Genomic DNA, 57,671 nt, shown 5'->3' on the forward strand with positions numbered 1-57,671 from the left:
TCAAGCATCGCCCGGTTGCAAACGTTGGCAAGATTCGTGCCAGCAAGCTTAGAGAATGGAGACATGCGGCGTCCACTGATGTGTTGCTTCGACCTGAATGGCGAGATGCCCACTCCAAGTTTGGGTTGACATTGTTGTGCCCGCAATCAACACGATCAGTGATATGCCAATGCTGCGATCGGAACTCGTGACTACCAGATGGCTGCTCGATGGGCAACTGGATCGCATCTGCAGATGGTGCCGAAACGATCCGTTTCGGCACGGAATGCGTGAAGACTCGACTCTTTAACCAATCTCTGCGTGAAATATGCCATGGCAAAAACTCCTGGTCAGTCTTCTCAACCGCTGCTTCGTGAAACAGAGCGTCCTTTGCAGAGCAGGCCGCGCAAGCTTCGTGATCCGGCGCAGCCGCAACTGTCACTTGATCCCATGCCGGAGCGTGTCGAGCCCTGTCTGGCTTTACCCAAAACAAGGCCGCCGACAGGACCGGACTGGCTGTATGAGGTAAAATGGGACGGTTACCGGCTTGCCATTCATATCGAACCCAAAGGCATTCGCATTCTGACACCCGCAGGGCACGACTGGACCCACCGTTTTCCGGCAATTGCCGAAGCAGCAAGGAACCTTGGTGTGGCGACCGCCATTCTTGACGGTGAGGCTGTCGTCCTGGATGACAATGGGTTGCCTGACTTTGGCCTGTTGCAACAATCGCTTGGCGGCCGGGGCGGCAAGCGCCCATCGGAAGAAGCCTGGTTCTATGCCTTCGATCTGCTTTATTTCGACGGGCATGACCTCAGGGACATGGAACTGGTGTCACGCCGACATCTGCTTGAGGGTCTGATCGGAAAGGCCGATGGCACTGTCAAGTTTTCCGAAACGATCGAAGGCGATGGCGATAGTCTTCTCGCTGATGCCCGTCAGCACGGTCTTGAAGGCATCATCGCCAAGCGGAGAGACAGTTCTTACAGCAGCGGCCGCAGCGGTGATTGGCTGAAGATCAAATGCACTCAAAGTGAAAGTTTCTTCATCGTTGGCTGGGAACCGTCAACAGTTGCCTTTGACGGTGTCGGCCGCCTTCTGCTCGCTGCCTGGAAAGGTCATGATCTCGTTTACGTTGGTAGCGTCGGCACCGGGTTAAATCAACGCACGGCAACAGCGCTTCGTAAGGACCTGGAGAAGCTGAAGACCACCAGGCCACCGGTTCCGATCCAGGAAAAGGGTGTGCAATTCGTCCTGCCGACTCTGATTGCGGAAATTGAATTCCGGGCCTGGACCCATGATGGCAACCTAAGGCATGCCTCCTACAAGGGCCAGCGTGAATTGCAGGATAACGCAGCCGTCCTGAAGATGAAGTAACTTGCCGCTATTGAAAGCCAGCTCGGATTCATGGTCAGTCCGGGTTTTATTTGCCAAGTTTTTGTCAACGTTCCCGTCGATCAAGAAGGGAGCCGTATCTGCAGGTCTATACTCAACGTGCTGAGTCCCGGGTTGATTGAAGTTCATGATTGCTCCGCGCAACTGTGCGCCGCTCGCAATGATGGCGGAATCCTGCTCAAGTTCAGTGAGAATGCGGATGGCCGTGTGCTCAGCTTGCGTGAGACGATATGTTCTTGCCTCGGAATCTTACTGTGGCCGGACGCTGGTTTTTCAGAACGGCAACAGGAATGCCGGAAAATACCGGACCAGGCCTCGTATCCAAACAACGCGGCGAACATTCTGCACGTCCACCACTGCCGTGCTTCCGGATGCCAACATCACTTGTGATTGCGAAAGATAGATGTCGCGCACCCGGGTGCCGCCTTTCACGGCGAGCTTGCAACCGGGACGCCAAGCAACAAGCCGATCGGCATGCACACTGGTTGCTGGTGCATCGATGTCGGGGACACCGTCGCATCGCAGCAAAACAATACCATCCGTCGCGCCATGAACATGGACTGTGAGGAATAAGATCCGTCCGAATGCGGTGGCCGCAAGCCGCAGGTTCAGTTTCGAACCCAGCCTTACATTCTCGCTGAAGGCTACGAGCCGTCTGGGGTTCAAGTACAATCTTTCTCCGGGTCGAAGTGTTAGCTTGACGAAACTTGCACCACTCGTAAGTCGGATTGAAAAGTCTCCGGCGGGCTTTTGGGCAACACGATTGAAGGCATAAATTCCGCTGGCAATTCGAGTCAGCATGGCGGCGCGAGGTTGCGGCCAATGCAGCGCCGCCGGCGCGTCGGTCACATCATAACTGCGGTGCACATAAAAGGGCTGGCCGTGATCATCAAGCAAGGCCAGTTCTGTCACGACCGACGGCTTGAGGGGAGAATCACTTGCTACATTGTCGGGGTCCATTGACAAGAAGGGCTGCTGGGACGCTTCACCGAAGTTACGAGCCGCGATATTGGTAAGACTACGCACAAGGGCGGCCCACATCAGAAAGGCCGCAAATAGCTCGAAGCATCGCGCTTCGAAGAAAATGCGCGAGATGGCTTGTTGAGTTTCAGCTTTTGCCACTGCTAGCGCGGCGCTCAGCGCATCGACCACATCACACTCGTGCAGTTTCGTCAGGGCGGGCCCAGATATCTTTTTCTTCTTCAGTTCGTCCAAACATTTGTCCGACCTCTTCGTGGCTCCCTCTCCGATCTCTTTGATCTTCTGTTCTGCCAAACGAAGCTGGGGTTCACGGAATGTACGATAAAGATGATCGATCTCCTTCAGGAAAGATCTGCGAACAAAGCATTTCACATCTGGCAAAAGCCAATCGCAGTCTGGCAGTGCAAGTGTTGGGTAGAGATGCCAAACGTGTGGTGGAAGAGGTCTGCTATCAGGTTTCCTGAAAAGCAGATTGAGAACAACATCTCCCTTAGACTGTCCGCCTTTAACGGCGTCTTTTATCGACGTCCGGAAGTCGCTGTTTTCATCTTGCAGCGATTCCTCGATTTGGTTGAACCCCAGTTCAACGGAGTACTCAACGTCGCCCCGTAGCGTTTTCATGTCAGCAGAGTCTCGGATCAGCCCAAATGCTCTGCTGTTCCGCGCCAGTCTCCCCGCTCTCGCCCACCGGAATCTGGATATCGTAGAGGATGGAAATCGCGGTCCGTTCGATCCACCACTGCAAAGCCAGACCCAGCAGCAGAGCGGCAAGAATAGGAGTGCTCTGCACAACTATCTTTGTCACACTGCCTGCACGGATATGAGTTGCTCCGGAACGCAGGATTGCCAATGCATCCTTGTTTTGCGCAATCGTAAGAAAAGTAAGCCGGATCGCCACTGATGCGGCCAATAGGTAGAACAGAGGAAAGAGATCGAAAATGCCAGCCCCATCACCAATATAGCCGCGTATCAACGGGATCCCTGCAACCAGCCCCGCCAGTGAGCAAAACTCCAAACTTTGCATGGGGATCCTGGACAGAAGCCAAATCAGCGATACAAGACTCATGCCGCTGTAGATGAGCCATCCATATGCAAGTTTGGCATCATATTTTGTCACTTCTACAAGAGCGCTATTGAAAGCCCCCAGGATCGATGCGTTGTCGAGAATTTCCTGTTGAGCTCGACCTGTGATTCCTTGACAGCCTTTTCGGCATTTCGAAGCGATGTTGGCGACTCCGGCAGGCACTGACCTCAGTCACACCGGCAGTCCCGAAGCACGCATTTTCTCGGTGAGTTTGACAGCCCGGCCGACATCGAGATCGCCATTGAGGAATTGTCAAATTCTGAAGGTTTGGCGTTAAACGGTTCAGTGAATGGCAGAGTGGAAGAGTTTTCAGGCGCCGCCGCAGATTGACTCAGCGAACACGCACAGCATATCGAGAAATGTCTCGTCGCTCGCCGCCGAGGTATCGATTGGCTGCTCTGTCGCCTGCAAGGTGACGCGCCTGCCTTCATGGTTCTTACAATGTCCTGGAGATCACGTATCGACCGTGCCAGCCGGTCGATACGTGTGACCATCAGTGTGTCGCCCGCATGCAAGAAATCCATCTGGGTCGTGAACTCACTCCGTCCCTCTCGCTGTGTACTGCTCTTTTTCCCGGAACGAGTGAGTTGACAACCGGCCGCTCGAAGCACCGCTTCCGGAATGCTCAGGTCCTGATCAATGCTGCTCACGCGGGCATAGCGGTGGGTTGGCATCGGACAATCGTCTCGTTAACATCCAGACGACGCCACGCTAGCGTCTCGGAATGTCACAAACAATCCTTATGAGACGTAAAAATCGTCTCACCGTGCCGGCCTATTGGAGCGTCTAACCAAAGGACAGTCACCAGTGTCTCACGCAACTTGAACACAACCGGATGATTGCGCGCTGCAAATAATTTGAACAGGCAATTGACATCAGCGATGTATGCTACATTTCGGATGCAAGCAGCACCATGTTCTCGCTTCTGAATTGTCTTCCCTGCCAACGCGACAAATAATCAAACAAGAATCCGGGCGGCCCGTCCCATTTTGCGCTCGGCATTGTTATAATAGCCAGCCGCTTGCGCCATGGATTTGTGCAACGACTGTTGCATAGCTTCCGCCAGCGGAATGCCGCGCTTGGCCGCCTCCGTCAGATAGCCGGAGCGTAACCCATGGGCCGAAAACATGGAGGGATCGAGACCCGCCTGCCTGGCGCGTGCCTTGACGATGAGATTGATCGATTGCGGTGTCAGCGCCCGCCGGTCAAGATTGCCCCATTGATCGATGCGGCGAAAGACAGCGCCGTTCTCAATTCCTGCTGCCTTGATCCAGGCTTTTAGTGCAACAACAGGACGACCGATCAAAACCACCTGTTCGTCATCATCGGCCGAGGTGGTTTTTGTTCTACCGAGATGGATGGCGAGGCAGGGCAGGGCAGGGGAATCTTTGTTGGCCGGATCGGCGCGGACCGGCGCCTCGTCAACGAGGTTGTCCACACGCAGTCCGGCAACTTCGGAACGGCGGCGGCCGCCGGAGGCGAAGGCCATCAGCAGCAGGGCACGATCACGCACATCAACCAGCCTGTCGCCGCCACAGACAGCCAGCAGCTTGACCAGCACATCCACAGTCACCGCCTTTTTGCTCTTGCGCTGACGGGGCCGGGCGCTGGCGCGGACAGCCAGCCGCAGAGCACTTTTGAGGGAGGGTGCCGAAAACGAACCGGTCAGGCCGCGCCAGCGTGTCAGGATCGACCAGCTAGTCAGCCGCCTGCGCACGGTGCTCGGCGCATGCGGGCCGGTGCTGCGCAGCATGCCTTTGGCCCGCAATGCAACTGTCACGTCTTGCGGCATGCCGTGCTCCGGATTGTTTTCGCACTCAGCCTGATCCCACAAATGGTGCGCGACGAATTTCAGCAGCAGGCTTTCCGGTGCGGGCCAGGGGAGGGGAGTGCCGCTGGCGACAGCGCACCACGCCTCAAGGTAAGCAATGTCAGACGCCAGCGCCCGCATGGTGTTGTCACCCATGCCTGCGCTGGCCAGATGCTTCAGCGTCGCGATATCGTCGTTGGTCAAAAGTTCGGCAAGTTGGTCGCGTCGGTTGAAAGGCAGGATAGCGTCAAGCGAATCCAGTTCCTTAGCGCGTTTGAAGACGCCATTGTCTAAAAGCGAGAGGTCAGTGCTCATGTTCGAGCGGCCCAGCGATCGTGATCCCTTCGCTGCGGGCGGCGGCAGCCATCTTTCGGTCACCAGTCGCCAGAGGCAGCCCTTGCGTTCCGGCAAGGGCAACATAACTCGCATCGTACGCGGTCAACGTGTGGCGGGCCGCCAGTTCCAGCACCAGGCCGTCTCCGCCCGATCCAGCGTCCTCGAGCGGCAACCCTCGCAGCTGTGTCATCAATAGCAGCGCTTCGCCCTGCGTCAGCCCGCCCCGCCGCTCTGCGACCAGAAACAGGTTGCGCGTCTCAAACCAGAACAGTGAGGGTACGAGAGCGACCGTCGATCGGATTTCAGACATCAGTCGATCGGCGGCATCGTGTTGTTCGTCGGGCAGAAACCAGGCGGCGGCGATCGAGGCGTCAAGAACAAAGGACATCAGTAACGCCGACCTTCATCGCGCCATTCGCGGATTTCGGCCTGCGTGGTGACTGGACGGCTGGCGCGCTGGGCCTTGATTTCGGCGATCAGTGCATCGACATCGTTGTCGCGGCGGATGCGGGAAAGCCGCGCGACAGGCGTGTTGCCGCGCGAGATAATGACGTCCTCGCCGGCTTCAACTTTCGCCAGGAGCTCGGACAGATGAGTTTTGGCCTGGGCGACCTTGACGGTAACGGTCATGACGGATGCTCCATGGTTGCGTCTCTCGTCGAGCGGACGGTGGTTAACACCGCTTTTCAACGTTCTGCTGATCATACAGCCGGTTCACAAAGTTGGTCAAGACCTGACCATATTACTATCGATACAGGAAAACTATCAATAGTAAGCCATCTATTGGAGTTTTTCTTGCCATCTCAGGCGGGAATCGCTATATTTAATGGGATCTCGATAGAGGAAAGCCGATGTCTGAACCACAACTCTCCGTCCGCAGCACAAAGGCGAGGGACTTGGCCCATGCGCTGGCGCGTCGCACCGGTCAGCCAATCAACAAGCTTGTCGAGCAGGCGCTCGAGCGATACGATCTGGAACTGCGCCAACAGTCTGCCCGGACACCGATCGATGTCCTGTCGCACTTGATGGCCGAGGGCCGGCGTGCTGTGCCGACCGGCACGACATCTGCGCATGACGATTTCTACGACGAATATGGTTTACCACGATGATCGCTGTCGATACGTCGGTCATTCTGGCGATGGCTTTGGGAGAGCCAGAGGCCGAACGGTTCATATCGCTGGTGGGTCGGGAGGCACTTGCAATCGGCTGGCCGACCCTGCTTGAGGCTCGAATGGTGCTGACAGGAAGAGGATTTCCAAACGCTTCGGAGATTGTCGATCAGTTTGTCCGGCTTCCGAACGTAACCGCGATTGCTTTTGACGAAAAGCATTATCGTGAAGCGGAACGAGCGTTTGACCGCTTCGGCAAGGGACGTCATCCAGCGGGTCTCAACATGGGTGACTGCTCTTCTTATGCAGTCGCAGCCGTCGCCAAGGCACCGCTACTGTTCAAGGGAAATGATTTCGCCAAAACAAATCTACAGTGTCACCGGGGCTCTGCAGTGATGGCGGGCGATCACTGATGGGCGAAGGCATAAGCAGTCTGCAGAGTTCTGTCCGGTTTAAAACGCGCTGCGGAACTGGACGCGGTTTCCGCAATTCTGCCGATTGATCGCCGCGACCAGCTCACCGACCAAGACCTGGCAACCCTCAAGCATCTGGCACGGCAGGAGCCTGCAATATTATTCGAGCACTTGTCTCTGACCTTGCTTGCGGATGCGAGGCTATCGTGCAATGAGGCCAAGTTTCCTGGCCCTGTCCAGCAGATGCTTGACCGACGAGGCTGTCCAGGTTGCCGATCCCCGCGGCGTGCGCTCGTACATCGCTTCAAGCTGGGCGGCAATGTCGCGCAAGGTGAGGTCTGGATTTGCGTTGGCAATGCCGGTGATCAAAGATATCAGACGGTCCTCCGGCAAGCGGCGGCGGGCAGCGCTGACCAATCCAGGATCGACCAAACCTTCCTGCACGAGGCGGTTTACCGAACGCCGCAGTCGATCGACAGACCATTTCTGCCCGCTTTCACGGTTAAGGCTTCGCGCCACGTCTTCCCAAGGATGGTCGGGACGCATGCGCTGCACAATCGGCAGCCAGGAAGACATCGTTGCGGTCAGATCGGCAAGATGGTCGCGTTTTCTTGCCCGTGACGTTTTGGCAATGGCTTCGGGTGTCCGCGCACGCAGACCCGGATTGCCAGGAAGTTTGCCACGGCCTTTGGCGGCTTTGATACCTGCTTTGGTGCGTTCGGAGATCAATGCCCGCTCCAGTTGGGCTACGGCGCCAAGAACCTGCAGCGAAAACATGCCTTGCGGGGTCGAGGTATCGATTGGATCGTTCAGCGATCGGAAATGTGCACCCTTGTCTTCCAGTTGCTCGATCACCTGCAGCAAATGGCTGACGGAGCGTGCCAGGCGGTCCAGACGAACCACAACCAGGACTTCTCCTACATTGATTTCCCGTAACAGCTTTGCCAGAACTGGCCGCGCGCGGGAAGCACCAGAACCCCGCTCTTCGAAAACCGTCTGACAGCCAGCTGCCTGCAACTCAATCAGCTGAGGGTCGCTCAACTGATCTTCCGTGGAAACACGAGCATATCCGATAAGACGTGGCTTGGGCTGGAGTTTCATTTCGTGGTAGTTTTCCATTCATTTCGCTCTGACAGTAGCCCGAGCAGCTTAGGATTGATGTACAGGTTTTCCCGGCCAGACTTTATTTCTTCAAGCACACCTATTTCGGAAATCATCTTCAGATAGGTGGCAGCAGCTTGCCTCTTGGCAATTCCAGCATCCACAAGATCACCTATGCGGCAGTAGGGATTCATGAAGATAATCTCCGCGAGCTCTCGGGAATAAATTTTTGGCAATTCATTGCGTATGCGCAACGCTGTTTCATCCAGCAAATTACGAATGGAGCGAATTTTTTCGGTCGACCAATGTGCCGTGTCCCGTACAGCTTCCAACATGAAGAGAATCCATTCCTCCCACTCTCCATCGGTCGTTACGGACAGGAGGCGCTGATAATAGGCCGATTTGTTGCGGATGATGTAGCGGCTGAGATAGAGAACTGGAATTTCCAACAGCCCCTTGTCAACGAGATACAGGAGGTTGAGCACACGTCCGGTTCTGCCGTTGCCATCGGTAAAGGGATGGATTGCTTCAAACTGGTAGTGCATGATTGCCAGGCGGATCAGCGGGTCAATTTCCTCGGCCTCATGTATATAACGTTCCCAGTTTGCTAGTTTCTCCAGCAACAGTGCTTTGCCTTCGGGCGGAGTATAGATCACAGCACCCGTTGCATCATTCATGAGTGCTGTTCCGGGAGTCGCCCGAATATCAAGATCGATGCCTTTGATCGTCCGACAAATTTCAATTGCGACGGAGGTGGAAACCGGTCGCTGTTCCAGCATAAGGAAACCTTGGTGCAGAGCTGTGCGGTAACGCAGAGCTTCCTTGGTCGCAGCATCCGCATGATTTCCAGACTCGTTAACGAAGCGGAACAGCTGGTCTGCTGTCGTCATGATATTCTCGATTTCAGAACTTGCCTGAGCCTCCAAGAGTGGAATCGAATTGATAAGAACTGCCTGGTTTGAAATAAGCTGGCCCGAAACTCGAAGCTCGGCCAACGCTGCACGTGCTTCAATGCATGCTTTCAGGACTACTTTTGTTTCTACATCCTGCTGTGGTGGCAGAAGAGGAAGATCGTTATACGGGCGTTGCGTTTGAAACGACATATTGATAAAACATGGCGATGAAATTGATTTATATCGACACATATCACGGTTTGCAAGGTCTTTGTACAATATCGGAAGTGATTAGAAAATGGTTATTTGAAAATGCCGATAATAATAAAATGAGCATGTCTGCGATCGTTGAGTTGTTCGAAAAGCAAGGGAATACGGGCGTTTCGGCGGCGAGAGATAAGAATTTCTTGGCTGTGTACCCTATCGATAAACGTTAGTTATCGATGGTTAGAACGAAGCTGGCAGTATGTCGTTACAACAGAATTAAGATAGCTTCGTGTTACCTCTGTATTTACCATAGTTTCAAAGCCTTACCATATCGCTAGGTTGCCTCATAGGTTATGAATCCGGCTATTCGCGCTGGCACCGTGCTGAGACGATTAACGTTATTGATTGAGTGTGATTCACTCTATTTATGATAGACGGTACCTTCGGTTGGTCATGTCGATACGTATCGTTGCCAGCGATGCTCGGACTGAGGGCTGACCTCGTTGAACTAAGCCACGAACACGAAGCAGAATTTGGGAGGCTTTGGCTGATCAATGAGAGACTGCGCCTGGAAAAAGCAACTCACGCTGAAGGATGAGCGTTTGCAATTTGGAGAGTAACATGCTGCTAGTTCTGAGAACTAGCACCTGTGGGATGAGGTTGCCAGGTTGAAGAACCTCGCCACGCCAACCTAGTAAGTCGTCTGGTATAAAAGGGCGACAGACCTGCGGACCACTAACGATAAGGCAAACAAAAAGCGGCCCTCGCGATGCCAAGCCTGATCTAGATCTCATCGCCCGGGAAGTTACGCTTGGGCGCGGGGGAGACAACGGAGGCGGTTTGGACACGGGGAGTCGTTGAACTTAAAACTGCCATCAAGTGCCCGATCAATTGGTATGCGATCCGTTAGACACCTTCAATAAGGCAATAATTTTTTCAAAGATTTCGTCCTCATTCCCGGTAAGAACGATGTCTGCTTCGCTAACTTTTTCCCTAGCGAGAGTAAATTGATCTAATGTCATGATCCGCGATTTGACGTTACCCACTCGGCTAAGCTGCTTGGCGAGATCGGCGACCGTATCCAAACCAATGGTGCATGCTGAGACGCCCGAACGGTCGCGAAAATTATAGAATGTTTCGATCGCAATCGGTTCGAATACTGTAAAAGCGGGAATTGTGGCTGCCCGTCGTATCTCCGAGTTGCGCATTCCGTATTTATATTCACCAACATCAATAGACCAAGCGTACTTTTCAGAATGCCATGTCTCTACAAAATCGTACTCGGACTCACCCTCAAATCTTGGCGGTCGGGTTGTAGAGGGTTGCAGGACCACCCCGATATTCTTTTGTTTGATCCGTTCGATTTGCGTTGTTTTACCCGCGCCGCGGACACCTGTGAGTACGTAGAGCATGGACTAGCTATTCCTCCTAAAAATCAAAATTGTTTCCTTTTTGATGGAAGTCCAAGACTGCCTCGCTCTTGATTGTCTGACAGATCGGTCTGCAGAAAACCACAGCTCCCAACCATCTTCTTCTAGGCCAGCCTTCAGCATGACCTCTCCCTCGATACGCCCATGGTCTTTATGGGGCATGACGTAAGCTGCGAAGCTGCTTCCGTCTGTGAAACTTAATTGATTTGTTGCCACGCGTACAAGCTGTTCAGCCCACGTGTTGATGTGACCAAGTTTAAACCTTTTTCGTCTGGCGCCGATTTCGGCATTGACGAGGACAGCCAAATCATCATCAGATTTCCCAAGGAAATACATCGTGAGACGTTGTGCGAGACCGTAGTCGATAGCCCCTCCGTAAGGAGGGGAGGTCAATAGTAGCGCAGGTGCTTCGCACGGCATTGAAAAAAGATCCTTGTTCCAGTCAATTACTGAGAAATCGAATCTCCCTTGTCGTGATGTTGCGGGAATCGTGCGCCTTATTCCGTCGAGCTGCCGCCTTGTGCGCTTTATCCACGCCAACGCAGCGCCACCCGCATCTTTATAGACGAACTCGGTTGGGCGCACGTTGTCCGCTACATGACCCCAACTGCGTGTCTCCGAACAGGTGTTACGTGCGATGGCAGATAGCATCGTGAAGCCGACTATCTTCGTAAAGCGGGCAGTGCGAGCGGACTCGATATACTCGAGAAGTCTTTGGAGTTCATCTAAAGTTTTGGGATGGTACCAGTCGCTGAGACTTGCGACCGCGGGCGGTTTAAATAGAAAATTCAACACGTTTGGAACGGATCGACCACCTACCTCATCTATGTGCTCATCTACAGTCGTCCCCGACTGCAGTGCTTCAATCAAGAAAGCGTTTGGTGTTCGAATCTCCTCAACAACGGAACGCAAATCATCGAGCACAGCTTCGAAAAGAAATTGGTCCTTCATCAGGAGTGAAATGAGCCCGGTGGTGGCGAGGCCCGACATTACTCCTACAGGATTAATGTCGCACGAGACGGAGTTCCGACCGCGCAAAATCGCCGCGGCTGCCGTCGAACCGATTCCACAAAACGGATCAAATATTGTGTCTCCTTCCGACGACAGCAAGTCCACTAGTACTCCTGGTAGTCCAGGTGCAAAACTTCCTGGGTACCAGTGAATTGCCGAGATATCTAAAGGACCGCGCTCAACGAAATCCCAATCAACGAAAGATAATTGCCTATGAACTGCTTGATCACTCATATCAATTTGAACTGGCTTGCTGAGTTCTGAAAAGGATCTTCAAGTGGGTCCGCTAGCGGTTGTGAATCGACTACGATATCTGATATTGCGCGCTGAAATTCTGCTACTGCCCTGGAATTCGTTTTTTGAGATTGCTCGCGAGAAGAGAACAGACCAATGAGAAGCTCGTTTGAGGATTCGCCGATTTCAACGTCTTCATCCCTATCTCGGACGTGCAAATTTACGCCTCTGTCCGTTTTCGAGCGATCAAGTATGACGTGTACGATTGTTTGGCACTTAAGAACTTGTGACATCTTTTCCTCCAACGTGCGTTTGATGGAAGGGTTTGATAGTTTATCGTATCCATTGGTGAAAAAGCTACGTCTTAAACTCACTGGGTAGTACAAGTCAGCTAGCATTGTCCGCTTTACCAGTGTCCCAATGTTCTGGTTGGCACCTACTGAAGCTGAAATCAGATGATGTACTAGGGAATCATCCGTCAGTATCCAACTATCAACGCCGATTATATCGGCGCTTGTTGCCAGCTCAATCGCCTTAGTTAGCATGGCTTTCGCTGAGAACTCAGCCCAATCATGGAGGAGATAGCGGTAAAGTTGATGTCTCAGCGACTGCCACCGTTTAACAAGGGGAATGCTTGAGCTATGTATTGATAGCCTGCCGGAAACAACTCGCAGGTCTCTCGCGAGAGCAAGCGCTACATTACTGTCGTCCCTCGATGCGATACCCACGTGATAGGCAAGCCTGACGACATTGTCTATGTTGTCCAAATCAATTTGACTGCTGATTAATGGCCCCAGTGGGCCATCCCCAGCTATAGCCTCAGCTACCTGACTCCAGTTCTCACCGATCAGAGTTGCCGCCTGAAATGACGAACCCAAATAGGATACGTTTGCTTCCGTGCGTTGGAAGAATGCCTCTTCAAGTCGTTCTCCGACGCGTTGATGGTGCAGGTCTTCCAAGTCTGGATCGTCGGCAAGGATATACTCAAGGGAATGTCCGAACGGTCCAGTTTTCATGTCGTGCAGCATAGCTGCTGCAGTGATGATGGCGGCGGTGTCAGAGGTAGAATTAGATGCTTCGGCCCACTCCTTGGCTAACCGCGTCACTCCCAGGGTGTGCTCAAAGCGCGAGATTTCCGACGCGCCCGTGATTAGCAATGAGTTGATGTTGCACATTCTTACGTTACGGAGTCTTTGGACCTCCGGCGTTCGAATTAACGTGGCCTCGAATGGTGAGAATTCAGTGCGTCCATAGAGAGGGTCGAATGATCTAAATGCCAGCATAATCTAACGCCTCCGAGGCGGCCAGCCTACCAGACACCGCTGCTTGCAAAAGACCTCGAGCATGCCCCGCGGCATCCCCCGCAACAAATAGGTCGGGCTGGTCAGTCTGATGTGTGTAATCAATTGCGAAAACGTCCCAGTGCCAATCCAGCAAGGGAAAATGGATCCTATACTCTTGATCCCAATCAACGAGGCCCAGTACACTCAAAGTTTCAGCAAAGGTAGCGAGGGTTTGAGCAACGGATTCTCCATATGCTGCCCGAATTAATGAGAGCTGAAAGGTTGGAGTTCCTTTTACAGTGGGCGCGCGCTCATACTCTGACCGTGGCAGGGTCTCCAGGTAGGTGAGCGCTCGAGTGAGCGCCACAGCTTTTCCTCGAACACGTGTCAGAATTCCAAAGTTAGCACGAGGCTCACCTTCGTTAGCAACGATACCACCAGGTATCGAGATATCATGGAATGGGTAGCGAAATATCGTTCCAGGGTAGTTAAGGCAAAAAGTTCGAGTATTCCCAAGAAGAACCTTTGCATCGGGCCCGCGTGCGCGCAACATTTGCAAGGCGCGGCGGTTTAAAAACTCCAAACGGACGCCAAGGTCGATGCCCTTGCCTTCCTGTGGTGAAGCGCCTGCGGCTTTCAGCAAAGATCCTGCTGCTCTCCCACCAGCGGCAACTACGACGCGGCCCTTAGCAACTGGACCGTGACGGTCTGAGGCAATCCACCCAGAGCTGGTACGCTCGAGATTAACAATTGTGGAATCTACAACACGAGTGAGCTTACGGATTTTCTCTGAGATGAGTTGAACAAGATCTTCAATTTCAGGAGGGGTTAGAACAATCGACTCATACGTTCTAATAGTGGCCTCGCTTGACAAGCGTTCGTCTCCCTGCAGATCATCCGAACGTATAACTCGTCTATCACTTAATTCGCAAAAGGATAAAGCTTGACCAATTTGGCAGTTTAGGGCGTCGAGCCCCCCGGCTACTTGAATAAGTCCCTGACCCGCCGGAGGGAGCGAAAACTTTGCACCAGAGAACCGCGTGAATCCCCCCAGGGCCCCGTTTGCTTGTGGCAGGCTGTGATCGATGAGAACGACACTTTTACCAGCTTCCGCGAGTACTTGGGCAGCGTTTATGCCAGCCAAACCTGCTCCGATTATTAAGTAGTCACCAGTAGTCACAGACAATTAGCTTTCCTCGTGATCTGGAACGATCTTCATGGCGCGGAATACTAGAGACACGGCGTTTTTAGCTGCAAGCGCTTGGCGTGATTTCTTCTCTTCCGATTTGTTTCCGTCGGCCCAGTCGCAGACTGCTTTGACTATTACCCAAGGGGTTGGCTTTTCCGCAAGCGCGACCACAAGGCCAATGCCCTCCATCTCGCCACCAATGGCGTCGCCACCGGCCAGCGCCTGGAGCTTCTCCCGAAAATCAAGATTATCAACCAGTTTATCGCCGCTTAAGAGCAGTCCGATCTTAACCTCCGCATCATTCCACACGCTTGCCGCCGCTTCGATGAGGCTAACTAGCATCGGACTGGCGTCGGTCCGCGACCCGCGAGAAACAACCGCGGCCTCGCCGTACTCGTTGCTTCCCACCCGCTGCAACTCATACCCAAGTACCTGCCGGCTTACTAAGACTGTGCCAATAGGGTATTTTGATTCGTCCATCCCGAATGCAATCCCAACCATAATGACGTGCTTAGGTTTGAGATGATGTGAGATCTGTATCGTGGTAGAGATGGATCCACCAACGGAAGACGAACCCATCGCCACCTTTACGACAGCGACATGTTTTCCATGAATGTATCCACAATCAAAATAGGCTCGGCCGCCAACAATCCGTGGCTCTGGATCGCAGCCTAAATTCCTGACGGCCTCAAACACTGCATCGCGCTCGACATCCGTTGCGACGACGATGAGGTAATCATATGTGGTTTTGCCTTGCGCCTGCACTCGTGCAGCCTCCATTGCATTACGAAACTGTAGGTGGTTTGAGAGAATACCCAGGACCTTCTCCATTCTTGAAGAGGCCAAGCTCAACGTTTCAGTCCCTGCTTTTATCTCTGTATGAGCAACTCGATGGCTGATAGCCCTCATTGTCTGTTGAACGAACAGTCGGAATGTTTCCATCTGGTTTGCGATATCACTTTTGTACATAGCAGCTAGACTTGCCCCGAGAAGTTGAATTTTTTCGTGAAGTTCATTCCGTTCGTCGTAGCCCGCCCTGTTATAAAAATAACCCTCCCAAAACTCCCTCGTCGCGAGCCAGTCGGCCTCGATTAGCTTTTCTAACCCGAGAATTTTCGCCACATCGAACAATATAGGAATATCTAGACAAGGAAAATTCACCGAACAGCGGTCAAAAAACTTTAGGCCATTGATACCCGTAGCGATATCGGAGTGCAGCGATCCCATGAAATGCTTCGTGTACTGCACGGAAATCTGGCGCCGGATAATTCCGATCGCGGATTCCGGCTTTTTTGAAGCCTTCGTTGCGGTTGAAAACAGCGCCGCCGTTACGGCCCTATCTCCTCGTCTGAGCAAGCTTTCGCTCACCACTCGCTTTGCGTCGCGTTCAGCCTCCAATGAGGATTGCGGGTCAACTCCCCAAGCTGCGAGGCCTGAGGCGAGAGACAATGTCGCGCTGGTCGATTTTGGTATGATGGGTAATGTGTCGGGGATGTGGCTACTGTTGCCAAAGTACATTGGGTAGCGATTGCGATCGTCGGTGTACAAGGCTGCCCTCGATTCGAAAAATTCAGCCAGTGTCGGATGACTACTTAGAATATCGAGGTGTCCGGTATGTACCAACAGTTTAATAAACTCGCTTAGAGACGTTGAGCTGTTGATTGCGGGGCTTTCAAAGAAAATTGAAGCGCTACAGTTAAGAGCTGAGCCAGTTAGGAAGCTCAAAAGCTTAAGAGAAATTTGCACAATATTTTCAGATATCGTGCATTGAACTGATTCACCTAACTCCCGGTCAAAAAAATGAAGATAAACCGATCTACCATGGGTTGGCATAAAATACTATCGTCCCCCGCGATTCGCGAATGTGAAGAGTAGTTCATTTGCGGTTGCTATGACACACGACATATGTGGTGAAGCCTGGTCGGCACGTAAATCTAGAGAGAGGCGAAGAATATCCCAGGCCGACACGGTTAGCCAACTGTGAAAGCATTACCCATCATGCTTTGCTAGCTTCAAAGTATATTCACCGCCGAACGGGCCAGACGGTTCAATCACTGTAAGTAGCGGAAATTGATGCATGCGCCTCACGCCTTCGAGGATAGCGAAAGAATCCTCGTCGCGGTACAGATGATACTCCCCTTTTGTTCGTAGGGCCGCATCGACAAGATGAACTTGCTGTTGGATACGCATTTTGCGGCTGGGCGCCATTAGATATACCTTAGATTGCGGACATTACCACATAGATTCAGCGCGCTGATGTCAACTACGTAGCCGGTCTCTGGTTCATATTCGTTCAAGTCTGGACGGTTCCCAAGTAGCTCATAGAGCAGTGAATTAGTTATCGAGCACGGCCGAGACGTATCCGAAAGCGTGACGTTAGCAAATCACTACCGCGTTTATGTTGAAGTGTCCTCAGGCGACCCATTCGCCAAGAGCAAAAGATGCGAGCCTTGACTTCAGGAAGGCTCGTCGTGGGTTCCATTGGATTGGTCATTCAACTGGTGCCGGCTCATTGGCGGCAGGTGTTTGCGCTGGCGATTTCAAGAAATCCAGGTCAAAGGCGCGTCTGTTGATGACCCCCACCATCCTGTCCAACAGCGTGTCTGCATAGGGAGGGCGGATACGACCTACGCGCCGCAAGCGCCAAGTTATGCGGGCAGGCCGATCTAGCACAACGACTTTGTTCTCCTTGATCTTGACCGATTCCTCGAAAATCCCGGCCTCCACGTACCTGAACTCTTCGGGGGCGGCGAATGCCAACATCAACTCCCGTTGGAATGCCGTACCATCCAACGCCTCGGCTTTTGGCTTGTTCAACGCTTGGACCGCCTGGCCGGCTTCCTTCGCCGCTTTCGCAGCTGCTTTTTGGGCTGTCTTGAACTCGCGCGCGGAAGCCGCGCTTGCCTTCCCGGCGGCTATCAATGCCCCGTACTGCTGGGTCCGTGTCGCATAGATGCTCTTCAGGCCAGGAAGCAGTCCGTTCGGCTTCTCCTGCCCCTCCTCGTAGCTGATCCTTCCATCCTTGCGGAAAGATGCGAGATCCAGGATCGAGAGCAGTACTGTGGCCGAACTACGGAAATCGCACACCTGATACTTTCCGTCCATCGTCACGGGGAGCGTATACTCCTTCTCCTTGCCGACTGATTTTACGTCTCTCTCGATAATCTCGACGAACGTTGCGACCGTGCCGTCGCGAGTTCCGCGGGGCCTAAGAGCGATGTCGCAAGGCTGACCCAGTAAAACAAACCTACGGGACTTGGCGGACTTCGCCGTCGGCTCCGTAGTGTCCACTTGGAAAACGTCGCCGCAGGCTATCGGCGTAAGTGCTACGTTGATCAGCGAGTCGCTCTCCCATACCTCCGCCTTGCTGAAGGCCGCGAGCTCCGGACCGGCGATGGTCTCTGTTGACACAAGGGGAATTTCCCGCAGGTCGCGAAGCCGCTCGGAAGCTTTTAGAACCGCGTCATCTGTGCCAAACATCTTCCGCATCTGCTGGGAGATGAAGCCGGTCAACGCTCGCTCGATGACGTGGAGTTCGGAAACACCTTCCCTGTATGCTTGGCCCACGACGTGGCTATCCAGTTGCTCGGGCGCAATGCGGAGCAACGACGCGGCGGCATCGCTGAACGACACAGAGACTTGTTCTCCGGCTCTTGCGAGCACCTCATGTACACTGCGTCGTAGCCCGGCCCGCTTGATTGCTACCCGCAGTGCCTCTTCTACGGCTTTGGTCTCCGATTCCCCCGCTATACGGTGTTTCGAAACGACGCAAAGTGCGATCGCCTTGGCCACATTCGCCTCGAGGCTGTCCAGGAGGCGTTTCTCCGTGCCAGCCTCGTCTTCTTCCGTGGCTTCGTGCGTTAGTATGAATGCGGTCCCCTTCGATCCGAGCCGGTGAAGGGCGACAACGATTTCAAGTCCCCGGGTGTCGTCCTTACCCCCCGCACTGTCCTTGAGGTCGATCATGTAGCTGACGGTCTCGTCACCGGCGCCGCTGAGTTCCTCCAGCCGCGCATCGACACCGTCGAACGACCAACGATCCGCCTTCAGAACGCCCAGCAACTCGCAGGCGCGCTCTATCGCGTCCGTCGTCAGTTCCTCGGTAGGGTCGTGGTCGATGATTTGTTGACGCTTCAGGAACTCCTGCTTGATCTCGTTGCGGCGCCCTTGATCGGCATCGGCAAGGATCTGACGCATAGTTACAAGCGCGTCGTCGGCGTTGAACTCGAATGCGGCAACCACGTCGTTTAGTTCGGGAAAATCACACTGTTTTGTGGTCTCGATGTTCTGCCACAGCATGTCGGCTAAGAGGGCTGCAGTATCATTGAAGTGATCGTCGATCCAGATCACTCGGGTGGTACCGAGAAGCTTCAGTGCTTGCTCCAGGGTCATTTCCGATCTCCACTAAAAAGGACCGCGTGTAGGTCAACGTCGAACTTGAAGCGGCGGCCCCAACGGTTCCGCTCTGTGTCCAATGATATCGTGCAAGCGTCTAGCGAGAGTAGTTCGGATATGATGAACAGTCCCAGGCCCTGGCCCGGATCACCCTCGGGCTTGGTCGTCACGAACATCTCGAACAACGATTCTTCCACGTGGGGATCGACACCCTCGCCACCGTCAAAGAGAATGAACCCCCTGCCATCGATCTGGACCGTGATCTTCCTGTCCACCGGATGCGAGCTGCTCGTTGCCGCGCGACGTAGCCAATAGGCACTGTTCCTGACTAAATTGTCCAGGACTTGAAGCAGACGGCTTCGGTTCATGCGCACGACAGTCGGTTCGAGGGGAAGGACCACCTCAACGCCTATCTCGGATTTTTCCAGGTTTAGGCGTCGGTTCTCGAAGTATTCCCCGATGAAATCGCCGAGGGAAAAAGTATCCTTAGTCGCCCTTGATCGGGGCAGCATGGGGTCGATAAGCGACGCTGCCCCCGATATGGCCGAGCAGGATGCACGTATAGCCCTCAGGTCCGGCAGGATGGATTGTTGACCAGAACTGCCCTTGGTGGACTTTTCAATCGCGTTCGCGCGCTGGCGTATCTCGGCCAGATGCGTCCGAAGCTCGTGGGCAAGGCCCCGCGCGCTGAGACCTACCGCTGCGCTTTCGAACAGCCCAACCATTTGCTGTTGCTTATCGTCTATATCGCGCTTAAGACGCTTGAGAGCAAGGTCCGAACCGCCGCGCGGCAAAATCTTGGATCTCACCTCGTCGAAAGCGGCCATCGTCGCCTTCATTACCCTCATCGTCTCGTTGACCACGTCCGCACCAGAGTCCGGACCGCTTTCTATCTCCCTGATACTGCGGTCAAGGTCACTCGCGGCCTTGTCGGCTACGTCTTTCACATGCTGCGCCGACTGCAGGTTGCTGGAAATGTCGGCGAGCGGGTCGACGCTGGCTCCCGCCTGAATCGCGTCCCTATCGTCGAGATCCTTAACGTACTTATCCAGCGCACGCCGGGTATTCTCCATCGCTTCGCTGGCGAACCGCTGACAACGCTGGGCGATGGTGTGGAACCCGCGATAGGTAGCGTCTTCGACGAAGCCTTCCCGATCCGATTTTTCAATCAAGCCGAAGTTCTCGGCTCCCGTCAAGGCGAAATAGCCAACAGTATTGTCGACGCGCAGGCCGTATGTGCTGCCCGAGGTCATTTCGGACGACAATCCCAGCCAGTCACCAGGAGACCGAACCTTGAAGCCGTCCCTGAGTATCGATATCCCTGACATGCTCTTGATCACTGACGAATCGACCCCAACACCGGCCGCGGCCGCTTCGTCTGGCCCACGATCGTTAAGGTGGAAGTAGTAGAACGATCCGGTGAAGGGCCCAGGATCCTGGGTTGAAGCCTGGCCTTGCTCAAGGAAGAAGTCGCTCCAGTTAAAGGTGCGCTCTATTTTCAAATACCATGGCGCATCTTCGAACACTTCCACCTGATCGTACTGCTTCATCCGGCCCGAAGACTTCAAGGCCTTGGCGAATCCTTGCCCCCGATCGGGCCCCTTGAATGCCCGCTCCGTCTTGTGCTTCTGCTTTTCGTTTCGCTCCGACGCCAGCAGGCGCTTACGCATGAGCGCCCGGGCGACCAAGCGTCGATTGCCGGTCTGCGGGTCGTCTTCCCATCTGAAATGGAATTCGGCGACTGCACGCGCTAGTACCTCGTTGGCCAACCCCGACAGCGATTGGTCGACCCCGTCCAGTACTATACCTACAGGAAAGGTAGACGTCGCCTCGAAGGGCGAGATTAGCTGAGCAAGACTTCGCGTGATTTCGCTCAAACGTCTTGGGCGTCGCCATTCGGGCATGTCGTTGAGTCCGAGTATCGAAACTCGGGTCCCCTTGAACCCATTAGTGTTGGCTTCGTTGCTGATTGTTACGGGGATCTGGTCCACGGTATCGGCGACGTCGCAGTCGGCCCAGCGGAACTGTGCCTGCCATAGATCGCTTTCCGGCGAGGTGGCGGTCTCGATCAAAAGGATGTCCCCAAGCTTCATGGTGCCCAGACGCCCGAGGCCCTTGTCACCTAGCGGCGTCCGCCCACGCAGCGTCTTTGCCTTCGGCCCCTGTGCTGTCCGCTTGCGGGACTTGCTGATGACAAGCCAAGACGATCGCAACTGGTCGGGATTTAGGCCGTCGCCGGTGTCCTCGATCGTAATTCGACCCAGATAGTCGAGTTGTCTGGTGACCAAGGCAGTCTGATCGGCGGCCCCGACGGACTTTTCCGCATCTTCGTTCAGCGTAACTAGAATTTTGACGTTCTCGGCCGGAGCCGTAAATCGGGCTAACTTACCGGCAGTGCCGTGCTGATAAAGCGTACCTTGCTCGCGAGTGTCGATCTCAATCCGACACCCGGGGGAATCGGCGTCGTATGAATTCTTGACACACTCCAGGATCGCCTGCTCGACATCGGTCACGAGCTCGCGCCCAAGTTGGATGAGCACATGCGATCCCACGCGGAGTTGGGCAGTTTCTTCCATCAGGTGAATTCAGCCACTATTGTGGTCTCCGCTGTGATCATTGCACCCATGCTATTCATTGACGGCATCCTCTTGGTAGGCAGTTTCCGCTTCAAGGAGGCAATCGGTCGAGCGCCTATATGGCTCAACATCTCTCTGCATATGTCGTCGAACGGTACCTGCCGCCCGTTCGCAGTCCTATTGCCGGTGGTGATAACCCAGTGAGCCTTTCCCGGAAAAGTATCCCTGAGGTTCCGGAGGCCATCAAGAAAATCGAACATGAATGCCGCCACCTTTTTAGTCCCCTCGGGCCGGTCGGACCGATAGGCAAGGAACTCATCCAGTGTTGAGGAAACTCCACCCACCATCGCGGCTTTTCGTGCAACGTCCTTCAGCGATCCACCCAGGCTGGCGGTGTCCGTGGTGTGGGAGGTCGAGATGAGACCCGGCGTTTCCTGTGGTAAGTCGCGAGCATCTATCCAGCGCAATGCCAGATAGGAGAATTGCCCGTATGGTATGGTTGTCCGATTGTCTCCGTAGGGTGGGGAGGTGATCAGGAGGCGATGTTCCGCAGTGTTGCATGCCAGCGCGACGTTCCTGACGTCGCCGCAGAACACTTCCACAGCCGGGCTTGCGGGTCTATTTACGATTAGAGTCCGATATTCCGCGATCCGCTTCAACGTACGTCTAATATTGTCCTCGAACGTTGGTATCACCGCAGCGCCCGCCTTATCGGTGTCGGCACGCTTGTGGAGCTTGTAAGTACTCGTCCGGCTTTTCGAGCAGACGCGTATCGTCTCGGCGAGAAGCGTCCACATTACTTTGCGGCTATTTGGGTCCTGTAGGGTCGCTATCGATCTCCGAAGTCTCGACAACGCGATAACCGCCGGTCGGTCGAACCATTTTTCCAAACCGGGGAAACTGACATCGATCGTTTCATCTACATCCAAACGGTAAGTCTCGACGACATGCCGCGCCGCGGCCTCTACATCAACGCCATCATCGATAGCGGCCTTCGCCTGGCAAACTAGAACAGCCAGCGGGTTGATATCTATGCCGGTGAAATCCAATCCGCGAATGAGAGCCTCTGTCAAAATAGTGCCCGAGCCGACGAAAGGGTCTACGATAGCGCACTCCTGATCAATTGATTTTACAACCGCATCAATGATGTCACCTTGCATGGAAGGTACCATCATCGCCGGATATCGCAGCATCCCGTGTAGGTTAGGCCTGGAGTTCGTCCCAGTCACCGCCCACAACGAAGGCTGATCGTCCTGCATGGCTTTTAAACGACGTGACAAGGAGCTCATTGATGTTGATTCCGGGCGCCACTGCGGCACCGTTTGAAGTGTATCGGGATCGTCGAAAAAGATCAGGTTATTCTCCGCCAGCGCCTTGCTCCAAACCGGAATGGCACATAGCCCGAAGCAAGGTATGTCAAAAAGTAAAATTTTTCCTCAACGTCTTTGCGCTAGGGAAGCCGCATTCGGTCAGCTGACGACCACCGTAGGACATCCCCTCCGAAGTTGCAAAAACTGACTTGGGGAATAGCATACGGTTTCAAATCTGTTACAGTATCGCCAGTATTAGTGGGGGCGATACGGAATGCGAAAATGCGTAGCGGTATTTAGTGCAGGACTTATCTTAAGCGCGGTGGGCTCGGCACATGCGCAGCAGTTTACTAATAGTACCGATCCAAGACCTTTATTGCGCAGCCTTATTACAGCATTTCAATTTTGTGGGCCTCCCCAGGCTTATCAATTGCTCTCACCTCATTTGTTCCAGTTGATTGCAATTCAGACTAGAAACTCCGGGTGTTACCAGCAGATCGCTGCGGCCGGGCCCATTAGGTCTATGGTCAAACAAGACGTACAACAAATGCCAGCAGGTCCGGTGTTCGCAGTACGCGTAACACATCAAACTGGAGCGGTGGTTGACTGGTTCATCGGGTTGAGTAACTGGACTGGCAGGATCGAGTACCTGAACTATGTGAACGCATCCGTCGCGGCACCGGCCCCAACCATTGATGACGGACCGGTTGATGATCAAGGTGATACAAGTGGGGAGATTGTAAGTCCTCCGCCTCGTAACGATAACGACCCAGACTGCAAGATTTGGGGGACGATGTGTCAATAGTTAACGCTCTGTCTCGACGACGGTTCATGAAGAAGGCAGCCATAGCGGGCGCTAGCTATTATCTCGGGGCCGGGTGTGCTTGTGCACAAACCATGATCGGCTGCTTCCCTACCGACCCGCAGGACGTCCTAAAGCAAGCAACTGGCGGCTTCATGTTTTCGGGCCCGTCGGACACGGTTATTAAACCCGATTCTGGAGACAAAGACCTCGACTATGCGCTGACCGTAGCTTTGCAGAATCTGCGCGCTCTGTTTGATGTCAAGCCTAGCTTCGGGTTCTTCGATGATCAGTTTTATCCTGACGGTAATGCGGCTGCGACTGAACAGAGACTTATGGATCAAAATGCTGCTGGTACGATCATTTTCGGCAAAAAATTGCTGAAGGAGCTGATGAAGCGCTCAGATCCGGGCGCTGCTGTCTTGGCTGTGTGCGCTCACGAGTTCGGTCATATCGTTTCCTATGAGCTTAAGCTCTTCGAACAGCTCGTACCTGACAAGAAACTGCCTTTACGAGGAGAACAGTACGCTGATTACTTGGCGGGCTTTTTTGCTGGGACGAGGAAACTAAAGCGAAAGAGTTTCCCAGCGATCGATTTCCTCCAGACCCTTGGATCTCTGGCAGGCGGTCAACACGGGACTGAGGAGCAGAGAGAACAGGCGGTCTATAAGGGTTATCAGCATGCTTACGATGAGAAGATGCCCATCAGTGAGGGGGTCTTCAAAGGTTTTGACTGGGCTAAGACGCGGCCTGTGGCGTAGGGGGGATAAAATGAACAGACGGGACTTTTTGGGTAGTGTCGGCGTCAATTTTCTTGGCATGGTTGTGCCAAATGCCCTTCAAGCTCAAGAGAAAAGCTTTGAGGGCATTTGGGCATCCATCGTTGCGGATCCAACGCTTGCTCAAAGTGCGGCCGAGTATCGTGATTTCGCGCTCGATGAGAGTGCAAATTGCCTTAATGTTGTTAAGGACGGGGAGACAATATGTATAGTGACTGCTGCGAGACGTCCGCCTCGTCTAACTCCGTCCAAACTCGAAATATCACAAGCCGCCAAAGATCTTATCATTTTCTACGAAGTCACGGACAAAGCAAAATATGACCGGGATCTTCAGGCACCAATTTGGCCTGGCGGGGCGTCGGGCATCACTGTGGGCTTCGGCTACGACCTTGGCTATGTCTCAAAAAGCGAACTTGAAGAAGAATGGAAGGACGCAACGCATAAATTTATTATCGAACGTCTTAGCTCCGTCTGTGGACTGAAGGGTGAGGCTGCACAGAAGGCTTTGTCGTCTGTAAGAGAAGTTCGCATTGGTTGGGATGCAGCAAGCCGCCAGTTTGCGAACGTCTTGCTACCTATCTTTGTGGCGCAGACCGAAAAGTTCTTGCCTAACCTATCAAAACTGCATCCGGATTGCCGGGGTGCTTTGGTCTCACTTGTGTTTAATCGTGGGACTGCCTTGAGCTTGAGAGACGATACGCGTGATACGCGCAAGGAGATCAGAGAAATCCTAGAGCTGATGAAAGCGGAGGATTTCTTAAAGATCCCAGAAAAACTTCGAGAGATGACGAGGATTTGGAAAGGTCAGGACAAGGCCAGGGGCGTTATATTACGACGCCAAGCCGAGGCTGCCTTGTTCGAAAAGGGTTTAAACGCTTAAGTGGGAACCTGATCTGGCCTTATATTGGCTTTTACTACGCTCCTCTTTCCCTTCAACGGCGACAGAAGGTTGTCTTTGAATAAGAATAAGAACTCGCGTGCGGTTCAAACGGATATGTCGGTTGATGAGTGAATTTGATAAAGTCTTTAAGAGGAGATACATGTGAGGAGACGAAAGCAACTTCGCGCCAAATTCTGATCTCGCAGATAAACATAAGGTAGACCCGTCTTCATAGAAACTGAGTACCGGCTTTCCGAAGTCGCTAAACGTGCTTGATGACCCTCATCGCGGAGCCATAATCGTTTTTCACTTCGCCTAGCAATATGCAAAAATCTACTATGGCGAACAAACCTGATCAAGCTCAGTTCTCCATCTTGGGATGGCAGCAGAGCTACGGACTATCTCGACTAATCGCCCGTCCCACGGGTGCGTCACGGGCGAGACGAAGAATCGCCGGAGTTTTTCAGGGATCATTGCCAATCGCCCAGTTGCGGAGTTCGAGTTAGTTCTTCTAGTGGTAAACGCGTCGATAAACGTGCGGCCAAACCTCAACGCATTTATGCACACTGGTGAAGCAAGCCGTGGCTGTTGTGAAAATGGACGATCGCAAAGCATTCACGAATAACTTTTGCATGTAATGAGGCATCGAGTTCTGAATCCGCTTTGCGGTCATCTGCGTGTTTGTCGCCCGCGGTCGTTGCCTAAGGCCAGAAGCTATTGCTTATGGTATTGGTAGGACAGCTCCGTGTCCTCCGATTGCCGTTATTTCCAAAGAATGCGACCATCTCCCAAGAAAAATAACATACGCAAAGTGAGTCTGTTGGGAGGAAAAAATGCAGATCAGTACAGCTGACAAGAAACCCGCTGTTCGCAGTGAGGCAGACGTATTTAAAGATATTGCCGACCTCTGTGTGTCACCTGGATATGTTCATGCGATAGGGTACTTCTGTTTTCGGGATAACCTCATTAAGTTCAGTGAAAATCTAGTCGTTAAGGACATGGATTCTCACTATCAAGGCTCCAGTCTTCTCCGCTCTGAAATCTCTACCTTGATCGGCTTAATGGCTCGGGCACCGATCGGGCTCGAGCTGCCGAGTCCACAGATCATGCAAAACTACGTTGATCGCACAGACTCATTGATGAACGAACTTCATCACGCAATGATGACGAACGCAATTTTTGGAGGAAAGGATTGGGCTGCGCTTCTCTCAGAAGGTAGGGATCCATTCGATGATGGAGCCGCTATGCGTGAGCCCATCTTTTACGGTGGAGAGTCTGCATATACCTTCCAGTACGAGGCTCTTACTGCTCTGAAGTACGCCGTTGACGATCCCTGGCTTGTTGGTAAGCGTAGCTTCAGCATTACCGATGCTCTGACAGTCGCAAATGCGATCAGTGAAGGACATATTTCCAAGCTTTCTTCGCTTCGCGAGGAGATGCGCACAAAAAGTCCTGATCAGTGGACCTTTCTGCCTGCTTTCATGTTCACTGCGCAGGAGGTTGTTGACAGGTCTGGCCTGGACGCGGCGACTGTTGATGCTGTGCTGAGAGCCTTTCGATTTGAGAGCAGCGAGCGCACTTCCCTTTTTACTGGTATCAGTGAATTCAACGAAACGAATGTGCGGCCAATCCTGTATCTTCCTGATAGTTCCTATGTCTTGCTTCAGCACTACCAGCTTCAAGAATCTCTGTATGAGTCTCCATTTTTCTGGATGATGGCAGATGACATTATCGTTCCACTGCCACAGCAAATCGGGGGAATTTCACCGAAGTCTATACGAGTGATCGGCTCCGAGCCATTTTCGGCAAAGGTCGCGTGCTGAGAAACATCGACATCTATCGAGGCAAGAATCGATATGCTGAAGCCGACGCATTAGTCCTGTTCGGCAATCATGCGATCGTGGTGCAAGCTAAATCGAAACGGTTGACGCTAGAGGCGCGGAAAGGCAACGACCGCGTACTACGGGATGATTTCAAAAAGGCTGTCGAAAACGCATATGACCAAGTGTTGCTCTGTGCAGAAGCCCTGCAGAATCCCAACGTATTCGTTTTTCGTGACCCGTCCGGGGCTGAGATAAAGCTCCCCAATTCTATTGATGTGATCTTTCCGGTTTGTGTTCTGGCTGATCACTATCCCGCCTTGAGTTTCCAAAGCCGCCAATTTCTGAAGGTCAGCGCAACAGACTCTGTCAAACCTCCCCTGGTGATGGACGTGTTCACTCTTGATGTCATTGTCGAGTTTCTCGATACCCCGTTGCAATTCTTAAACTACTTCGATCTACGGGCTCGGGCGTTTGACAAGCTTCTCATAACCAATGAGTTGATCCCGTTTTCCTATCATCTTCGGAACAATCTGTGGCTCGACTCCAAGTACGACATGATCAATCTTGGGGACGATTTCACGACGCACGTGGATGTCGCAATGGCTGTGCGGCGGCAAGGCATATCCGGCAACCCTGAGGTGAAAGGGGTACTGACGCGGTATCGCGGAACGCGTACTGGCGCGATCCTCGACCAGATCCAAGAGGCAACAATCCCAGAACTAACCGAGTTGGGTCTTTGGATACTACAGCTTTCTGGCGAGACGGCCGATGGGCTGTCGCGAGCTCTTGAAAGTCAAATCCGAGCGGCGGTGAAGGACCATGTAACAAAAGACCTTACTTTTCCTCTCGAGGGGCAGTCTGCCGGATTGACCGTTCATCTCAGCGCATTGCCGGATGAAATCGCGCGAGAGAAAATCCTTCAGCACTGCCAATTGAAAAAGTACGATCTCAAAGCTAATCGTTGGTACGGGCTCGTCCTTCGTTCAGAAGACCTGCGGATTAGACATGCACTTGTTTTGAACGATCCTTGGAAGCGAAACATCGCCATGGACAAGGTGCTCGCATCGCTGCCGCGACGAGCGCCGGTTCGACTTGAAGCGATGGGGCAGGCTACAAGAAAGGTTGGGCGCAACGAACCTTGTGCGTGCGGCAGTGGACTGAAGTACAAAAAATGTTGTTTGTCTCGATAGCGAAGACCGGTGCTTAAATACTCATTGTTTGGCGGATCATCAGTGGAAAAGGTTGGTGTGTTCTTACCGCTCGGCTCGCAGCGCGGGGACGCCAGCTAGGGGCGATCCGATTTTCAGTGCAGTTCTTGCGAACACCTGATTGTAGACATTAGGGCTGCAATCAAAAATGATGAAAAATTGCCTATTATCAGCATTTTCAAACGAACAGTTGCCCCTTGGACTCTGAGATTGTACAGGTCGAGATGGTCCTCACCGACTGCCTTTTCAAGGCGGTAGTGCAAAAATAATTCAAGTTTGCAAATATCTGTGCCACACAAGAAAAGCGACTCGCAGTTGGCTGTCAATGCCATTGATTTAGCACGGGTAAACGAGACTTAAGCGATGCTGTCAGCGCGGCTCTGTCCTCCGGGATAGGGCGGCTTTTTTGCATTTATGGGGTTGCCAGTTATTATAATCGTCTTGGAAAGGGCAATCCAATGCACGACTTTTATATGTGACTGGAAAAATCTGTCAGATGAAGATGCGATTGACATTGCAGTGGAACGCCACCAGCCCGATACGGTCACATCGCTGGCCTATTTGTGCCTGGGAAACGGATGACGGTTCTAAAGACCCCGAATACCGCTTCTGGTTTGGATTGTTTCTCAAGCAAGTCCAGCGGCATCATGTCGGATGGGCCTGATCTGCTTCTCAAGCTCTTCGCCCCGTCTTGCCCTTGCGCCACTGCTCCAGTTTGCCAGGGGCTCAAATTGGCAGGCCGGCATATCCACGATAGGTAATTCGAATATTGGCTCGTAGCCCGTTTGTTAGCCGTGCTTTGTTTACTCTTGGACTTCTCTTGCAACTAATGCCTATTGCAAAAGTTTCCAGTGCAGCGTGGGGCACATTATGGTTATTTTTATCTTTTCAGACGATTACTGTTGAGTCCGATCAAACAGGCAAGTTGAAAGTTATTGGTTCTGTTGAAGACGCCGCTGATTTTCTGGTTCACGGTTGGCCAAAAAAGCGCGGGCCATATTACTTGGAAGCTCGCGCAGCTTGTTACGAGGCTATGTTAGGAAAGCTCAGCATCGATGAGGCCCGAGTGCGCTTCGTAGAAGCCTGCATCGAAGCGGATATTTACGTTCGTGAAGGGCGTTAGGTTCGGCGGGCGCGCAACTTCACTAACACGTCCATGGGATGCGCGTCCCGATATTCAGCAAAAATACGAACTAGCGCGCGTTCGGTACACCCCGCTGCAGCTGCCACAGTGACTGGATCTGAAAGGTGTTCAAGCATATATGCTTCCGCTAGCCTCAATTGACTTGGGACCAGTCGAATGGGGTGAGAATCTGGCATGCACTATTAACGCCAAAATCTCACAAAAGTTCAACTGATATATAAGTCATCATATCAAATCATCACGAATGAGTTCGTTTGGGTATCGCAAGTATACGTGCAAGCAGCGTGTTTGGTTCAATCGCGCCGTCTAGTTCAGCTGGGGATTTTTTACCAGCGATCGACGGAGGGGTGGTCCAGATACCGTCCCCGAGAACGCAGATACGCGATGATCTCGAACCTTAGATGATCTCGGTCGCCATACTTTTTCTTTATTTGCTCTAACTGGGTCGCGACGCTTTCATATTCTGCGTCGGGGATATCTGCATCGCCAACTACGTACATATGTTGGCCAAATGCGCATATATTGCAGCCAGTGTTTACCACTTCCTCGACAAAACTTGGTATTTCACTTTCCAGCATTAACCTTGAGGATTTGCCTGTCATTTGATGCTTCCTTCACCTCAAAAAGCCACGACTGGGGCCAAACATAGAAGCTTTCAATAACCACCGCGTCACACAAGTGCGTATACAATGGTTCCGCAGGGAAAAATATTCAATCGAATTGCCAGCTTCCTCTCGTGCGGATCGTACGCCGTATAAACGAGCTCTGCATCTCCCGTTTTTAACCAACGAATTGTTTGTTTTAGAAAAGATTCTGCGTTCATTTCCATCGTTAGAATTGCCTATAAGCGTTTAATTGCCATGATAGACGCCACATGCGCTCGAGTTCTCACTCACGCTCCGCGCCTCATTTTTCCCTTGCGCCACTTTTCTAGTTTTCCGGTTGATGGCGGGCGGCCAGCGGCCTCGACAGCTTCCTTTGCAGCTTCAATGAAGGCCATCCGAGCAACGCCGGGTGACAACTTGCAGTCATAACATTCCAGCAACGCATGCTTGGCGACATCCAGCCTTTCGGTATCCGTGCCAGGCCACTCCATTCACAAGGAACTCTGCCGCCTGCGTGACGGAGGTTATGACCTTCATCATGCCAAGCTGGCGGGTCATTACGGTTACTTCTTTGAAGGACCTTTCTTCCATGTGGCGGTGAACGACTCCCGCCGGAATCGGTTGCTAGTCAATCCGATCTATTTGACCGTCGTGCAAAGAAAAAACACCGTCCTGACCGCCCTGTTGGTTAAAGTCCTTCTCCAACTCGTCCCACCGTCCCAGTAGTCCACCGCAAGTGCTGCAATATATAGGAGTATGACTTGCCACGTCTTCGGGTATTTCCAGATAAATCGTGCCGCAATCCTTGCAATCTAATTTGTGATCGAGTCTTTCCATTGTGTTTCTCCCCGTCGAAATAAATCATCTCATCGCTTGGGGTGAGACTGGTGCGATCGAGCGCACGCGCACGCGCTATATCAATCAAACTCATTTCCCGGTTCATCGCCAGAGAGCTCAGGGTGCTTACGCAATCGACGCCTCTGTCAAAAAAGGTCATAACGGCGCGAGCCAGGCGATCCCCTTGTACATCAGGATTGCTTCCGATCTGTTCGAAAGCCAGTTTGTAGGCCTTGGCCATGATATCCCAGTCGGCGGACGTATATTTATTTGCATAGATATTTGTTCTGAAAGGCATAATAAAATGCTCCTCGCGTTTGGGCGGGAGCACAGATGATCTCTCAACATCGAATGCCGAAATCATGTCTCGATGCTGTTCTGACTCTACTCCTTTGCTGGAAAGAGTCCATCGTCTCGATAATAAGGAACTAACAGCTTCGCGGTGGGTTGTATGCCAAACCCGAAGGCGACGTTGTGAATGAGAACAATCCAAAGCAAAAGCGCGACAGCGTGAAAAACCTGCGCAATCAGATTCATGAAGCTCAGTTCATGGATGCATGAACTGCTGAACCGGTTGGATAAGGCCGAGAATAAGCAGGGATGAATGAAGTCATTTCGCCTGTCGTTAATCCAGTGCCTTGGTGGCGACCGCCTTCCTCTTCTCAACGCGGGCCCGCCAATTTGTCGCACGACTGTCTTTACTCTTTCTGCTTTCCAACGATTTCTCGCGGTTAGCGGCCAAAGTGCTGAGAAGGCAGACCTCCTGGATACCCCGATCAAAGAACCCTGTAATCGTCCGGGCCAGTCGTTCACTGTGTTCATGTTTTTTGGGATGGCGGTCCAAGCTTTGGGATGCCAAGTGATGGGCTTCAGTCAATATTTGCGATTGAGTGCTGGTATATCCATGTTCTCGGGATATTTGGAAAAGCATGGGTTCTCCTGAAGCTGCACGTTACGGTCTGCCGTCGGTGATCCTCCACGACCCCGACGACATGACTGAAATGCGATGGGCGTGCGGTTGTTCCACTTCACGTTATTTTGCTCGCGGTCACGCTTCTTAGCCGTGATAACCAACCAGCATGCGCGTACAGCGCGGCACCCAACTCCCTCTTCTGCTTTGCTCAGGCGTGCTCCATTCTCCGTCAAACGCTTTAGAATGCACTCGGCGTTTCGCTGTTCTGCAAACATAAAGACGGTGTAGCGCTCAGGATGAACGTAAACGGTCCGGTGCAAGCGATGGCAGTCGAGTTGTTTGGACAGGAACTCCACCTTGTCAAAATGCAGTTTCACATCCTCGCAATGCAGCGCGACCTGAAACGGATACTCCTTGTCGATCAGGGTGGGTGGCGGTTCGCCTCTGCTTCGGGCCATTTCAGTGCTTTGAAAGCTTTGGCTTCCAGCCACGGGCAAAACCGAAGCCCATGACAAGCGAGGCATATTCCAGTTCCTTGATAAGGAAACTGCGTCTTCGACCAGCTTGGCAATAGCGGCAACCGTTCCTGTCCAGATGCGGGGCTAGTTGTTACCTCGTTAGTGACACCCTGGTGACACAAGCCAAATTCAATTTTGCCGAAAAGACCGTAAGTTGCTGGTGTTATTGGTACACCCGACAGGATTCGAACCTGTGACCTCTGCCTTCGGAGGACAGCGGCGGCCAACTATACCTTCAGGGGCTATGCCGCGAATGCAAACCCTAATCCCACCCGGTGTAATAATAAAGGATGCTGGCGCCGCTTTTGCAACGTAAAGCGTATTCTAAATTTTTAATGTGGTCAACACTTCATGCAAGAAGATTAGCCATTGTAGAATTTTAGGCACCAATCAATTTTACTGCAAGCTCCTTGTTTGGATGTGATGCGATAACAGCCGATCTACATCTATAGTAAAAATAGGGCGGTTAACGCGCGCGAAAGTATAACGTTGCCGCCATAAACTCGAAGGGGCAGCCTTGGTTTTGCACCCGTGGGGGTGAAACGCGTTTGGCAAACGTGTGTGACGGTGGAATTGAAACTGATCTGCACAACGACGTTGACAGTCGAAGAACTCACGGCGAATTACGCCTGCCGGCACAACGAGATTCCTCTAGCGATTTTCATGAAAATAATGAGGTAAATCTGTCAACGCACAGGAGAGTGACGCGGACTGCGAAAGAAAACGCAGCGGGAAATTCTGATGGACCCAGTGGATAACCGGACAGAGAAGTTGGCGGCGCAGACGGCACAAACCTGTGTCGCATTGCAATTGTTCCGGACCAACATCAAGGAAGAACGATGAAACAATGCTCCTCTTACCAGAATAGAAGCCGCGTTACCGTGAGCGCCGGTGTCAGGGCCGCAAAAGTCTCTGTCTGTCCGCTCTCAGACTAATGGTAATGCCTTCCGCGTTCCAGCTTCTATTTATTTCGCCATTGAGTTGGGTGCTTACTGTTGCCTTTTCAAGCTGTGTACCGAAGCCTGTGTGGTGCGGTGGAACAACGGTGGGGCCACCGCTTTCCATCCATTCGAGGAAAAGATTATCGCCCTGTGTGACGCACTTGATTTTGATGGTGCCGTCAGGTGTGGACAACGCTCCATATTTGGCGGCATTGGTGGTAAACTCGTGCAACAGCAACGCCATACTCGTTATAGCAGATCCACAAATATCCATGTCTGGTCCAGATATTTCATACCTGCTGCCAGGATCACCCTGGGGGACTACATAGGGTTTCATGACTATGTCGATCAAATCGTGAAGCGTCGTTGAGTGCTCCGGGTGGTCACCCGAGGTCGAAGAGTGGGGCACAGTCAGATTGTGGGCTCGGGAAAGGGCACCCAGCCTCTGACTGGCAGTTGCAGCAAGTTCAGCGGGCGTCGTAGCGAAACGAGCACTTAATGACACTATCCCGCTGGCAAGCGCGAACAGATTCTTGATCCGGTGATCCATTTCACGCATCAGCATATGTTGCTGTTGCTCGGCACGCCTTCGATCCGTGATATCTCTGGCAATCTTCGACGCCCCGATGATCGTTCCCCGTTGATCGCGCACCGGAGATGTCGTTAGAGAAACCTCCACGAGACTGCCGTCCTTGCGCCTGCGGATCGTTTCAAAGTGTTCTGTGCGCTCACCACGACGAATGAGGCCAATGATATGTTCTTCTTCACTGTGCCGTTCGGTTGGAATAATCATTAGGATTGGCTTACCGATCACTTCATCTGCCGCATAGCCGAACAACCGCTCGGCGGCCAGATTCCAGCTGGTGATAATCCCGTTCAGATCTTTCGACACGATCGCATCGTCAGACGATTCAACAATGGCCCGGTAACGTTGTGCAGCCTCATTGATGGCGGCGCGCGCTGTCAGATCGACTAGCACATTGATCGCACCAAGCAATTTTCCCGAATCATCCAGGATTGGCGTCGGAAACGGTTGAAACGGAATGCGCGTGCCGTCGGGACGCTCGGCGATCGCTTCATATCCTCTGTTGGGCAACCCCTCCCGCAGGGCCAATGCCATCGGACACTCGTGATGCGGCAATGGTCGACCGTCTGGCCAATAAAGTTTCCATGAACCGCAGAACTCGCTTTTTCCAAGCTCTGGCCTCACGCCCCAGAAAGCCGCTGCAGCTTCATTATAATAGGTTATTTTGCCGTCCCGGTCAGTCGTATAAACCGCCTCGGGAAGCGTGTTCAACACTTGCTCCAACGTAAAAAGGCCAAAGCCTGAGACACTCTTCAGCGAAACCGAATCCGACGTTTTATTATTCTGCAGCATCGTATTCTTGGTTGGTTACTTGTTAATCGAGAATTTAGACCGTTGCGTCGATGTTATCGCAACAAACGAGAAAAGAAAGTGCAAAGCTATCCAGCGCCATCGTTCGGACATTTGGGAAGAGCTTAGTTGTCCGAATGCCCTCTTACCTCTCAGGCGATACGTACCGTGTCAACGATAATGCAGCGGTAAGATTCACCCTGGCTACAAGGCGCTTATCGAAGCTCTAAAACATGATCATACTTTGCTGGCAGGTACCGCTGCCAAGCACTTGGCCCCGTCCCGAAAAGCAATCTTTGGTCCGCAGTGGAGCGAGTCAAACTTCGCAAACTTTACCCCACCAGTTCTTACGAAGAATTACTTTTGGCGTTTCCAAGCCGAACACTTGAACAGATTGCTCGAGCCGTTAGCTACTACCGGATAGCGCGGAAGCACAAACCGTACAACCCAACAGGAATTCCACCTCTGGATCAAGTGCGGGACAGTGCTTTGAGTTCAAATTAACGATCAGCCTTGGGAAAGCGCGGATCCCGCGTCTATCGGCTGGTCTGTTGAAGGCTTAAACCAGGCTCAGAACTATGCTTTTCCTGCCCCGCTTTCATGATGGCTTCTCGGAAATCAGCCGAAGGCCAAAGGCAGCCAACAACGTGCCAATACCCCGCTCGATCCAGCGCCCGAAACGCTCATAGGGCTCTCGGACCGGGCGGCTCGACAACAGCAGGATGGCGAAACCGTACCAGGCAATTTCGAGGATGAATCCGCCAGCAAGGATCACGGCCTTAGCCCAAAGAGCGCTTTCCGGGGGAGCTGCCACGACGTAAAGGCCTATGAAGAAGGCAATACCTTTGGATTGGACAGGTTTACTAACGACCCCATACGGAGGCCGCGCTTCAAACTGCCGGAAGTAGCCTGTTCCTCTATCGCATCTTCCACTCCGTCTGAAAGCCACGCCATCATGCCGACGTAGATGAGATAGCAACCGCCCGCGATCTGAACAAAGCTTGCTAGCCACCCCACTCGCGTCAAGATCAGGGCAAGTCCAGTCATGGACAAGACGGCATATAGAGTTGCCGCAAATGCCAGTCCAAATGTTGCACCGATTGCCGTGGAGCGCGCACCCGAGACGGCAAGCCGACTGATCAATGCAAAATTCGGGCCGGGGCTCACCACCACTGCCGCGCATAGGCTAAGTGCGGTCAGGATGGCCGCCATTTCTGTCCCCATTTGTCACTCCCAATAGTGCTCGCGAAAATACCAAAAAGTTGGAATTTTTCCCTTGAGTGTTGCAACGCAAATGCCCCACTGGTGCTCAGGCAGCGAATTTGCCGAAATCTATTCGGTTGTCCAGATCGAGATCGAACCGGCCGTAAGGATTAACGTGAGTGTAGATCAGTGGCCGCTATGGCAGAAACGTGGATCACCCGTGAGTCATCAGCATGATTGTTCGCTATGCGCCGCGATCGCTTGCTGCAGTCACAGGCAATTCTGCGCAAATGCTGCTCGCTGAGTGTTCACGCCCGAGTTTGGCATAATCTTGACGCTCATTGGCACTTTTCGCCCGTTGCCGTTTCAGATTGGCATACGGCATAACGCAGCCAACCAAACTGGAGCAGAAATGGCTGTGGCGAGTACGGAACTTCTAAGAGCGGTGCAGATCTATTTCGACGCCCTGTATACCTGCGACTTGGTTTTGTTCGACCAGGTTTTCGATAAACACTGCAGTCTTTTTGATGCCGACAAAGGGGTAATCGCGGTTGATCCCGTTGCCCGGTGCGAGTTTACCGCTAGAACTTTCGTTTCACCCATTCGATTCAGCCGCTGCTTAGCCTTATTTCCGCCGAGGCTGCGGTGTCGCTACTGTAAAATTCTACAGTAGCGACAGTTGTGTCGGGACGATAGGAAGATGGATGTTAAAACACATCTATGGAGCACGACATGGAAATCTCGCATGTAACGTTTGAATTCCTGCCGGAGGATCATCCCGATCGGTTGGAAAACACGGCTCTGTCGAAGAAAATCATCGCGAAACTGCACAATGCGTTGTTCACCCGATTGACCGATTTCGACAATATGACCGACCGCGAGATGCTGCGTGACCCGGGAATAGGCTCCCGCGAAATCAAGGCTGTCAGAGAAGCACGTGCCCAACTGGTCCTTCCCGAAGTCAGCAACTCTTCGGATTGACTGGAATCCGGCCGGGCCGGCGTTCTTCTGATTGCTATAACGCCGCTTTGGCATCGGTTCTTGTAAAATCATCGCCGACATAGAACAGCGGGCAACCGTGCCCCATCGCCGCCTCATAGGCGAAACAGTCGCCGAAGTTCAGCGCGGCCGGATGAACGCTCTTTCCCCAACGCCCATAGCGTCCGCAATCCGGCGCACCGACATTTCGAAGGGTTTCATCCAACTGCTTCGCGAAAGTGGCTTTACGGCCGATTTGCTGGACCCGCTGACCGACGACCTCGCCGACCCGCGGTAAACCTGGACCGGTGGCCGACTGTACGTCTCAGTCAGAAAGGGCGACGGCGCGGACGTGTCCACACACACACGGCAGTGCTGCCGTGCCGCGGCGGTACGTCGAGACATATTGGCGTGAACCTGCACTGCGATCCGCAGGCACACACGCCGGCTGGATCGTCGGCAACGTATGTCAGTACATCGGGAAGCCCGATGACCGGTGGCTGAGCCTTCGGGCGAGTCGGTTGTGACGCACACGGGCATGGATGGAGGGTGTCTTTGAGGACGGAACATTGGTCTTGTTGTGAATCCATCAAAGAGCATCTGGTTGAAAGGAATTTCGAATACATTTGCATTCGAGGCCGCTTCCATGATCTCCTGGTCTCGAAATGCTCAATCCATCGCTTGCTTGGACCAAGCGGTTGATGACGAATGCGCCCGCTACTTGGTTTGTCTTGATGACCGGAGATTCAGAATAGCCCAACCAGAAACTGACGCATGAATCGTATCCGCCCATTATCATCAGATCAGAATTTGGAAAGGTCCTGTGCGACACTCAGGTTCAATGCCTCGGCAAGTTCACGCGCGGCACGATTATTCGCATCGCGCGCTGCCCGAGTGGCCACAAAACGCTGTCTCGGCGAATCATAGTTCGACGTCACAATTCGTGTCCCCTTGCCGACGACCTGCCCGTCTGACGTTCGCGTCAGGACGTAGGTGCCGGTCATACGGATCAAACCTGCTGTCGGCTGACCTGATCTGTCATTAGGTGCATTCTGGATAAGTGCCAGAGAAAGGTCCTTCGAACTCACACCGAGCTGCAGTGAATATGCAGGGCTTGCTGGCTGGCCCGCTCCTCCCGCAAAAAGAAAGATCATATGGTTACGCACTTCCTGCGTAACGCGGTCGCCAGGCTGGTTGATGGAAACGCTCGCAAGCTTGGAGCGCAGGCTGCCATTGACACCAACGCTGCTGCCGACAGCAGGCGCGGCATCCGAATAGAGCGGCCGCACATGGCAACTGCTTGCAATCAACGCCAGCCCTACAACGCATAAGGACAACAAACGCTTGGAGCCAAAGCCCTGCATCCAACGATCAGACAACGACATTGATGATCCTCTGCGGTACAATGATGACTTTCTTCGGCGAATTGCCATTCAACGCTGCCTGTACAAAATCAAGCTCAAGCACGGCTTTTCGACCGTCAATTGATCCGCATCGCGGGCAATTGTTTAATCCCGCACTTGTTAGCGTCGATCTGTATGGTAACGGGCCATAAAAGAACCGACCAGTTTCCTGTCCGGTTCTTGGCAGTTCGGTCGGAATTAGAATTTGTAGCCGATACCAATACGAATGTCGTTCGTGGTGATTTTGTTCGACACATCCGCAACACCGCCGAGATCGTAGTCTTTTTTGCCAAAGTCAGTGTAGCGATACTCGACGCGACCAATGATGCTTTGTGTAAGCTTGGCTTCTGCACCGACACCGGCTGTCCAGCCAACGTGAGTCTTGCTTTCGCTGCCCAGAGGCCCGGACAGCTTGTTGTTGGTAACCGCAACGCCGCCTGTACCATAGAGCAGAACAGGATCAACAGCGATACCGGCACGAGCGCGGATAGAGCCTTCAACACCTTGCTTGGCGCTGTACCCGAAGCTGTTGTCCTTGGCACCGGAATAACCGATGTCACCTTCCACACCGTATACGAACTGTCCGTTCTGGAAGTTGTAACCCCCATAAGCACCACCCTTCAAGCCGTCGGCGTCAAGCTTGCCTTGACTGGACTTATTCTTGTTCCAGCCGTAACCGCCGTAAACACCGAGATAGGCACCTGTCCAATCAGGCTGAGGCACATGGTACACAGCTTCGGGGGCAGGAGCCTGTTCATGGATGATGTCAGCAGCGAGACCCGGGGCGGTGAGCGTGAGCACAGCCACCGAAGCGAGGGTTGTCGTCCTAAGAATGCGCACGGCAATCTCCTTATTTAAACTTTCATGGAACGGGCACCCGGTGCGGATAAATCGACACTTGCGCCCACAGAACGACGCTATAATCGCCCCTTATTGTGGAGACTTGCGCCAGAGTGCGGAAAGAAACCATCGAGACAACGACGGGGATGTGCGGGTATGCAGTACTCTGTCGATGAAAATAATTTCAGCAAAATGAAGTATTGAGGGGGAATTTTACCGGACTGGTTTGCAGCAAAACCATTGTCGCGGTGTTTAAGTCAGCCTGCGCAGAATTGCATAGAGACCTGATCCTGACCGCAGGACGGTCTTCTTCAGGCAACGATTGCTTGCCGTCTGGGGTGTTTCCGACGGCGCTCTTCTGCCAGAAAGATCGCGGGTCGCAGAGCAAAGGGTAACGCGATGTGAACCGTCCCAGACCATGCTGTAACATTATGGTTAGACGACGAAGTTGCCCCTGACACTGGCACATGATTGTAAACGGGACCAACGATCAAACGTAAACAACTGTAGATCGACATACTAGAATTAATTGATGTTTAAAAAATGCGCCTCGCTCGATCAGAGACGTCGGTGAGCCGACTTGACAAGGTTTCTTTGGGACCAAGTAACCGGCGGACATTCTACGCAAGCACGCGCATCGCCCGACAAAAATCTACCAGGAAAAAAGAAACCAGGAGTTTTCCGGAGACAGTTCAGGAGAACCTTACGATCAGCCAAAGACGCGGAACCCGCTGAATTGGATGGCCGATCTCCATCCGATTTGCAAGAACTGGACGAACAGTTGTTTGCGAATCAAGCGGTGATGAACAACCTCCCAATAACCGGGACCACCGAGGAACAACCAAAAACAAGACGACTTAGAACACAGGCAGCATGTTGAACCGGACGAAGGCGCGAGCAGGAAGAAGGGCAAACCGAGTATCAGGATCCCGTTAGTCCTCGCAAACCTGAGGACCAACAATCTGGCGCTGAAGTGCTGTTGGGTATACCATGGTGAAGGCCTGCTATTCAGATAGATTGTGAAGAGCCCATGCATGAACTGCGATCGCCACTCACATGTCAGGAATGCGGCTCAGTGTTTACGCGTATACTTGAAGAACTGTATCCGGAATCACCGGTCCATTGTCGGGAGTGTGGCGCTTTCATTTGCTCTTGGCGTGACATCGTTCAAGACTCGCGGGAAAATCCACCAGACCTTTAGGCTGCGCCGACAAAACCTGCAGTATGCGGTTGCCTAGCGAGGGCAGATCTTTTGCATGAGGCTGCGGGCCACGCGACCGCACCGTCAGATGGGGACGGCACTGGAGATATCCACGAGATGTTTGGCGAGGTTACGATGTCCTCAACGATGCGTTCGGGATCGCATACATGGTCAACTGCAGCGCACGGTTCGATCGCTACCAAAGTGTCCGACGGGTTCGACAACGGATTTCCCGTTCGGCGTGCCGCTTGCGAGCGGCAGGCTGCAAGGGAGGCTGCGCCGCGGCTGACGCCGCGCCCGTGCACCCTTTCCCCTTTGCGGCGTTTCGGGGAGTGTTCCGCAACTTGTGCGGAAGAGAGAGTGGAAAACGGCAAGCCGGAAGGCGGCGGGAGAGAAAAATGGATAAGGCAGACATAGAAGAGTTACGCAGCCGAGTCGGCTGTGCGGCAGTGCTTGAGACAGATGGCTTTGCGATCGATTTGAAGCAAAGCACGCGCAAGGCGCTGAAATATCGCCGTGGCGACGACATCATCATCGTCATCCACGATGGCAAGGGCTGGTTCGATCCGCTATCCGACGCCAAGGGTGACGTCTATTCGCTTTCACAGCATCTGGACGGCTGCGATTTCGTGGAAGCATTTGTACGGGTAGCCTCCCTGGCTGGCTTCGCGCCGAGCGAACCGGAATGGAAGCAGCAGGCTGAGACACCGGATCGGTCTGTCGCGGAACGATGGACGAGGCAGCGCAAACCGTGGCACGGATCGGCGACCTGGCGCTACCTGCGCGACGAGCGGCATCTCCCAGAGCGGGTGATCCGTACCGCTATCTTCCAAAACCATCTGCGGGAGGGACCGCAGGGCAGCATGTGGGCTGCGCACACAGACGCGATCGGTATCGTCACCGGCTGGGAGGAACGGGGATCCGAGTGGCGCGGCTGGCGGCAACAAGCTGCTGTTCCGGTTCGGTCAGCAGCAGGCTCGCCGCATGTGCGTCACCGAAGCGGCGATCGACGCCATGAGCCTCGCCACCATCGAAAACACTCGGCGCGATACGCTTTATGTCAGCACTGGCGGCGGCTGGTCGCCGGCCACCGATGCTGCCATCCGTCAATTGGGCAAGCGTCCGGATGTCCGGCTTGTCGCGGCCACTGACGCCAACCCGCAAGGAGAAGCGTTCGTGTCGCGGCTGCGTGATCTTGCCGGCGAACTCTCCTGTGACTTCGAGCGGTTGAAGCCGGCCGCAGCCGACTGGAACGCGATGCTGCAGGCGGCGGCGTCCGTTTGAAGGTTTGATAGCCTTTCATCGTTCCGCGCGGGTCGTGCCCGCCAATGTCCTTTGGAAATCGACCATGTCGATACGCAGGGGGTGCGCTGAGTCGGCGCTCGGCTCGGTCCTCACAGCCTCAATTGTCGATTGCCAAGGTAAATTACCCTTGAGATCGTATAACCCATTGATATCCAAGAGGCCAATTTTAGAAGACGTCAGCAAAATTACTTTTTTGCCAAGGTATTTTATCGCTACCATCGGACATGGTGCCGCCCTACCAGTCGATCGCTTCGCCTATAACATTTGTGACTCGCTAAAGTTATTATTTGGCAACTTTGAAAACGTCAGTCGCAGACCTATCAATAAGGACAATCTGGATGCCGGACAATCACGGACACATCCAGGAACCGCAGGCCGGAGAACAGATTAGTCTCCGCGGAGCGGCGGATCGCGGAAAAGCTCGACAATATCGCCACCCCGGCGGCAAATGCGGGCTGGGCAGCGAGGATCGTCGCTTCCTTGTCCCCTCGGGTTAATATCGTGTCGGCCGCTTCGGCTTCGTCATCGATCCGGAGCGACACGCCGTCTATGGCGGTCCGTCGATCTTTGTTAACTGGCAGGGAAGACCAGCGTGAAGGTGGAGCCCGCCCGCCGGGCGCAGCTCTTCCGCATGGAGGAAGCTCGCCGGAAAATGCAGCGTCAGTTGAACATGATCGACCGGCAGATCACGCGGCGCATGACGGCGCTGATACCACAATTGCATCCGCGCCAGACCAAGTATCGGCGGGGAAAGTCGCCCGATCCAGGGCATTCCTCGAACGGTATCGGGCCAATCCGGCTGCCATTACCGCGGAGCGTCAGCCGGAAATCGCCGCCTTGACGCGCAAAATGGCACGTCACGAAAGTGCCGTAGCGGCGTTGCGGGCGCAGCTTCAACCGGACGAGCTGTGTGAGTAAAGCGGGATGTCGTTCTTGTCGCAGGCCGGCATTCATCCGTGGCGGTGATGCTGGACGCAACCACGGTGGCACAACAGCGCCGTCATGCCGTGGGTACCTTTCGGTAGGGCGGCAGGCCATCGAACACCATGGCGGAGCGGGTCGACTGGACGCGTGCCGTTGTCGTAGACCTCCCCTTGCCGGTCTTCCCGGCGGGTTTGCTGCGGTCTGAGCCAGCGGCTGGCCTCTATCGCGCCGCAGGGCGGCCGGAACCCCGTCGGTCTCGGCAAGGCCGGCCCGCGTCCCGCGCAGGGACCCGTGAAGGACTGCCCCCGCTTCGTCGCAAGCCGGCCTCGCTCGCCTGGCAGGGTCCGGACCGTGAAGCGTCCAGTTTCCGCCGGTCCCTTTCGACCGCACCCGCAGGAAAGAACGGCCGAGGGCCGATCACCTGAAGGGCATCGTTAGAAAGGAAAGCTCAATGTCCAGTTCAACTCGCTCCCCGAAGCCCAAGGCCCGCGTCGTCCCGCTCCGCAAGGGCACGACCCTCGAAATGGTCTGGCTCTGCTGCCCGGATGGCAACCAGGCCGCGCTCATTTCCGAAAGCTTCGGCCTCCCCCTCCTCGACAGCGACGGCATCCGTGACTTCCACCAGCGCAGCCTGATCGAAGGCGCTGACACCCTCTCCGAGGGACTTTCCGACAAGGCGATGCAGATCCGTCACCGAAGCGAAAGACGCTACGGCAAAGCTCGCTAACGACATTCGCGACGAGGATCTGGACGGTCCGGTCGGCTTCGACAGCAACGCGCAGCGCAAGCGCGAATTCGCCGCCGACATGGGTCTTCAGTCTCACGCCCTGCGCATGGCCGCCGAGGGTGCCGTCGCTGCCTACGAGCATATCGTCGGCGAAATCTGGAAGCCCTACGAGCGTCAGGTCGAGAACCCCGGCCAGACAGTCAGCAGCCAGGCAGCCGATCTCCAGATGGCGGCTCTTGGCTAACAGACCCCGGGCGGAGCCGAAGCTCCGCCCTCATCTTCCCAGATCGAGGCTGGCGTCCTTGCGGACGCCGGCCTCGATCTGGGTGGCCACCATCCAAATCCGACAAATGAGAGTGAAGGTGGAGGCCGCGCCAGTCGCGGCCTCGAATTGAGGTTCGAAAATGAGCAGGAAAAAGAGCAAATCCCGCGTCGATATCTACGCGAAGATCACCGACCGCATCGTCGCGGATCTGCAGAACGGCGTGCGCCCTTGGGTACAGCCGTGGAGCGCCGGGAATACGACGGGTCGCATCACACGACCGCTGCGCCACAATGGTCTACCCTATCAGGGCATCAATACGCTGCTTCTCTGGTCGGAGACAGTGGCGAGATGGTTCGTCTCTCCCACCTGGATGACGTTCAAGCAGAGCGTCGAACTCGGCGGTCATGTCCGCAAGGGCGAGACCGGCTCCATGGTCATCTATGCCAGCCATTTCACCCGCACCGAAACAGATGCGAAAGGCGAGGAAGTCGAACGGGGCATTACCTTCCTCAAGGCCTACACCGTGTTCTGCGCCGATTAGATCGCCGATCTGCCGGCGCAATATTACGGCAATCCCGCGCCGGTCGCCGATCCGGTGGAGCGGATCGAGCACGCGGATGCCTTCTTCACCAATACCGGGGCTGTCATCCGCCACGGCGACGACGAGGCATTCTTCAATCCGACGCTCGATATCGTGCAGATGCCGCCCTTCGAGAGCTTTCGCGATGCCCCGAGTTACTATGCGACGTTAGGGCATGAGCTGACCCATTGGGTCGGCTCGGAAAAGCGGCTGGATCGCAACCTCTCCCGCTATCACAAGGATCGCTCCTTCAGGGCGCACGAAGAGTTGGTCGCGGATCTGGGGGCTGCTTTCTGGCGGCCGATCTCGGCATTGTCCCCGAGCTGGAGCCAAGGCCGGACCACGCCGGCTGTCTGGCGAGCTGGATTGGCATTCTCAAGAACGAGAAGCGCTTCATCTTCGCCGCGGCGGCGCATGCCCAGCGTGCTGTCAACTATCTGCACGATCTCCAGCCGGGTGCGACCCGGGTCGCGGAGGCGGCGTGATGCTGCGCGCTCCGAACGTCATGGGGGAGGGCGTTGAGAGCCTTCCTCGTTACGCTTGCGCGCGCTTTCGCTTGGCGCCGGCGTGCAATCCACCACACTTGCGTTGATGGCGGCACATGGTGCGATCGGCCCCATGCCCGATTGCGCTATTTTCGCAGACACCGGCTGGGAGCCACAGGCCGTCTACGATCATCTCGCATGGCTGATGTCACCCAACGTTTTGCCGTTCCCGGTCCATATTGTTTCGGACGGCAATATTCGCGAGCAGTTAATCCCGGCCGGGCAGGGCAACCGCTGGGCCTCGATCCCCGCCTTCGCCAAGACCGTTACTCCGGCAGGCGCGATGGTCCCGGTCTTCGACGAGGACGAAGAGGGACCTGATCGAAATCGCTACACGTCAGACGACGACGGAGACGGTGTTGATCGGCATGATTCGCCGTCAATGCACCACCGACTAAAAGATTGTTCCAATCCGTCGGAAGGTGCGTGAGCTTGCGCGCCTGACGTGCAAACGCTCTCCTGCGTTTCCGGTCATCGAATGCTGGATAGGCATCTCGACGGACGAGATTGTGCGGGCAAAGTCGAGTTTCGAGGCGTGGCAGGTCAAGCGCATCCCGCTAATCGAAAAGCGCGTGTATTGGTTGCCCTGTTCACAGCAACGCCATGTGGCGATCCATGCGTGATCACGATGGTGCAGCCTGGGAGGATGCCATTGAGGTCGATCGTGCGCTGAGGACCGGGCTCAGGAGCATCCGCGGCGAGGAATATCTGCATCGATCATGCGTGCCTCTCGAGGATGTCGATTTGTCCACCGCAGCCGACCGCGGCCAGCTCGATCTCCGGCCGAATGAGTTCGAGGGCATGTGTGGTGTGTGAAGCCGGATTCATTCCGATAGACCGCCGGTTCTGCGATCGGACCAAAACCTGCCGCCTCACAGAACCCCGCCTGCACGGTCGCCTGTCTCGGTTGCCGACGAGAGCCGGATAGCCAATTTCTGACCGCTTTCCCCCAATCGCGGGCCATAGACGCAGCGTGGTTTCAATGCGTGGGTCAGCATGGCGCTTAGCGTCAGGCGGTTCTCTCGCTGATCTTCCACAGGATCTCCGTGTCGAAACCGGGTGCGGGACAATGAGACCGTGGTCCTCGCCTTTGGGATTCGAGACGGTGCGTGGGTTGACTGTGGTCGCGATTGGCGCCTGACCGAACGGTCGCTGTCTCGTGGCTACAACGCCGTCGACGGAAACGCCGGTCTTCATTCCGCTTTCCACAAAGGCCACGACCATCTGCGTCCTCGATGTGACTGGTCTGACCGAAGACCGATCCGCTATAGCGGGCTCTCGATCTTGTCCCGGCAACGGCCTTCACGACTTTCTTCCCCTGACGGCTGCGCCGCCATTCCCCGCGGATCAAGAAAGTCCCTCCCGGCCGCCTTCCACTTCGTTCCAGCCCTAAGGACCACCCCATTGCGCACGCGCAACGGGGACCCCGGTGGGTGCCAGTCGATCGCCTCCGGTCCACCGACCGTCATCGAGGTCGCGATGGGCGCGGCCCGAGTAACAAAGGAATGAGACACATGGCTGCCATCGGCACCTTCGCTTCCACCGGCAACGGCTTTAACGGTTCGATCAAGACTCTCAACCTCAACGTCAAGGCCAAGCTGGTCCGCATCGAAAACCCCTCCGACAAAGGACCGCACTTCCGCATCTTCTCCGGCAATGTCGAACTCGGCGCCGCCTGGCAGAAAGTCTCCGCAGAAGGCCGCGACTACCTCTCGGTCAAGCTGGACGATCCGAGCTTCCCGGCTCCGATCTACGCCACCCTGATCGAGGTGGAAGGCGAGGAAGGTCTGCAACTGATCTGGTCCCGCTCCAACCGGGACTGATCGCCCCGACAGAGGATCCGCCCGCACGGGCGGGTCCTCTGTCGTATGGAGAAGCCGGAACCAGACATCGAGCTTGGCTCCCGGTTTTTTTGCTGCTATCCGGCTTTTTAGGAGGCTTTCGCCCTGATACGAAACCTCATAGGCCGGACCGATCGGCCTATGAGGTTCGCCGAGCTCGGCGACTATGCCGCTGGTGACCGCCCGTTTGCGGGCCGTAACCGCGCATCCGTTTGCTGCGCAGCAGCTCCAGGAAGAGCTGCACGGCGTCTTCCGCTTTGTTGAAATGATGTTGCATGGCTTGGCCACGCGCGCCGATGCGCCCCCACCGCCGGGTCAGGCAGACGTCTCCGAACAGAGTCGCCTCGATCGACATAGCGTAAAACTGGGCCATATTCTTCGCGGGCTCCATTCGCTCGACGTAAAGCTTGTAGGGTTGCACGATTAGCGCGGGGCGTGTTTGACTATCACGCGCGAGCCAGACCGAGCCGGCTGTATCTCCTTCACCTCTGCGATCAGAATCGCGAGTGAACGGCGATTGCCCTGCGACTGAACCGCTCTGCTCAGAAAGGACTGACGTCGTCAGGATCAACGCTGTCACCGATTGCAGGAGCGGTCTGTCCGCCGAGCTTCGAAAGGCTGAATCCGAGCCTCAAGGCCGTCATGCCGTCTTCCACATTCTCGATGATTGCCTCGCCCTCGACCGCGCTCAGGCCCGACAGGGTGGATGACGGGTCGTAGGACTCGCAGTCGGGCGCAAGCTGCGCTCCGGTGCCCGGCATCCGTTTTAGGATATGACGGTCTCCAAACCGCGCGATATACATCGACACGCCTTCCATCTGGCAGAGACAAAATGGATGTTCACGACGCGAGTAGGCATCCGCCAGCCGGTCGTCGAGCGCAGCATCTGCGACATCAACATCGATCCCGCCCATGCGGATATGCCGGCTCATGATCTTCCGGCTCCAGCGGTCATCATCAGAATAGTCTCCTATGATGCTTGTCCAGAGACAATCGAATTTGTTACGATTTTGAAGTTGGGAAAGTTCTCAAACACCCATTTGTTTTTGAGCGTATCGTAGATGATGGCGAGCAGTTTTCGCGCCGTGGCGATGATGGCCTTGCCGGCGCCGCGCCGGTCCTTGATGCGCCGGTAATAGCTGTTGAGGTAGCCGGAATAGCGGATGGCGATCAGGGTGCATTGCACGAGAGTGGCGCGCGCCAGCTTATCGCCGCGCTTGGTAATCCTGCCGCGATTGTCAGTGTCGTTGGACTGGTTCACCTTCGGCACGATGCCAAGATAGGCCGCCAACTTGTAGGCATTGTGGAAGTCATTGACATTGCCGATGGCGGTGAGGAACACCGCTGCCGAGCGCGGAGCAATACCCTTGATGGAGTTCAGTCCTTCGTAGCCTTCCAGTTTGGCCGCCGCCGGTTCAATCTCCTTGTCCATCTTGGCGATCGCTGCTGCCAGACTGATTGCCTGATCGCGGATAATGGTCAGCTCCAACTGTTCCAATGTTGAGAACCGTTGATCTCCAGCTTTTCCAGGGCCCGCTTGGTACCAAGGCTTTCCTTTTTGATCTTGATGCCATGGCAAACTAATTGAGCGTGGATCTTGTTCAGAAGCCGGTTGCGTTGCTTGACCAGAAGGTCGATGGATTTCACCCGGTTTCCGGCAGCATGTCCTTCGACAGGAAGAACGCCAAAGAGCGCGCATCGTTCTTGTCGGTGTTTTTCACCGACTTGCGGATCACCTGGAACTGCTTGGCATTGACCACGACAACCCGTTTGACCGAGCCAATCACTTGGTCGCGGAACCACGTGCTGTTGCCGGTGGCTTCCACCGCGATTTCATCATCGGGCGACAGGCTTGCACAGAACCGGTCGAGATCGGTTGCCGCCAGTTGGAATGTCGCCAATGTTTCAGCCCCATCCTGATCCAGACGGCAGGCGGTAAAACTGTTGGTATGAAGATCGACACCGATATGCGCCATTTGCTATACTCCTTTTCGTTGGCGTGAGGCGGAACCCCGCAAAAGGGGTGTGAACGGCCAAGCCAAACTCCTATACGAGGTCACCGGCTGTCACCGGGTCTCAAGATGGTCGCTCGGAAGCAGGCGACGGGTAATCTCCTCTGCAGGGTCAAAAGCCCTAAATATCGATGCAACCTGAAACCTATCCGCCTTGCCCAACACCATAACAGAATCGGGCCGATTTGGCCGCTCACCCCGCATTCATGACATCTCCTCTTCACGCCTAAACCTGTATTCGTTTTGCTCCTGCAGCGTGGTTCGTTGGTGTTCCTGTTGCGTCAGTTGAACTCCATCGATTCTCATTCTTCCAATTTCAGGTATAATGACGCTCACTGCGAAAGGACAACGGATGCGAGATCCCATGAACGGCGCCCAAGAGGCTTTCGACGCTGCCCCGGGCGATGCGCGGGCGACGTTGCGCCCGATGCCTTTCCTCATCGCATTGCCCTTCAACGTTGCTCGAGACCATTGGCCGTGTCGGCTTTCTGTTCGTCGCCGGCATCGTCATGCTGCTCGTCTCGCTCGGTGTTTTCGTCAATGCGAAAGCCGCACCCATGCCGTGTCGGGTTTTCCTTTCCTCCGCGTTCGGCATGTTCGTCTTTGCGGTCGGTTACAATCTGTTCCTCGACTGGTTTGCGCCTCCCGGCGCGGAAGATACGTTCGATCGCTACCGGCCAGAGCCTAACCGCCGGACTTGACGAAGCGGTTAGGGCTAGCCTCCGCATCCATGTCCTTTCTCCGGAAGTAGATCGCTCGCCCGCAGCGGATCGGGTCGTGCCCCTGCGCGATAATGATCTGCTCGTCCTTGCGCATTTGTTGGGTGATTTCGTGCGGCATGATCAACGGCCGGCGCTGCAGGTTGAGGCTTTCCGACCGTCGCGTGCCGCTGTTGGAATTGCTCCAGCCGACATTGCGGGATTTGCCCTGAACCTCGACGGTCATCTCGCCGCATTGCGCCGAAACGTTCCTTGCGGTCTCGAGCGCCTTGATCGCGGCATAGGAGGCGAACGCGCATCCGTCGATCCATGATGTCGCGCCGTCTTTCCCAAAGTGCCGCTCGAGCTGTCCGACCGACTGGTACATCAGCATCAAGGTGACGCCGTATTTACGGCCGCGATCGCGCGCCTCTTCGAGGACACGCATATAGCCGAGCAGGTCCACCTCATCGAGCATGAACAGGGCCCGGCGCTGAAACGCGCCGTCGGCCTGTGTCATCGCATTAATCAACGAGCCGATGATCACCCGGCCAATGCCCGGATAGGACCGCAGGATGGCGGCGGGAATGTTCAGGAATACGTCCCTCTTGCCGGCGACGAGATCGCCCGATTTGAATGATCGTCCGCAGACGAGCGCGGCATAATCATCGAGCGACAGCCACTGCGTATCCTTCGAGGCCGTCGAGTACACGCCGGAGAATGTCTGTTCGGTCATGTTGGTGAAAACGCCGAGCGTTTCGCGGATGAAGGCGGATGCCGATGTCTGCTGAATTTCGCGCAGCATGGCGAGCACTGACGGTTCGGGCTCGGAGACGATCTGGCGCAAACTGCGCAGGTTCCTCTGCCCGGCATATTCAGGTGAGAGGACCACATGGGCGAGCAAACCCGTCAGGAGGTTGTGCGCCTGGTTCTGGAAATAGCTGGCGGTCGAGGATTCGAACCGCGCGCTCTCCGACAGCAGCATATGCGCGACGGCGACAATATCCTCTTCCTTGTGTTTGGATGTTTCGATCCAGTCGAGAACGTTGAAACCCGTCACGGGATTGGTCGGATCGAGGACCATACATTCGCGCCCGAGTGTTTGCGTCCGGTGCTCAATAACCATTGGTGCGATCTCGGTCGACGGGTCGAGGCAGATCAGCGGACCGGTATAGCGCAGTGCCGTCGGTACGACATTGCTGGTGGTCTTGAAGCCTCCCGATCCGGCAAAGAACAGCATGTGGGTGGAATCGAAATCCTGCTTGTAGGTGAGCAGCGGCGCGGTCCCGCCGCTGCCCCATGTCTGCCGGTCGGCTGGATGGAACGGCACGTCGCGGATCGTCTCCTTGTCGACACGGTAGCGCTCGCCGACGACGATCTCGCCGTCTGGCGGAAAGAGCTTTCCCGCCGCCGACATGGTGAGCCAATCGGCATCACCGAAGATTCCCCGCTTGGCGCGCTTCACCGGATCGGACACCACGACCGATATCCGCGCCGAAATCGCGACGATGACGAAACCGACGGCCGCGGCAATGACGGCGAAGAAGTCGAGATAGGACAGCACTTCGTCCCACGTCACCGCGCCGCTCCCGACCGATGGAGACAGGCGCGCATATTCACGCAATGCGTAAAAGCCTGCCACCCCGAGATAGCAGATTAGACTAACCATCGCCACAGGCCGGCGGCGATGCATCGGTAAAGCGAATACGGTGATCAGTCCCGCGATCGGACCGAACATAAGATTGGGGATCGGTGCCGATCTCAGAAACCACCAGGCGTTCTCCGATGTGAAGCCGCCTGCCATTCCCTGCCATCTGTACGACGTGGCAGCCAGTGTCATTGCTGTCACGACGACAGGCAAGATCGCCCATAACAGCGCCGGCTTCAGTTTGGTGTTCCCCGCCATGCCCGACTTCCTTTTGCTGGCGCTTATTCGCCGTTGGTCTTTGCGGGATGGTCGGAGACTGGCGATCCTGCATCCGCCGCTTCTGCGCTTTTCACGCGGTCACGCTGAAAGGCCATGCCGCCTTTTGCTTTCAACCGATAATGCTCGGCCGATCCGACACGCACGGTCGCGGCTTCCAGCAGCAGCCCGAGCAGAAATGCCCGGTCGGCCTGTCGCAACCCCGCCTTCACCACCAATCCGCCAAGCGTGAACTTTTCCCGCGCGTCTTTCTTGCGATCCTCTGTCATCATCTGCCGCCGCCTTCGCTCCATGGCCAGAATGCTCCGATCGAGACGCTTAAGCAGATGCGCCTGAAGACACCTTGCCGTTTTTGCGAAATCGCGCGGCGATCTCCTCAAAGACGGCGTCGAGCTCATTGTCAGGAATATCCATCTCTGCCAGCCCCGCCTTGGCAGCGGCGCGCGCGAAGCGCTCATTGGCTTTTGCTAGAATTCCACGGCGTTTTTCGCGTAGTTTCTCAATCTGGGCGTCAATCTCTGAGATCGTGGATTTACCGCGCATTTTATGTTTTTCCTTTCCGAGAGTCTTTCTATGCGCGGTGATTATACCGTATAGAAACGCATAGTAAAAGATGCTAGTTTCCAATGAGCCGTGAGGCTCATTTTTGGTCTGCGCCACCGATGCCGCATCCCGAGAAGCGGGATCGGTCCTGCGGCCCAATTTGTTCGAGGGCGCAATATACGTCGCGAGATGCGACATGTTTGGGAGAGGTCTGGATCGCATGGCGATCATGTTCGTACGGGCACAGGTGATCAGCCGGGGAGCGGGACGCAGTGCCGTCTCGGCCGCCGCCTATCGCCACCGTACGAGGATGAAGGAAGAGCAGACCGGAATGACGTTCCGCAATGAGGGCGGCAACGCAGAGCTCGTGCATGAGGAACTGGCCCTGCCCGACGAGACCCCGGCGTGGTTGCGCACCATGATCGATGGACGGACGATCGCCGGTGCGGCTGAGGTGTTGTGGAATGCCGTCGATGCGTTCGAGAAAAGGGTCGACTCGCAGCTTGCCCGTGAGATGATCTTCGCGCTGCCGGAGGAACTGTCGAGGGCGGAGAACATCATGCTGGTGCGCGAATTCGTGCGCGACCACCTCACATCAAAGGGCATGGTCGCGGATTGGGTCTATCACGACAAGGACGGCAATCCTCATATCCATCTGATGACGACCTTGCGGCCATTGACGGATGACGGTTTCGGCAACAAGAAGGTCGCGGTTCTCGGCGATGACGGCAAGCCGCTACGTGTCGTCACCCCAGATCGCCCCAAGGGTAAGATCGTCTATAGGCTGTGGGCCGGCGACAAGGACACGATGAAGGCCTGGAAGATCGGCTGGGCGGAAACGGCCAACAAGCATCTTGCGCTTGGAGGCCACGATATCCGCCTGGACGGTCGTGCCTATGCCGAGCAGGGCCTCGACGGCATCGCCCAAAGCCATCTCGGCCCGGCAAAGGCGGCCTTGGCCCGGAAGGGCCAGGAGATGTATTTTGCCCCGGCGGCGCTGGCGCGTCGGCAGGAAATGGCCGACCGCCTTTCCGACGAGCCCGACCTTTTACTCAAGCAACTCAGCCGCGAACGCTCAACATTCGATGAGCGCGAAATCGCCAAGGCGCTGCATCGCTATGTCGATGATCCGGCGGTCTTCGCCAATATCCGTTCGCAACTGATGGCGTCGCCGGATCTGGTGACGCTGAAGCCGCAGCAGATCGACCCCGACACGGGTAAGGTAAACGAGGTCGCTGTATTCACGACACGCGCCATGCTGCGCGTCGAATACGATATGGCGCGGTCGGCGCAGGAACTCTCGCGGCGATCTGGCTTCAGGGTGACATCCGAGAAAGTCGAAGATGCCATTCGCGTGGTGAAGAGCCGCGATCCGGAAAAGCCGTTCAGGCTCGACACCGAACAGGTCGATGCCGTCCGTCACGTCACCGGCGATAGCGGGATCGCCGCCGTGGTCGGATTAGCCGGTGCGGGAAAATCGACGCTGCTCGACGCGGCGCGAATGGTGTGGGAACGCGATGGCAGACGTGTCACTGGCGCGGCGCTGGCGGGCAAGGCGGCCGAGGGACTTGAAGACAGTTCCGGTATCAAATCGCGCACGCTGGCATCATGGGAACTGGCGTGGGCGGACGGACGCGAAACACTGCAAAAAGGCGACGTGCTGATTGTCGACGAGGCCGGCATGGTGTCGTCAGAGCAATTGGCGCGCGTACTCAAAATCGTGGAAGACGCCGGCGCGAAAGCGGTGCTGGTCGGGGACCCGATGCAGTTGCAGCCGATCCAGGCGGGCGCGGCGTTCCGGGCTGTTGTCGAACGCATCGGATTTGCCGAATTGACCGGCGTGCGTCGCCAGCGCGAACAATGGGCGCGCGATGCATCGCGCTTGTTTGCCCGCGGCAAGGTCGAGGAGGCGCTGGACGCTTATGCGCAGCACGATCGCATCATCCAGCTTGAAACCCGCGATGCGGTGATCGAGCGGCTCGTCGTCGATTGGGGGCACGCCAGGGAGGACTGCCGAAAGAAGGCCGAATCCGAAAGCCGCGTCCTGAGTGGCTCGGAACTGCTGGTTCTGGCGCAAACCAATGATGATGTCGGAAAGCTCAACCATGCGATACGTTCCGTGATGGGTCGCCAAGAAACGCTTAGCGAGGAACGCGTGTACCAGACAGAACGCGGTGTACGGCAGTTCGCCATTGGCGACCGACTGATCTTTCTCGAAAACGCCCGCTTCTTTGAGAAACGTGCCGCGCATCTTTCCGTGCAGAAAGTCAAGAACGGCATGCTTGGCACCGTTGTTCGAACGACGAACGAGCGCGGTGAGACGCTGCTGACGGTGAAGCTGGACGCGGGCCGAGAGGTGACTTTCGGTCAGGACACCTATCGCAATGTCGACCACGGCTATGCGGCGACGGTGCACAAATTACAGGGCGCGACCGTCGACCGGACGTTCGTTCTCGCCACCGACATGATGGATCAGCATCTCGCCTATGTGGCGATGTCGCGTCATCGCGATCGCGCCGATCTCTATATGGCGCATGAGGATTTTGCGCCGCGCGAAAAATGGGGCAGGGCGGAGCGTATTGATCACGCCGCCGGTTTCACTGGCGAACTGGTCGAAACCGGCGAAGCGAAATTCCGGCCGAGCGACGAGAATGCCAAAGACAGCCCGTATGCAGACGTGAGGACCGACGACGGAGTGATCCATCGCGTCTGGGGTGTCAGCCTTCCAAAGGCCATTGAGAAAGGCGGCGTCGAGGACGGCGACACCGTCACTTTACGCAAGGATGGTGTCGAGCAAGTGACGGTGCGGGTCCCGGTCGTCGATCCCGAAACCGGCAAGAAGGTCTTCGAAGAACGGAAGGTCGAGCGCAATGTCTGGACCGCAGAGCACGTCGAGACTGCGGAAGTCCGCCAGACACGTATCGATCAGGAAAGCCATCGCCCGGCACTGTTCAGGCAACTGGTCGAGCGCCTGTCACGCTCCGGCGCCAAGTCGACCACGCTCGACTACGAATCCGAAGCGGGCTACCAGGCACAGATTGTCGACTTCGCCCGGCGCCGCCGCATGGATCACGCCATCGAGCTTGCTGCTGGAATGGAGCGGGGGGTTGAGCGGCACCTGTCATGGATTGGCGCACAACGTGATCGCGTGGCACTGCTTTGGGAGCGCGCCAGCGTCGCGCTCGGCTTTGCGATCGAGAAGGAGCGCAGCGTCTCCTATGACGATCAGGCAGTTCGGATGGAAACGGTTGCCTCGGTATCTGTCGGAAAGGCGGGGATCGCGCCGGCGCAGATGGCGCCGAGTGTCGAAGATGCGCGATACTTGCTCGCGCCGCAGGCGAGCTTTATCCGCTCGCTGGAGGAAGACGCGCGGACAGCACATCTGGCGTCGGCGCGGTGGAAAGAGCGAGAGGCGATCCTGCTGCCCGTGCTCGACTGCATCTATCGGGATCCTGCCGCTGCCCTCGATCGGCTAAACGCCCAGGCGTCGGATGTAGATGTCGAGCCGCGGCAGCTTGGTAAAAGTCTTGCTTGTGGTCCCTCAATGCTTGGGGCTATGCGTGGCAGCGACAGCCTGATCGACGGGAAGAAGGCCCGCAAGGAACGGGCGACCTCCGTGGCGGCCGTGGACGGGCTCATACCTCTGGCGCGCAGTCACGCCGATGGTTTCAAGCGTGACCGGGCCACTTATGAAGGCCTCGAATATGCGCGCCGTGTTGCCATGTCGCTTTCGGTTCCTGCGCTGTCATCGCATGCTGTTGCGCGGCTCAACGAAATCGAAGCGGTGTTCGAGAAGGGTGGCGAGGGCGCCTATAAGATCGCCTTTGGCTATGCCGCCGAAGAGCGTTCGCTGGTGCAGGAGATGAAGGCCGTCGGTGAGGCACTGACCGCCCGCTTCGGCTGGAGCGCTTTTACCGAGAAGGCCGATCAGCATGCCGAAAAGCAGATAGTCGCGCGCATGCCCGAGGGAGCGTCCGAGGCAAAACGGAAAGAGCTCACTATGCTGTTTGCGGCTGTGCGCCGCTTCAACGAACTGCAATATCTCGCTGAAAAGCGTGATCCGTGCCGCATCGTCGCGCCGGCTGTATACGATCCCTCCCACACGCCAGAGATGTCAGCACCTCCAACTTTGCCGATGTTCGCTGCCGCTACCGAGTTCAAGACTTCGGTCGATGACGAAGCGAGGCATCGCGTTGCCGACGGTTCTCTTTACAAGCAGCAGCGCGCAAGCTTCGCCGATGTCGCGCAACGTGTCTGGCGTGATCCCGCTGCCGCTCTTTCGACGGTCGAGAATCTCTTCACCAAAGGCATTGATCCCGACCGCATTTCCAGGGCGATTGCGAACGAACCGTCCGCCTATGGCGCGTTGCGGGGCTCGAACCGGATTATGGAGCGGCTTCTGGCACCTGGCAGGGAACGCAGGGAAGCAGAGCAGGCACTGGAGACGGCGGTTGCACGCGTTCGCGTCATGGGGCAGGTCTGGCGAAGTGCCTTTGATGCGGAGAAGTCGGCTGTGGAGGCAGACAGGAACCGCATGAGCGTACCGGTCCCCGGATTGTCACGACGCGCTGAAACGGAGCTTGTCCGGCTGGCCGCCGTAATCGAGAAATCACCCAATGACATCCCGCAGTTGGTGCGATCACTTGATGCTGGGGTGAGGGCGGAGTTCGCAGCCGTCAGCAAGGCGCTCGACGCGCGGTTCGGCCCGGGCGCGGTTGGGCGTTGCGATCAAGCGGTTGTCCATCGTGTGCCGGCGGCGCAGCGAAAAATCTTGGCGGTGATGCAACCCCGGCTCAGGGTACTTCAGAACGCCGTTCGTGCTGGTCGCGAGCAGAACGTCATCGCCGAGCGCCAGATACGGGCGCTCACCCAGGCAAAAGGCATAAACGGGCAATAGGAGGAAGGGGATGTCGATGGAGTAATGAGACATCATGGGAGGCGGCCGTGCGTGCGCAGATCGCATTGAAATCATGAACACGGCGCGAGGCCTGGTTTCGGCGCGCATTGCGGTGATCGAAGTCGATGATCCGGAAGCCGCGCAAGAACTGCGCGCGAAGCATGGACTGCTCGCCATCCATAACCGCATTCATGTTGGAGAACCCAGGCATATCATGACCACGCGCTCGCGCTTGTCGGGCGTTAAGTGCAGATGCAGCGCCAGCAGCTCGATTGCAATGCTGGCCGGGCAATCAAACCGTGATCGAGGAGGGAATGACAGCCATGGCCGATAAAATGGAGCCGATGCGGCGGTTCAGATTTGATGACATTATTGTCGATGAGAGAGCACCCAATTTCCAGGAGGCTCTCGCCGAAGGTCACCCACGACGGGTTCGGCCGCTTTGTCTGTGCACCCGGCCTGGAGTTCCGATGTACATCGCACGCGTTGCGGACCAGTATCGTGTCAAACGCATGCCTCTTTCAGGCGGAGGTCATGATCCTGCCTGTTCTTCCTATGAACCGCCAGACGATCTTTCTGGCCTTGGAGCGTTGATGGGGAACGCAATTCAGGTCGATTCCAACACCGGAGTGTGCGCCCTGAAGGTAGGGTTCAGTCTGACGAAGGTGGGAACGCGCACCAATCGGATGGCTGGACCTGGTGCTGCCGATGCCGCGGTTGGCGAGACAAGGAAACTATCGCTGCGCAGCATGCTTAACTACTTGTGGCACCAAGCAGAACTTACCGCATGGACGGCCCGGTGGGCGGGAAAGCGTCATTGGTGGAATATTCGATGGCATCTGATCGAGGCTGCTGGCCAGATGACGGTCAAGGGTGCACAGTTGAGTGACGTTCTATTCATACCGGAACCGTTTCGCGCGGCCGACAAACCAGCAATCGAACAGCGGCGCACTGCGGCGCTGGCGGCCGCGCTTCCGCAGCGAACCGTACCACGGAAATTCATGGTTCTCGTAAGCGAGATCAAGAAGTTCGAGCCCGTGCGAAGCGGGCACAAAATGATCGTCAAGCATCTCCCTGATTTCTCGTTCATACTCGATGAAAACCTCTATCGCAGGCTTCAGCTACGCTTTGCGAATGAGTTGGCCTTGTGGGACGCAGACGAAGCTTCCCATTTGATGGCGATTGCCACATTCGGACTGACGCCAGCAGGCCTTGCGGTCATTG

The 57,671-nt window shown here is 55.2% G+C and carries 49 protein-coding genes, 1 tRNA gene and 7 pseudogenes (1 of these 57 running past the window's edge); 21 read left to right on the forward strand and 36 right to left on the reverse strand.

The genetic code is table 11. The features are described 5' to 3' along the window. Window positions 1–312 precede the first annotated feature (312 nt). A complete protein-coding gene (ligD, locus tag AC6CHM_RS23660) occupies window positions 313–1,356 on the forward strand; it encodes a non-homologous end-joining DNA ligase (protein ID WP_498175541.1) in 1,044 nt (347 codons plus the stop codon). Window positions 1,357–1,647: 291 nt separating this feature from the next. On the opposite strand, the gene AC6CHM_RS23665 is transcribed toward ligD, so the two are convergent. The 6 genes and pseudogenes from AC6CHM_RS23665 to AC6CHM_RS23690 form a co-directional block, all read right to left on the reverse strand. Further along, window positions 1,648–2,976, reverse strand: coding sequence for an AIM24 family protein (locus tag AC6CHM_RS23665; protein WP_498175543.1), 1,329 nt, complete (start codon window positions 2,974–2,976; stop codon window positions 1,648–1,650). A 1-nt stretch (window position 2,977) separates the two neighbouring features. Further along, window positions 2,978–3,379, reverse strand: coding sequence for a hypothetical protein (locus AC6CHM_RS23670; RefSeq protein ID WP_498175545.1), 402 nt, complete (start codon window positions 3,377–3,379; stop codon window positions 2,978–2,980). A 390-nt stretch (window positions 3,380–3,769) separates the two neighbouring features. Then, window positions 3,770–4,113, reverse strand: a pseudogene (locus tag AC6CHM_RS23675) (recombinase family protein); the annotation flags it as partial. Window positions 4,114–4,397: 284 nt separating this feature from the next. Further along, on the reverse strand, window positions 4,398–5,564 hold the full coding sequence (locus tag AC6CHM_RS23680; protein WP_498175547.1) for a site-specific integrase: 1,167 nt from the start codon (window positions 5,562–5,564) through the stop codon (window positions 4,398–4,400). Beyond that, on the reverse strand, window positions 5,554–5,973 hold the full coding sequence (locus AC6CHM_RS23685) for a type II toxin-antitoxin system VapC family toxin (RefSeq protein WP_498175549.1): 420 nt from the start codon (window positions 5,971–5,973) through the stop codon (window positions 5,554–5,556). The genes AC6CHM_RS23680 and AC6CHM_RS23685 overlap by 11 nt, the downstream gene beginning before the upstream one ends. After that, window positions 5,973–6,215, reverse strand: a complete 243-nt coding sequence (locus AC6CHM_RS23690; RefSeq protein ID WP_498175551.1) for a type II toxin-antitoxin system Phd/YefM family antitoxin — start codon at window positions 6,213–6,215, stop codon at window positions 5,973–5,975. The genes AC6CHM_RS23685 and AC6CHM_RS23690 overlap by 1 nt, the downstream gene beginning before the upstream one ends. 221 nt (window positions 6,216–6,436) lie before the next feature. Here AC6CHM_RS23690 and AC6CHM_RS23695 point away from each other — a divergent pair, with 221 nt between their 5' ends. Then, the gene (locus tag AC6CHM_RS23695; RefSeq protein ID WP_498175553.1) at window positions 6,437–6,694 is read left to right on the forward strand and encodes a type II toxin-antitoxin system VapB family antitoxin; all 258 of its coding nucleotides are present in this window, start codon (window positions 6,437–6,439) and stop codon (window positions 6,692–6,694) included. Then, entirely contained in the window at window positions 6,691–7,107 is a 417-nt protein-coding gene (locus tag AC6CHM_RS23700; RefSeq protein ID WP_498175555.1) for a type II toxin-antitoxin system VapC family toxin, read from the forward strand. The genes AC6CHM_RS23695 and AC6CHM_RS23700 overlap by 4 nt, the downstream gene beginning before the upstream one ends. A gap of 201 nt (window positions 7,108–7,308) precedes the next feature. On the opposite strand, the gene AC6CHM_RS23705 is transcribed toward AC6CHM_RS23700, so the two are convergent. Then, the gene (locus AC6CHM_RS23705) at window positions 7,309–8,208 is read right to left on the reverse strand and encodes a recombinase family protein (protein WP_498175557.1); all 900 of its coding nucleotides are present in this window, start codon (window positions 8,206–8,208) and stop codon (window positions 7,309–7,311) included. Continuing rightward, window positions 8,205–9,353 (reverse strand): protein adenylyltransferase Fic, encoded by a 1,149-nt coding sequence (fic, locus tag AC6CHM_RS23710; protein ID WP_498175559.1) that lies wholly within the window; start codon window positions 9,351–9,353, stop codon window positions 8,205–8,207. Before fic ends, AC6CHM_RS23705 begins: the two co-directional genes overlap by 4 nt. On the opposite strand from fic, the gene AC6CHM_RS23715 reads away from it, so the two are divergent. Next, window positions 9,323–9,538 carry a hypothetical protein gene (locus tag AC6CHM_RS23715; RefSeq protein ID WP_498175691.1) on the forward strand — a complete coding sequence of 72 codons (216 nt, stop codon included), beginning with the start codon at window positions 9,323–9,325 and terminating at the stop codon, window positions 9,536–9,538. The genes fic and AC6CHM_RS23715 overlap by 31 nt on opposite strands. Window positions 9,539–10,195: 657 nt before the next feature. Here AC6CHM_RS23715 and AC6CHM_RS23720 read toward each other — a convergent pair. From AC6CHM_RS23720 to AC6CHM_RS23755, 8 genes are all read right to left on the reverse strand, one after another. Then, window positions 10,196–10,720 carry a hypothetical protein gene (locus AC6CHM_RS23720; RefSeq protein ID WP_498175561.1) on the reverse strand — a complete coding sequence of 175 codons (525 nt, stop codon included), beginning with the start codon at window positions 10,718–10,720 and terminating at the stop codon, window positions 10,196–10,198. A 3-nt stretch (window positions 10,721–10,723) separates the two neighbouring features. Beyond that, window positions 10,724–11,983, reverse strand: a complete 1,260-nt coding sequence (locus tag AC6CHM_RS23725; protein WP_498175563.1) for a DNA methyltransferase — start codon at window positions 11,981–11,983, stop codon at window positions 10,724–10,726. Further along, on the reverse strand, window positions 11,980–13,266 hold the full coding sequence (locus AC6CHM_RS23730; RefSeq protein ID WP_498175565.1) for an HD domain-containing protein: 1,287 nt from the start codon (window positions 13,264–13,266) through the stop codon (window positions 11,980–11,982). Before AC6CHM_RS23730 ends, AC6CHM_RS23725 begins: the two co-directional genes overlap by 4 nt. After that, entirely contained in the window at window positions 13,253–14,446 is a 1,194-nt protein-coding gene (locus AC6CHM_RS23735) for an FAD-dependent oxidoreductase (RefSeq protein WP_498175677.1), read from the reverse strand. Before AC6CHM_RS23735 ends, AC6CHM_RS23730 begins: the two co-directional genes overlap by 14 nt. A gap of 6 nt (window positions 14,447–14,452) precedes the next feature. Continuing rightward, a complete protein-coding gene (locus AC6CHM_RS23740) occupies window positions 14,453–16,288 on the reverse strand; it encodes a 5'-methylthioadenosine/S-adenosylhomocysteine nucleosidase family protein (RefSeq protein ID WP_498175567.1) in 1,836 nt (611 codons plus the stop codon). A 657-nt stretch (window positions 16,289–16,945) separates the two neighbouring features. After that, window positions 16,946–18,847: a hypothetical protein gene (locus tag AC6CHM_RS23745; RefSeq protein ID WP_498175569.1), complete on the reverse strand. Its 1,902-nt coding sequence runs from the start codon at window positions 18,845–18,847 to the stop codon at window positions 16,946–16,948. Then, window positions 18,844–21,426 (reverse strand): ATP-binding protein, encoded by a 2,583-nt coding sequence (locus AC6CHM_RS23750; RefSeq protein ID WP_498175571.1) that lies wholly within the window; start codon window positions 21,424–21,426, stop codon window positions 18,844–18,846. Before AC6CHM_RS23750 ends, AC6CHM_RS23745 begins: the two co-directional genes overlap by 4 nt. After that, window positions 21,426–22,601 carry a hypothetical protein gene (locus AC6CHM_RS23755; protein ID WP_498175573.1) on the reverse strand — a complete coding sequence of 392 codons (1,176 nt, stop codon included), beginning with the start codon at window positions 22,599–22,601 and terminating at the stop codon, window positions 21,426–21,428. Before AC6CHM_RS23755 ends, AC6CHM_RS23750 begins: the two co-directional genes overlap by 1 nt. Before the next feature lie 966 nt (window positions 22,602–23,567). Between AC6CHM_RS23755 and AC6CHM_RS23760 the strand changes: the two genes are divergently transcribed. The 5 genes from AC6CHM_RS23760 (at window position 23,568) to AC6CHM_RS23780 (ending at window position 29,351) form a co-directional block, all read left to right on the forward strand. Beyond that, complete coding sequence (locus tag AC6CHM_RS23760) at window positions 23,568–24,299, forward strand: hypothetical protein (protein ID WP_498175575.1); 732 nt, start codon at window positions 23,568–23,570, stop codon at window positions 24,297–24,299. A gap of 10 nt (window positions 24,300–24,309) precedes the next feature. Next, a complete protein-coding gene (locus AC6CHM_RS23765; RefSeq protein ID WP_498175577.1) occupies window positions 24,310–25,197 on the forward strand; it encodes a DUF8812 domain-containing protein in 888 nt (295 codons plus the stop codon). An 833-nt stretch (window positions 25,198–26,030) separates the two neighbouring features. Then, the gene (locus AC6CHM_RS23770; protein WP_498175579.1) at window positions 26,031–27,020 is read left to right on the forward strand and encodes a hypothetical protein; all 990 of its coding nucleotides are present in this window, start codon (window positions 26,031–26,033) and stop codon (window positions 27,018–27,020) included. After that, complete coding sequence (locus AC6CHM_RS23775; RefSeq protein ID WP_498175581.1) at window positions 27,014–28,210, forward strand: YecA family protein; 1,197 nt, start codon at window positions 27,014–27,016, stop codon at window positions 28,208–28,210. Before AC6CHM_RS23770 ends, AC6CHM_RS23775 begins: the two co-directional genes overlap by 7 nt. Window positions 28,211–28,997: 787 nt before the next feature. Beyond that, window positions 28,998–29,351 (forward strand): DUF982 domain-containing protein, encoded by a 354-nt coding sequence (locus AC6CHM_RS23780; RefSeq protein ID WP_498175583.1) that lies wholly within the window; start codon window positions 28,998–29,000, stop codon window positions 29,349–29,351. Between the two features lie 347 nt (window positions 29,352–29,698). Here AC6CHM_RS23780 and AC6CHM_RS23785 read toward each other — a convergent pair whose 3' ends face one another. The 8 genes from AC6CHM_RS23785 to AC6CHM_RS23820 all read right to left on the reverse strand — a co-directional run bounded on the left by AC6CHM_RS23785 (window position 29,699) and on the right by AC6CHM_RS23820 (window position 35,785). Continuing rightward, window positions 29,699–29,974, reverse strand: a complete 276-nt coding sequence (locus AC6CHM_RS23785) for a Y4lK-related protein (protein ID WP_498175585.1) — start codon at window positions 29,972–29,974, stop codon at window positions 29,699–29,701. A 290-nt stretch (window positions 29,975–30,264) separates the two neighbouring features. After that, a complete protein-coding gene (locus AC6CHM_RS23790) occupies window positions 30,265–30,468 on the reverse strand; it encodes a DUF982 domain-containing protein (RefSeq protein ID WP_498175587.1) in 204 nt (67 codons plus the stop codon). Window positions 30,469–30,665: 197 nt separating this feature from the next. Next, the gene (locus AC6CHM_RS23795; RefSeq protein WP_498175589.1) at window positions 30,666–31,112 is read right to left on the reverse strand and encodes a hypothetical protein; all 447 of its coding nucleotides are present in this window, start codon (window positions 31,110–31,112) and stop codon (window positions 30,666–30,668) included. A 575-nt stretch (window positions 31,113–31,687) separates the two neighbouring features. Continuing rightward, a complete protein-coding gene (locus AC6CHM_RS23800; protein WP_498175591.1) occupies window positions 31,688–32,218 on the reverse strand; it encodes a hypothetical protein in 531 nt (176 codons plus the stop codon). Between the two features lie 194 nt (window positions 32,219–32,412). Next, window positions 32,413–32,488: transfer RNA gene (locus AC6CHM_RS23805), tRNA-Arg, on the reverse strand. Window positions 32,489–33,139: 651 nt separating this feature from the next. Then, window positions 33,140–34,486, reverse strand: a complete 1,347-nt coding sequence (locus AC6CHM_RS23810) for a PAS domain-containing HWE histidine kinase family protein (protein WP_498175679.1) — start codon at window positions 34,484–34,486, stop codon at window positions 33,140–33,142. A gap of 673 nt (window positions 34,487–35,159) precedes the next feature. Beyond that, on the reverse strand, window positions 35,160–35,375 hold the full coding sequence (locus tag AC6CHM_RS23815; RefSeq protein ID WP_498175593.1) for a hypothetical protein: 216 nt from the start codon (window positions 35,373–35,375) through the stop codon (window positions 35,160–35,162). 11 nt (window positions 35,376–35,386) lie between these two features. Continuing rightward, window positions 35,387–35,785, reverse strand: a complete 399-nt coding sequence (locus AC6CHM_RS23820) for a LysE family translocator (RefSeq protein WP_498175595.1) — start codon at window positions 35,783–35,785, stop codon at window positions 35,387–35,389. 711 nt (window positions 35,786–36,496) lie between these two features. Between AC6CHM_RS23820 and AC6CHM_RS23825 the strand changes: the two genes are divergently transcribed. Then, window positions 36,497–36,745: a hypothetical protein gene (locus tag AC6CHM_RS23825; protein WP_498175597.1), complete on the forward strand. Its 249-nt coding sequence runs from the start codon at window positions 36,497–36,499 to the stop codon at window positions 36,743–36,745. A gap of 34 nt (window positions 36,746–36,779) precedes the next feature. Here AC6CHM_RS23825 and AC6CHM_RS23830 read toward each other — a convergent pair. The 3 genes and pseudogenes from AC6CHM_RS23830 to AC6CHM_RS23840 form a co-directional block, all read right to left on the reverse strand. Continuing rightward, window positions 36,780–36,923: pseudogene (locus AC6CHM_RS23830) on the reverse strand (type II toxin-antitoxin system VapC family toxin); the annotation flags it as partial. A 622-nt stretch (window positions 36,924–37,545) separates the two neighbouring features. Continuing rightward, the gene (locus AC6CHM_RS23835) at window positions 37,546–38,127 is read right to left on the reverse strand and encodes an LPS assembly lipoprotein LptE (protein ID WP_498175599.1); all 582 of its coding nucleotides are present in this window, start codon (window positions 38,125–38,127) and stop codon (window positions 37,546–37,548) included. A gap of 216 nt (window positions 38,128–38,343) precedes the next feature. Continuing rightward, a complete protein-coding gene (locus AC6CHM_RS23840) occupies window positions 38,344–38,985 on the reverse strand; it encodes an outer membrane protein (protein ID WP_498175601.1) in 642 nt (213 codons plus the stop codon). Window positions 38,986–40,584: 1,599 nt separating this feature from the next. On the opposite strand from AC6CHM_RS23840, the pseudogene AC6CHM_RS23845 reads away from it, so the two are divergent. Then, window positions 40,585–41,470, forward strand: a pseudogene (locus tag AC6CHM_RS23845) (DUF3991 and toprim domain-containing protein). A 341-nt stretch (window positions 41,471–41,811) separates the two neighbouring features. Here the strand turns inward: AC6CHM_RS23845 and AC6CHM_RS23850 are convergent. Beyond that, on the reverse strand, window positions 41,812–42,033 hold the full coding sequence (locus AC6CHM_RS23850; protein WP_498175603.1) for a hypothetical protein: 222 nt from the start codon (window positions 42,031–42,033) through the stop codon (window positions 41,812–41,814). A gap of 89 nt (window positions 42,034–42,122) precedes the next feature. Here AC6CHM_RS23850 and AC6CHM_RS23855 point away from each other — a divergent pair. From AC6CHM_RS23855 to AC6CHM_RS23875, 5 genes and pseudogenes are all read left to right on the forward strand, one after another. Further along, window positions 42,123–42,409 (forward strand): annotated as a pseudogene (locus AC6CHM_RS23855) (hypothetical protein). 457 nt (window positions 42,410–42,866) lie between these two features. Then, a pseudogene (locus tag AC6CHM_RS23860) lies at window positions 42,867–43,386 on the forward strand (hypothetical protein). A 160-nt stretch (window positions 43,387–43,546) separates the two neighbouring features. Then, window positions 43,547–44,472 (forward strand): annotated as a pseudogene (locus tag AC6CHM_RS23865) (ArdC family protein). Between the two features lie 55 nt (window positions 44,473–44,527). Continuing rightward, window positions 44,528–44,962, forward strand: a complete 435-nt coding sequence (locus tag AC6CHM_RS23870) for a hypothetical protein (protein ID WP_498175605.1) — start codon at window positions 44,528–44,530, stop codon at window positions 44,960–44,962. 185 nt (window positions 44,963–45,147) lie between these two features. Next, complete coding sequence (locus tag AC6CHM_RS23875) at window positions 45,148–45,348, forward strand: hypothetical protein (protein WP_498175607.1); 201 nt, start codon at window positions 45,148–45,150, stop codon at window positions 45,346–45,348. Between the two features lie 56 nt (window positions 45,349–45,404). On the opposite strand, the gene AC6CHM_RS23880 is transcribed toward AC6CHM_RS23875, so the two are convergent. Continuing rightward, window positions 45,405–45,569, reverse strand: a complete 165-nt coding sequence (locus AC6CHM_RS23880) for a hypothetical protein (RefSeq protein WP_498175609.1) — start codon at window positions 45,567–45,569, stop codon at window positions 45,405–45,407. 477 nt (window positions 45,570–46,046) lie between these two features. On the opposite strand from AC6CHM_RS23880, the gene AC6CHM_RS23885 reads away from it, so the two are divergent. Further along, window positions 46,047–46,355 (forward strand): DUF736 domain-containing protein, encoded by a 309-nt coding sequence (locus AC6CHM_RS23885; protein WP_498175611.1) that lies wholly within the window; start codon window positions 46,047–46,049, stop codon window positions 46,353–46,355. Between the two features lie 157 nt (window positions 46,356–46,512). On the opposite strand, the gene AC6CHM_RS23890 is transcribed toward AC6CHM_RS23885, so the two are convergent. The 4 genes and pseudogenes from AC6CHM_RS23890 to AC6CHM_RS23905 all read right to left on the reverse strand — a co-directional run bounded on the left by AC6CHM_RS23890 (window position 46,513) and on the right by AC6CHM_RS23905 (window position 48,349). Next, entirely contained in the window at window positions 46,513–46,764 is a 252-nt protein-coding gene (locus tag AC6CHM_RS23890; protein ID WP_498175681.1) for a WGR domain-containing protein, read from the reverse strand. A 32-nt stretch (window positions 46,765–46,796) separates the two neighbouring features. Then, window positions 46,797–46,919, reverse strand: a complete 123-nt coding sequence (locus tag AC6CHM_RS23895; protein WP_498175683.1) for a DUF1173 family protein — start codon at window positions 46,917–46,919, stop codon at window positions 46,797–46,799. Further along, on the reverse strand, window positions 46,916–47,305 hold the full coding sequence (locus AC6CHM_RS23900; protein ID WP_498175613.1) for a DUF1173 family protein: 390 nt from the start codon (window positions 47,303–47,305) through the stop codon (window positions 46,916–46,918). The genes AC6CHM_RS23895 and AC6CHM_RS23900 overlap by 4 nt, the downstream gene beginning before the upstream one ends. A gap of 38 nt (window positions 47,306–47,343) precedes the next feature. Further along, a pseudogene (locus AC6CHM_RS23905) lies at window positions 47,344–48,349 on the reverse strand (IS110 family RNA-guided transposase). A 494-nt stretch (window positions 48,350–48,843) separates the two neighbouring features. Here AC6CHM_RS23905 and AC6CHM_RS23910 point away from each other — a divergent pair. Next, entirely contained in the window at window positions 48,844–49,086 is a 243-nt protein-coding gene (locus tag AC6CHM_RS23910) for a hypothetical protein (RefSeq protein ID WP_498175615.1), read from the forward strand. Here AC6CHM_RS23910 and traG read toward each other — a convergent pair. From traG to AC6CHM_RS23925, 3 genes are read right to left on the reverse strand one after another with little or no spacing between them, the layout of a single operon-like run. Then, window positions 49,070–50,989 (reverse strand): Ti-type conjugative transfer system protein TraG, encoded by a 1,920-nt coding sequence (traG, locus tag AC6CHM_RS23915; RefSeq protein WP_498175617.1) that lies wholly within the window; start codon window positions 50,987–50,989, stop codon window positions 49,070–49,072. The two genes, AC6CHM_RS23910 and traG, sit on opposite strands and share 17 nt — an antisense overlap. 23 nt (window positions 50,990–51,012) lie before the next feature. Continuing rightward, entirely contained in the window at window positions 51,013–51,276 is a 264-nt protein-coding gene (locus AC6CHM_RS23920; RefSeq protein ID WP_498175685.1) for a conjugal transfer protein TraD, read from the reverse strand. 49 nt (window positions 51,277–51,325) lie between these two features. After that, complete coding sequence (locus AC6CHM_RS23925) at window positions 51,326–51,550, reverse strand: TraC family protein (protein WP_498175619.1); 225 nt, start codon at window positions 51,548–51,550, stop codon at window positions 51,326–51,328. Window positions 51,551–51,770: 220 nt separating this feature from the next. Between AC6CHM_RS23925 and traA the strand changes: the two genes are divergently transcribed. The 3 genes in view from traA to AC6CHM_RS23940 are tightly spaced (at most 34 nt apart) and all read left to right on the forward strand, a layout consistent with a single transcriptional unit that may run on beyond the window. After that, a complete protein-coding gene (gene traA / locus AC6CHM_RS23930) occupies window positions 51,771–56,447 on the forward strand; it encodes a Ti-type conjugative transfer relaxase TraA (RefSeq protein WP_498175621.1) in 4,677 nt (1,558 codons plus the stop codon). A gap of 34 nt (window positions 56,448–56,481) precedes the next feature. Next, the gene (locus AC6CHM_RS23935; RefSeq protein ID WP_498175623.1) at window positions 56,482–56,781 is read left to right on the forward strand and encodes a hypothetical protein; all 300 of its coding nucleotides are present in this window, start codon (window positions 56,482–56,484) and stop codon (window positions 56,779–56,781) included. Window positions 56,782–56,791: 10 nt separating this feature from the next. Further along, window positions 56,792–57,671, forward strand: partial view of a DUF1173 domain-containing protein gene (locus tag AC6CHM_RS23940; protein ID WP_498175687.1) — the 5' portion only. It continues 314 nt past the right edge of the window; the window shows 880 of its 1,194 coding nt (coding positions 1–880); its start codon is at window positions 56,792–56,794; its stop codon lies beyond the right edge, outside the window.

Source organism: Phyllobacterium sp. GQ127, from assembly GCF_059758635.1.

Excerpts from the sequence above, each read along its gene's own strand:
- ligD (WP_498175541.1), top strand. The coding sequence starts at position 313 with ATGGCAAAAACTCCTGGTCAGTCTTCTCAACCGCTGCTTCGTGAAACA.
- AC6CHM_RS23665 (WP_498175543.1), bottom strand. The coding sequence starts at position 2,976 with ATGAAAACGCTACGGGGCGACGTTGAGTACTCCGTTGAACTGGGGTTC.
- AC6CHM_RS23670 (WP_498175545.1), bottom strand. The coding sequence starts at position 3,379 with ATGCAAAGTTTGGAGTTTTGCTCACTGGCGGGGCTGGTTGCAGGGATC.
- AC6CHM_RS23680 (WP_498175547.1), bottom strand. The coding sequence starts at position 5,564 with ATGAGCACTGACCTCTCGCTTTTAGACAATGGCGTCTTCAAACGCGCT.
- AC6CHM_RS23685 (WP_498175549.1), bottom strand. The coding sequence starts at position 5,973 with ATGTCCTTTGTTCTTGACGCCTCGATCGCCGCCGCCTGGTTTCTGCCC.
- AC6CHM_RS23690 (WP_498175551.1), bottom strand. The coding sequence starts at position 6,215 with ATGACCGTTACCGTCAAGGTCGCCCAGGCCAAAACTCATCTGTCCGAG.
- AC6CHM_RS23695 (WP_498175553.1), top strand. The coding sequence starts at position 6,437 with ATGTCTGAACCACAACTCTCCGTCCGCAGCACAAAGGCGAGGGACTTG.
- AC6CHM_RS23700 (WP_498175555.1), top strand. The coding sequence starts at position 6,691 with ATGATCGCTGTCGATACGTCGGTCATTCTGGCGATGGCTTTGGGAGAG.
- AC6CHM_RS23705 (WP_498175557.1), bottom strand. The coding sequence starts at position 8,208 with ATGAAACTCCAGCCCAAGCCACGTCTTATCGGATATGCTCGTGTTTCC.
- AC6CHM_RS23715 (WP_498175691.1), top strand. The coding sequence starts at position 9,323 with ATGGCGATGAAATTGATTTATATCGACACATATCACGGTTTGCAAGGT.
- fic (WP_498175559.1), bottom strand. The coding sequence starts at position 9,353 with ATGTGTCGATATAAATCAATTTCATCGCCATGTTTTATCAATATGTCG.
- AC6CHM_RS23720 (WP_498175561.1), bottom strand. The coding sequence starts at position 10,720 with ATGCTCTACGTACTCACAGGTGTCCGCGGCGCGGGTAAAACAACGCAA.
- AC6CHM_RS23725 (WP_498175563.1), bottom strand. The coding sequence starts at position 11,983 with ATGAGTGATCAAGCAGTTCATAGGCAATTATCTTTCGTTGATTGGGAT.
- AC6CHM_RS23730 (WP_498175565.1), bottom strand. The coding sequence starts at position 13,266 with ATGCTGGCATTTAGATCATTCGACCCTCTCTATGGACGCACTGAATTC.
- AC6CHM_RS23740 (WP_498175567.1), bottom strand. The coding sequence starts at position 16,288 with ATGCCAACCCATGGTAGATCGGTTTATCTTCATTTTTTTGACCGGGAG.
- AC6CHM_RS23745 (WP_498175569.1), bottom strand. The coding sequence starts at position 18,847 with ATGACCCTGGAGCAAGCACTGAAGCTTCTCGGTACCACCCGAGTGATC.
- AC6CHM_RS23750 (WP_498175571.1), bottom strand. The coding sequence starts at position 21,426 with ATGGAAGAAACTGCCCAACTCCGCGTGGGATCGCATGTGCTCATCCAA.
- AC6CHM_RS23755 (WP_498175573.1), bottom strand. The coding sequence starts at position 22,601 with ATGATGGTACCTTCCATGCAAGGTGACATCATTGATGCGGTTGTAAAA.
- AC6CHM_RS23760 (WP_498175575.1), top strand. The coding sequence starts at position 23,568 with ATGAAGAAGGCAGCCATAGCGGGCGCTAGCTATTATCTCGGGGCCGGG.
- AC6CHM_RS23765 (WP_498175577.1), top strand. The coding sequence starts at position 24,310 with ATGAACAGACGGGACTTTTTGGGTAGTGTCGGCGTCAATTTTCTTGGC.
- AC6CHM_RS23770 (WP_498175579.1), top strand. The coding sequence starts at position 26,031 with ATGCAGATCAGTACAGCTGACAAGAAACCCGCTGTTCGCAGTGAGGCA.
- AC6CHM_RS23785 (WP_498175585.1), bottom strand. The coding sequence starts at position 29,974 with ATGACAGGCAAATCCTCAAGGTTAATGCTGGAAAGTGAAATACCAAGT.
- AC6CHM_RS23790 (WP_498175587.1), bottom strand. The coding sequence starts at position 30,468 with ATGGAGTGGCCTGGCACGGATACCGAAAGGCTGGATGTCGCCAAGCAT.
- AC6CHM_RS23795 (WP_498175589.1), bottom strand. The coding sequence starts at position 31,112 with ATGCCTTTCAGAACAAATATCTATGCAAATAAATATACGTCCGCCGAC.
- AC6CHM_RS23820 (WP_498175595.1), bottom strand. The coding sequence starts at position 35,785 with ATGGGGACAGAAATGGCGGCCATCCTGACCGCACTTAGCCTATGCGCG.
- AC6CHM_RS23825 (WP_498175597.1), top strand. The coding sequence starts at position 36,497 with ATGGAAATCTCGCATGTAACGTTTGAATTCCTGCCGGAGGATCATCCC.
- AC6CHM_RS23835 (WP_498175599.1), bottom strand. The coding sequence starts at position 38,127 with ATGTCGTTGTCTGATCGTTGGATGCAGGGCTTTGGCTCCAAGCGTTTG.
- AC6CHM_RS23875 (WP_498175607.1), top strand. The coding sequence starts at position 45,148 with ATGCGTGATCACGATGGTGCAGCCTGGGAGGATGCCATTGAGGTCGAT.
- AC6CHM_RS23885 (WP_498175611.1), top strand. The coding sequence starts at position 46,047 with ATGGCTGCCATCGGCACCTTCGCTTCCACCGGCAACGGCTTTAACGGT.
- AC6CHM_RS23890 (WP_498175681.1), bottom strand. The coding sequence starts at position 46,764 with ATGGAGCCCGCGAAGAATATGGCCCAGTTTTACGCTATGTCGATCGAG.
- AC6CHM_RS23900 (WP_498175613.1), bottom strand. The coding sequence starts at position 47,305 with ATGAGCCGGCATATCCGCATGGGCGGGATCGATGTTGATGTCGCAGAT.
- traG (WP_498175617.1), bottom strand. The coding sequence starts at position 50,989 with ATGGCGGGGAACACCAAACTGAAGCCGGCGCTGTTATGGGCGATCTTG.
- AC6CHM_RS23920 (WP_498175685.1), bottom strand. The coding sequence starts at position 51,276 with ATGACAGAGGATCGCAAGAAAGACGCGCGGGAAAAGTTCACGCTTGGC.
- AC6CHM_RS23925 (WP_498175619.1), bottom strand. The coding sequence starts at position 51,550 with ATGCGCGGTAAATCCACGATCTCAGAGATTGACGCCCAGATTGAGAAA.
- traA (WP_498175621.1), top strand. The coding sequence starts at position 51,771 with ATGGCGATCATGTTCGTACGGGCACAGGTGATCAGCCGGGGAGCGGGA.
- AC6CHM_RS23935 (WP_498175623.1), top strand. The coding sequence starts at position 56,482 with ATGGGAGGCGGCCGTGCGTGCGCAGATCGCATTGAAATCATGAACACG.